This window comes from Allobosea eneae (assembly GCF_042657265.1).
GTDB lineage: Bacteria > Pseudomonadota > Alphaproteobacteria > Rhizobiales > Beijerinckiaceae > Allobosea > Allobosea eneae.
Genome location: NZ_JBHSLW010000022.1, coordinates 55,827 through 99,373, shown reverse-complemented (window position 1 = coordinate 99,373; position 43,547 = coordinate 55,827). Strand labels below are relative to the sequence as shown.

Genomic DNA, 43,547 nt, shown 5'->3' with positions numbered 1-43,547 from the left:
AGTGGCTGGGGTCCACATCGCTCGCTCCAAGATGGCCTGAACAACCCCTTGGAATCACGAGTGCCCCAGTCGCTCAACCCTTTCGGGACGGGCTCTCAGGAATGTCCCCCAACTATCGTCCGATTGTTGAGAGATACGCACCATCTTAAGTGATTATAGCTGTGAGTATGCGAGCGTGAGGCCAAGAAAGGTCACCCATTCGCGCCCCAGCCAGTGACGTCGGAGACAAATCCCTAACACTTAGAATATTCTTCCCAATTTCAGAAACAATAGCCTGGGAATTGATCGAAGTCTTAATCTCAAAAGTTGCAATCGCGCCTTCTTGAAAAATCAAATCGTGACCACTAGCAAAACGCAATCGAGGCATAGATTTCAGCATGAGAACGATATCTTGCTGTTTCGAGCGTCCTCCTTTTGCATCAACGATCACTCCGCTAACGACGCTCGTCATTTCGGGTAGATGATTTGTAAGAAAATCTTGAATTAAGCTCTCTCTAGCAGCACCTGCGGTGGCTGCATGCCCCAAGACTTTAGTCATGTCATACTGGGCTCTGAGTGCAGCTACTGCACCTTCACAATATTCTAGAAGCGGTGATTTCCTATCCTCCGCAACTGACACGCGAATGTCCATCTAAGCCTCTCGATTAACTGTCGATCACCGTTACGCCCGCTTTCTCATCAACCTCACCCTCTACCTCCCTTCACCCCGGCAGCCGATACTCCCTGAACATCTCCCGCAGCGCCGTCTTCTGGATCTTGCCCGTCGCGGTGTGCGGGATCGCCTCGACCAGCACGACATCGTCGGGCAGCCACCATTTCGCAACCTTGCCGGTCATGAAGGCGAGCATCTCCTCGCGGCCGGGCGTCCTGCCGGGCTTGGGCACGATCACCAAAAGCGGCCGCTCGTCCCATTTCGGATGGGCGACGCCGATCACCGCCGCCTCCGCCACGTCGGGATGGCCGATGGCGAGGTTTTCGAGCTCGATCGATGAGATCCATTCGCCGCCCGACTTGATCACGTCCTTGGAGCGGTCGGTGACCTGCATGTAGCCATGCGGATCGATGGTCGCGACGTCGCCGGTGTCGAAGAAGCCGTGCTCGTCGATGATCGGCTGGTCGTGCCGGTAATAGGCGCCGGCGACCGCCGGCCCGCGCACCTTCAGCCGCCCGAAGGTCTTGCCGTCCCAGGGCAGGTCGGCGCCGTCATCGTCGGTCAGGCGGAACTCGACACCGAACTGCGGGTGGCCCTGCTTGACCTTGAGATCGTAGAGCGCATCGCCCTCGAGCCCGTCATAGACCGGCTTGATCGAGCAGAACGAGCCGATCGGGCTCATCTCGGTCATGCCCCAGGCATGGTCGACGGTAACGCCATACTTTTTCTCGAACGCCTCGGTCATCGCCCGCGGGCAGGCCGAGCCGCCGATCACCACGCGCTTCAGCGTGTCGAGCCGCCCGCCGGTCGCCTCCAGATGCTGGAGCAGGCCGAGCCAGACGGTCGGCACCGCCGCGGTCAGCGTCACCTTTTCATCGTTGAGCAGTTCCAGCAGCGAGGCGCCGTCGAGCTTCATGCCGGGCATGACCAGCTTCGCCCCGGTCATCGGCGCCGAGAAGGCGAGCGACCAGCTGTTGGCGTGGAAGAGCGGCACCACCGGCATCACCACCGTGCGCGCCGACAGGCCCATATAGTCCGGCTGGGCGCAGCCCATGGCGTGCAGCACATTGGAGCGGTGCGAATAGAGCACGCCCTTGGGTCCGCCGGTCGTGCCCGAGGTGTAGCAAAGCCCGGCCGCGGTGTTCTCGTCGAACTCCCCCCAGGCGAAATCGGCATCGGCCTCGGCGAGCCAGTCCTCGTAGGCGATCGCATCCCTCAGCGAAGTTTCCGGCATATGCGCCGCATCGGTCAGGACGATGTAGCGCTCGACCGATGGCAACTTGTCCTGCAGGCCCTCCACCAAAGGCACGAAGGTCAGGTCGAGGAAGAGCAGCCGGTCCTCGGCGTGGTTGATCAGCTGGGCGATCTGCTCCGGGAAGAGCCGCGGATTGACGGTATGGGTGATCGCGCCCATGCCGCTGATGCCGTACCAGAGCGCCAGATGCCGGTCGGTGTTCCAGGCGAGCGTCGCGACGCGGTCGCCGAGGCGGATGCCTTCCCGCGTCAGCCTTTTGGCGATCCGGAGCGCGCTCTGGCGGATAGCGGCATAGGTGGTGCGCCGGATCGGCCCTTCGACGCTGCGCGAGACGACTTCGCGCGTGCCGTGCTGGATCGCCGCGTGATCGATGATCCGGTGGATCAGCAGCGGCCAATTCTGCATCAGCCCAAGCATGCGTTTCTCCCTGTCGTCTCGCTTCGCTTTTTGGCAGCATAGTCAGCGGACGGCCCGCGGCGAAAGCCCTCGCCTCCGGCTTGGAGATGAGTTAGTTTACAAGTAAACGATCTAGGGATGAACGCCTTGTCAGTGCCGCGCCCAATCCCCGCCCCGGACCCCATCGAGCCCGATCGCGTCTGGTTCCGCTTCATGCGCCTGCACCAGCGCATGCTCGGCCAGATGACCGCGCGTATCCGCGAGCTCGGCCTTTCCATCCCGCAATTCGACCTGCTGTCGACCCTGACCGAGCGCGAGGGCATCAGCCAGAGCGAGCTCGCCGAACGGCTCTATGTCACCAAGGGCAATGTCTCTGGCCTGGTCGACCGGCTGGTCCAGGCGGGCCTGGTCGAGCGCCGCGCCATCGTCGGCGACCGGCGCTCCTATGCCATGCACCTGACACCGGAGGGCCGCCGACTCGCCGAGGCCGGCATGGCGACGCAGCGCGACTATGTCGCCCAGACGCTCGGCAAGCTGCCGACGGAGGACCTCGCCGAGCTCGACCGGCTGGTCCTGGCCTGGCGCGAGCGCGCCCGCGCCCTCGACACGGACCAGGGCTGATGTTCGCAGGCCTGGCCTATGCCGGCGGCGGCAATCGCTGCTACTGGCAAGGCGGCTTCTACGAGACCGTCGCGCCTGAGATCGGCCTGAAGCCACGCCGCATCGTCGGCGCCAGCGCCGGGGCCGGGGCGATGCTCTACAATGCGCTTGGGCTGGGCCCAGCCGTGCGCGAAATGCTGCGCGAGGCCTGCACCGGCCGCACCTCCGAGGTCGACTGGGCCGCGTTTCGCCGCGGCGGCAGGCTCTTTCCGGTCGCCGAGATGTATCGCAGCATGCTCACGAGCCTGTTCACGCCCGAGCGGCTGGCAGCGCTGAAAGTGCAGGCCGATTTCCTGATCGCGATCTCGCGGCCGCCGCGCTTCTGGCCGCTGCCCGTCATCACCACCATCGGCATCGGCGCCTACCAGCTCGAGAAGCGCCTGCGCCGCCCGGTGCATCCGACCGTGGGCCGGAAACTCGGCTTCCGGCCCGATCTGATCCGGATCGCCGACTGCTCCGATCCCGAGGCGCTGGTCGATGCGCTGATGGCGAGCGCCGCCGTGCCGCCGTTCATGCCGGCCGGCAATATCGGCGCCCGCGCCGCGCTCGATGGCGGTCTGGTCGACAGCGCCCCGGCCTGGGCGCTGGCCGAGATGGAGGCTGCGGGCGAGCAGACGCTGGTGCTGCTGACCCGCCCCTTCGCCGAGGTGCCGCAGGTTCCAAACCGTACCTATGTTCGCCCCTCGCAGGTGATCCCGGTCAGCCAGTTCACCATCCGCAACTGGGAGGGCATCCGCTTCGCCTATGAGCTCGGGGTGAAGGACGGGGAGGATTTCCTGAGGATGATGCAGAGGCGGAAGGCGGGCTGAGCACAGCCAGTGCCACCCACCTCGTCATGCTCGCCCTTGTGGCGAGCATCCACGTCTTGAACATCGCATTGCGTCCGGAAAGACGTGGATGGTCGAGACAAGCCCGACCATGACGGGTGCGGTTCCGCCGCCTGCCGCAATACTCTACGACTTGTGCTCCTCCCGCCGGATCACCCGATGGCTTCGATCAATCTCACTGCCTCCGCCACGAGCCTGCGCGCCGGTTTGCTGGCCCGCCGCTTCAGCGCCCACGACCTGCTCGAGGCGACCTTCGCCCGCATCGATGCGCTCAACCCCACCCTCAACGCCATCGTCGCGCAGGATCGCGACGCCGCGCGCGCGATGGCGGCGGAGGCGGACCGACGCATCGCTTCCGGCGAAGCCCGCGCGCTCGAAGGCCTGCCGATCACGATCAAGGATGCTTTCGACGTCGCCGGCCTGCCCTCCTCCGGCGGCCTGCCCGCTTACAAGGAGCGCATCCCGCAAGAGGATGCCGCCGCCGTCGCCCGCCTGCGCGCCGCCGGCGCGGTCATCCTCGGCAAGACCATGGTTCCGGTCTTCTCCGGCGATTTCCAGAGCTACAATCCGGCTCATGGCATCGCCAACAACCCGTGGAATCCCGAGTATTCGCCCGGCGGCTCTTCGGGCGGGGCGGCGGTCGCGGTCGCCACGGGGATGAGCGCCTTCGAGCTCGGCTCCGATCTCGGCTCCTCGATCCGCTGGCCGGCACAGGCCTGCGGCGTCTTCGGCCTCAAGACCAGCTGGGGCCTGGTCTCGACCTGGGGCCTGATCCCGCCGCCGCCGGAACGGCGCACCTTGCGCAATGCCGACCTCGTCGTCGCCGGCCCGATCGCCCGGGCGACCGAGGACCTCGACCTGATCCTGCCGGTGCTGGCCGGACCGCGCGACCCGAATGTAGCGGGAGCGTCCCTGCCCGCCCCGCGCAAGCTGGACGCAAAGGGCCTGCGCGTCGCGCTCTGGGCGCAGGAGCCGTTCGCGCCGGTCACGAAGGAGGTCTCGGACACGGTGCGCGAAGCCGGACGACGCCTCGCTGAGGCCGGAGCCCTCGTCGACGAGGCCGCCCGCCCCGGCTTCCGCTTCAGCGAGGCCTATGAGGTCTATGCGCTCCTGAACCACGCCGTCGTCGCCTATGGCCTGCCGCCGAAGGTCCGCGCCCGCATCCAGGCGCAGGCTGCGAAGTTCGCGCCGGGCGACCTCTCGCATCAGGCTCTGCAGGCCCGCGGCGCGAGGATGACGCCCGGCCTCTACCAGCAGCTCCACCAGCGCCGCCTCGCGTTGAAGCGGCAATGGGCCCGATTTTTCCAAAACTACGACGTGCTGCTCTGCCCGCCCGCCCCGGTCGCAAGCCAGAAGCACGACCATCTGCCCGATTTCCACGCCCGCCGGCTCGACATCGACGGCGTCGAGCGACCCTATCTCGACTTCCTGTGCTGGGCGAGCCTCGCCACCGGCTCCGACCTGCCTTCGCTGAGCGCCCCGGTCGGGTTCTCGCCGGCGGGACTGCCGACCGGCGTCCAGATCATCGCCCCCCTCGGCGAGGACCGGACGGCGATCGCGGTTGGGGCGATGCTGGAGACGCTGGGCGGCGGCTATCGCGTGCCGCCAATCGCTGCGTCCTAGCCGTTCAGCCAGTCTGCCAGCGACGGCCGGAGGTTGCCGTCGCGCCCGATCATCTCCGGCGCGGCCAGCATCGCGTTCAGCACCGCCTCCTGCGTCGCTTCGGCGGCGGCACGGAAGGGCAGATCGATCCGGTTCTCGTTGAGGGCAGTGAGCGGGACGAGGTCGGCCTCCTCAAAATGCGCGATCCGGCTCGCGGTCGAGAAGGCGATGGCGATGTCGCCGCTGCCATTGCCCCAGAAGGCGCCAAGGCGCGCCAGGCCGGCGCCGCAGCGCCGGGCGATGCGGGTGAGCTGCCGGCTCTCCAATGGCAGGTCGGTCGCCAGGATGATGATCACCGAGCCGCGCTCCGGCGGCTGGACCGGGTTCGCAGCCGGCGGCAGCGGGCTGCGCCCATCGGGCAGGACGAGATCGCCGGCATTGCCGAAATTAGCCTGCACCAGCACGCCGACCGTGAAGCTGCGATCGTCGAGTTCGATCAGGCGCGAGGCGCTGCCGATGCCGCCCTTGAAGCCGAAGGCGCTCATGCCGGTGCCGGCGCCGACCGCGCCTTCCTCGACCGGCCCGCCGCTGGCAGCATCGAGCGCCGCTTCCGCATCGGCGATGGTCAAGCGCCGCGCCCTGATATCGGAGAGGAAGCCGTCATTGCATTCGAGCACGAGCGTATTGACCGTGCCGGTGCTGCGGCCGATCTCGGGATTGCCGGCGAGCGCCCGACCAACCAGCGCCTCGATTCCCGCCGCGACCGCAAAGGTGTTGCCGAGCAGCAGTGGCGTCTCGATCTGGCCGAGTTCGGCGAGCTGCATCAGCCCGGCGCTCTTGCCGAAGCCGTTGATGACCTCGACGCCGGCCCTGACCTTCTCGCGGAAGAGGTCGCCGCCATGCGGTAGCACCGCGGTGAAGCCGGTGCGGATATCGCCCTCGCGGATCGTGCGGTGGCCGACAGTGACGCCCGATACGTCGGTGATCGCATTGAGCGGCCCCGGCGGCAGCGAGCCGCAGATCAGGCCGTAATCGCGTGCCCGCTTGCTCAAGGCAGTCTCCTGTTGCGATCACCCGGCCGTGTTGAACACGGCCTCGATCGCGTGGCCGTCGGGATCGATGACGAAAGCGGCGTAATAATGCGGGCCGTAATGCGCCCGCAGGCCCGGCCTGCCGTTGTCGCGCCCGCCATGCTGAAGCGCGGCGCGATGAAACTCGTCGACGGCCTGCCGGCCGGGAGCCGCGAAGGCGACGTGGAAGCCCGGTCCCGGCGGCCGCTGTCCATCAGGGCGATGCTTCAGGGCCAGCGCGTCACCGCCGCCCGCAACGCCGTAGCCAACCGCCTGGTTGCTCTCGCCGGGCCGGAGGTCGCTCCAGACCCGGACGTAACCGAGCGGCGCCAGCACCGCATCGTAGAATGCGGTCGCGCGCTCGATATCGGCCACCCCAATGGAGAGGTGATGCAGCATCGGCCAGGTCGGCACGCTCACGCCGCGGCCTTGACCTTCGCCACCGTCAGGCGTGGCCGCCCGCCAGCCAGTTCCTCGCGCAGCACCAGCCGCTCATCGGCAGCGATCAGGCCGAGCGGCACGTCATGCGTCGGCATGACGGCCGTTGCCGACTTGTTAAGGAAAACGATGACCGGGCGGTTGCCGGCGGCAGCCCAGCGGCGCAGCTGGGTCAGATAGGGTTCCTTGCGCCAGGCCTGCGGCGCGCCGGGATCGAGCTGAACGAAGAGCCATTTGGTCGCCGGGTCCATGGTGAGGACGAAGCGGGCTTTGTCGGGCTTCCACTCCGGCCCGAGGAAGGTCTGCGTCATCCAGAGGCAGAAGAAGGCGCGGCAATGGTCCGGCCGCGTTGCATGGATGCCGCAGCCCCGTCCGGGCAGGCAATGCTTGCACCAGCTGCCGGCGACGCTCTCGACGGCGGGCACGTCGTAGACCTTGCAGCACAGCGTGCAGCTGCCGCAGTCGCGGCCGGGAGCCGGCTGGTTCACCATGCGGGCGGGATCGATCATGCAGGCCCTTCTCGAAAGCGCGCGGAACCATGCGCATCGCCGCTGCGGCTGGCAAGCCGATTTAGAAGCGCTCGAAGGAAAGCAGAGCTTCTCTTGATGCTGCTTCAACCACCGGATCATCCCGGCGGAGCGAAGCGGAGACCCGGGACCCATTCCTGAACCGTTCCGGAATGGATCCCGGATCGGCGCGGCTCCGCCGCTTGTCCGGGATGACAAGTAAATGCTGCATGGGCTATTCAAGATTCCGACGAGCGCGGCCCGCCCCGCGCCAGACTCTGCCCCGTCCTGCAGGAAAATCGCTCAGCGCTTGCGCAGGGCGCGGTCTATGCTCGCATAAACGACGCATAAGCATCGGGAGCCGGAAATGCTGACCAACCTCGCCGTCCGCGACATCGAGACCCTCGTCCACCCCTATACCAATCTGGCGGTGCATCGCGAGGTCGGCCCGCTGGTGCTGGAACGCGGCAAGGGCGTCTATGTCTACGACGTCTCCGGCAAGGACTATATCGAGGGCATGGCCGGGCTCTGGTGCACCTCGCTCGGCTATTCCAACGAGGAGCTCTGCGACGTCGCCTATGAGCAGCTGAAGAAGCTGCCCTTCACCCACATCTTCTCCGGCCGCAGCCACGACCCGGCGATCGAGCTGGCCGAGAAGCTTAAGGAGATCGCGCCGGTGCCGATCTCCAAGGTGTTCTACGGCGCCTCCGGCTCGGATGCGAACGACACGCAGGTCAAGCTGGTCTGGTACATGAACAATGCGCTCGGCCGGCCGAAGAAGAAGAAGATCATCTCACGGCTGAAGGGCTATCACGGCGTCACCGTCGCCTCGGCCTCGCTGACCGGCCTGCCGGCCAACCACACCGATTTCGATCTGCCGCTCCCCGGCATCCTGCACACCTCCAGCCCGCACCATTATCGCTTCGCGCAACCCGGCGAGAGCGAGCTCGATTTCTCGGCGCGCCTTGCCGCAGAGCTCGACGAGATGATCCAGCGCGAGGGGCCGGACACGGTCGCCGCCTTTATCGCCGAGCCGGTGATGGGCGCTGGCGGCGCGGTCACGCCGCCGGAGGGCTATTTCGAGGCGATCAACGCCGTTCTAGCGAAATACGACATCCTCTTCATCGCCGACGAGGTGATCACCGGTTTCGGCCGCACCGGCGAGATGTTCGGCACCACCACCTACAAGATGAAGGCCGATACGCTCTCCTGCGCCAAGGCGCTGACTTCGGCCTATTTCCCGCTCAGCGCCGTGCTGATCAACGAGCCGGTCTATGAGGTGCTCGTCGATCAGAGCCGGAAGATCGGCACCTTCGGCCATGGCAACACCTATGCCGGCCACCCTGTGGGCTGCGCCGTCGCGGTCAAGACACTGGAGATCTACCAGCGCGACAGGATCATCGAGCATGTCCGCAAGGTCGCGCCGACCTTCCTGCAGCGCCTGACCAGGCTCGCCGAGCACCCGCTGGTCGGCGAAGCGCGCGGTGTCGGCCTGATCGGCGGCGTCGAGCTCGTCAAGGACAAGGCGAGCAAGGCGCAGTTCGAGGCCAAGAAGGCCGTCGCCGCCAAGTCGGTCTCCTTCGCCCAGGACGAAGGCCTGATCCTGCGCGCCATGGGCGGCGACCGCGTCGCCTTCTGCCCGCCGCTGGTGATCACCGAGGCCGAGATCGGCGAGATGTTCGACCGCTACGAGCGGGCGCTCGCCAGGACGCTCGACTGGGTCAAGGCGGAAGGGCTGCTGGCGGGCTGAAGGAAGGCGCAGAAACCTCTTCGTCTTTCCGGGGCGCCGCGCAGCGGCGAGCCTGGAACCCATGAACACAGGTGAGGCCGGTCTTGGCGCCGCGATCATCACTCTTCCGACATATGCCGGTGTTCATGGGTTCCGGGCTCAGCGCTTCGCGCTGCCCCGGAAAGACGGCGGTGTTTCCCACTCCGCCCCGCGAAACTGTGCCAAAGCTGACCAAAGCCTCGGTGTGACACGAAAAACGTCACGAGAATTTCATGATGCCGCCGCCGGCCCGACCCGATCGGCAGCGACATTGACGGTGCTGACGGCCCAGGAACCGTCGGCGCCCACAACCGGAAACCGAGGATCATGTCTACGCATAAGCCGCGCCACCCCGCGCCCCGTTCCGCCAGCTTCCATGACGCCAGCGCCCGGGAGGCCTATGCATCGCGCTTCCGTCCGATCGCGATTCCTGCCATTGTCGCGGGAACCCGCTGGACCCCGGCCGCGTTGACCTCGCAGCACAGGGACGTTCCGGCGCTCCTGCGCAACGGTTTCGAAGATTGATACGACGACCTCCGACTGAGACCCAAAATGCTTGACCGGCGCAGAGTCCTGCAGACTCTCGCCGGTCTTTTTTTGTCCAGCTTCGGCCTCGGCGGCTACGCCTATGCCTGGGAGCCCGCGCACCAGGGCGTGACCCGCTACCGGCTGAAGCCTGCCCGCTGGCCGGATGGGCGCCGGCTGCGCGTCGCCGTGATCTCCGACCTGCATGTCGGCGGCCCGCACATGCCGGTCGCGCGCGTCCGCGAAATCGTCGACCAGACCAATGCGCTGAAACCCGATCTCGCCTTGCTGCTCGGCGACTTCGTCGCAAGTCGCGCCCGATATCCGGATGATCCGGCGCCAGCGGAATGGGCGGCCGAGCTGGCCCGCCTCGTGGCGTCCGCCGGCCGCTTCGCCGTGCTCGGCAACCATGACTGGTGGCAGGACGAGCGCGCCCAGCGGGAGCTCCAGGGGCCCACCCAGTCGACACTCGCGCTGGAGGCCGCAGGCATTCCGGTCCTGGAGAACCGGGCGATCAGGCTCGATACCAAAGCGGGACCGCTCTGGATCGCCGGGCTCGGCGACCAGGAGGCCTTTGTCCTGCGCCGCCGCCCGCGCGGATTCCGTTATGGCGTCGACGATCTCCCCGCCACGCTCGCCATGGTCGACGACGGCGCGCCGCTGATCCTGATGGCGCACGAGCCCGACATCTTCGCCGAGGTCCCAGGCCGGGTCGACCTGACCCTGTCAGGCCATACCCATGGCGGGCAGGTCAGGCTGTTCGGCTGGTCGCCGATCGTGCCCTCGCGCTACGGCAACCGCTACGCCTATGGCCATGTCCGGGAAAACGGCCGCGACCTCGTCGTCTCGGCCGGGCTCGGCACCAGCAAGCTGCCGATTCGGCTGGGCGCGCCGCCTGAGATCGTACTGATCGAATTGGGCTGAACATTCCCGTATTGCGAGGAGCAAAGCGACGAAGCAATCCAGAAGGGCTCGCTCTGCCGCCCTGGATTGCTCGCGGAGCCTGTCCTCGGTCCTGCCAAAGGCAGGACCCGGGGGGCTCGCAATGACGGTGAAGCGGCGGCGTCCTTAGCGAACGATGACCTTCGCGCCGACCGCAGCGCGGTTGTAGAGATCGATCGCGTCGATGTTGCGCATCCGGATGCAGCCGGACGAGGCCGAGCGGCCGATCGTCTCCGGCTCATTGGTGCCGTGGATGCGGTAGAGCGTGTCCTTGCCGTTCTGGTAAAGATAGAGGGCGCGGGCGCCGAGCGGATTGTCCGGCCCGCCTTCCATGCCGCCGGCGCGCGGCGCCAGATGCGGCCAGCGCGCGATCATCTCGGCCGGCGGGGTCCAGCGCGGCCACTCGGCCTTGCGCTGCATCACCGCGGTGCCGGTCCAGCCGAAGGCCTCGTCGCCGGTCGCGACGCCGTAACGGATCGCCTTCTTGCCCGGCAGGACGAAGTAAAGGAATTTCTCGGTCGTATCGACCACGATCGTGCCGGGCTCTTCGCCGGTCGGATCGTTGATCTCGTAAGGCAGATGCGTGATCTGCGTCTCGAAATTCGGGACGAGCGCCATGTACTCGGCATCGCGGGCCGAAAGCGAGGGCGCATGGACCGTCTTGTACTGGCAGGCGCCGAGAAGAACCGACAGGCCGAGCACCGCTGCGAAAGTCTGCTTCATGAGGTCCACCGCCGGCACCGAAACGATGCTCGTTATGATGAATGCTTCGTTAAAAAACGGTGACCCGACAAGGCACGGCCCGGGTCGAACATGAGCCGGTCTTACGGCGCAAACCTATTTCAGGCAATGAAGTTCCAGCGCTGCTCTGGCGTCTTGCTGCGGTGCAGTGACAATATGGTCACGCTTGCGGCCTACTCGGTTCGGCCTGTTCCTTGACTTCGGAGACCTTCCAGTGACGACGCTCCTGATCAGTCACCCGTCCAGCCTGCGCCATGTCACGCCGCCGGGCCATCCCGAACGCGCCGACCGCATCCGCGCGGTCGAGCAGGCCCTGGAGGATGAGCGTTTCGCGCTCCTGCAGCGCGTCGAGGCTCCCGAAGGCACGCTTGCCCAGGTCGAGCTCTGCCACCCGGCCGCCTATGCCCAGGCGATCTCGGAAGCGGCGCCGCAGCAAGGCCTCGTCCAGATCGACGCAGACACCATCATGTCGCCAGGCACGCTCGCCGCGGTCCTGCACGGTGTTGGCGGCGCCGTCCATGCCGTCGACGAAGTGATGTCCGGGCGCGTCGGCAACGCCTTCAGCGCCATGCGCCCGCCCGGCCACCATGCCGAAAGCGACAGGGCGATGGGCTTCTGCTTCTTCAACAATGCCGCGATCGCCGCCCGCCATGCCCAGCGTGCGCATGGCGCCGGGCGGGTCGCGATCATCGACTGGGACGTCCATCACGGCAATGGCACGCAGGAGATCTTTTGGGGCGATGCCAGCGTGCTCTATGCCTCGACCCATGAGATGCCGCTCTATCCCGGCACCGGCGCCGCATCCGAGCGCGGCGAGCACGGCACCATCGTCAATGCCCCCCTGCGGGCCGGCGACGGCAGCGATGTCTTCCGCGACGCCTTCGAGAGCGCGATCCTGCCCCGGCTCGCGGATTTCCGGCCCGATCTCGTGATCATCTCGGCCGGCTTCGACGCTCACTGGCGCGACCCGCTCGCCAACATCAACCTGACGGAAGCCGATTTCGCCTGGGCGACGCAGAAGCTGATGGAGATCGCCGACCGCCATGCCGGCGGGCGCCTCGTCTCGATCCTGGAAGGCGGCTACGATCTCGAGGGCCTGTCGAAATCGGTCGCGGCTCACGTCACCGCGCTGATGCGCGGGTGAACCCCGCAGCCCTCATCCTGAGGAGCAGGCGAGAGCCTGCGTCTCGAAGGATGCCCCAGTTCGCGAAGATGGCGCCCGCTGGATCATCCTTCGAGACGCGCCTGCGGCGCTCCTCAGGATGAGGGCTGAGCTATACCCGCTCATTCCAGCGGCTCGGTCCCCGCGATCTCGATGCCGAAGCCGGAGAGGCCGACGAAGGCGCGGGTCGAGGACGCCAGGTTGACGATCGAGGCGACGCCGAGATCGCGCAGGATCTGGGCGCCGAGGCCGACCTCGCGCCATTGCTGTGAGCGCAGCGCGTCCGAGCCCTCCTCGTCCTCGACGCTCTTGATCGGCACGCCGGCGGAGCCGTCGCGCAGATAGACCAGCACGCCCCTGCCCTCTTGCTGGAAACGGCGCAGCGCGCACTGGACCGAGGAGGCGCCGCCGAGCACGTCGGCGACGACATTGGCGCGGTGCAGACGGGCCGGCACCTTCTCGCCATCGCCGAGCTTGCCCATGACGAAGGCGAAGTGCTGGGTGTCGTCGAAGGGCGTCACATAGACATGGCCGGTCATCTCGCCGAACTCGGTCTTGACCGGGAAGGAATGCACGCGCTCGACCAGTTTCTCGCGCGCCTGGCGATAGGCGATCAGGTCGGCGACGGTGATCTGCTTGAGGCCGTGCTTCTGGGCAAAGGCGGTGATCTGCGCGCCCTTCATCACCGTGCCGTCGTCGTTGGCGAGCTCGCAGATCACGCCAACCGGCGGCAGCTCGGCGAGCTTGCAGAGATCGACCGCGGCCTCGGTATGGCCCGAGCGCATCAGCACGCCGCCCTCCTTGGCGATCAGCGGGAAGACATGGCCGGGCCGGACGAAATCGGCGGCGCCCATATTGCCGTTGGCGAGCGCCCTGACCGTGTTGGTGCGCTGCTCGGCCGAGATGCCGGTGGTCAGCCCGTGCTTAACGTCGACCGTGATGGTGAAGGCGGTGCCGAGCGGGGCATCGTTGGAGGAGACCATCGGGTCGAGCCGCAGCCGGCGCGCCTCGGCCGCGGTCAGCGGCGCGCAGACGATGCCGCAGGTGTTGCGGATGATGAAGGCCATCTTCTCCGGCGTGCAGAGCGAAGCGGCGACGATCAGATCGCCCTCGTTCTCGCGGTCGTCGTCATCGGTGACGATGACGATCTCGCCGCGCGCGAAGGCTTCGATTGTCTCGGCGACATTGCTTGCGGTCATGGCAGCCTCGCGCGGGCCCTGCAGGCCCAGAAAGTCGTTGGGGGTGACGGCGCCGCCGGTCGCGGCCGTGATGCGCTCGGCGCTCTCGCGCGAGATCCAGGCGGTGGGATCGTTACAGAGTGCCGTGACGCTGGCAGGCGACAGGCCGACCTGCCGCGCAAAGGCGCTGCGCGCGGTCTTGGTTTGCTGTAGCCAGGCGTCGAGCTTCATGGCGCCAAGCTAATACGCCCGCGCTTCATTCGCAATGAAGGGAAGAAAATTTTTCAGTATTACTGGAATCTCAAGTCGGAGCCGTCATAATCGGGCTTGCCCCGACCATCTCAGGCCGAAGGAGGCTCCCATAGGCGCCTTCTTGTCACGAGATTCTCGGGTCTGCGCTTCGCTTCGCCCGAGAATGACGCCTCTGGTCAGCTTTCGAACGGCCAGCGCGGCGCGACCACGCCGACCTGCGCCCGATGGCGCAGATACTGGTCGGCGAGCACGCAGGCGACCATAGCCTCGCCGACCGGCACGGCGCGGATGCCGACGCAGGGGTCGTGCCGGCCCTTGGTGAACATCTCGGTCTCGCCGCCGGTGCGGTTCACCGTGGCGCGCGGCGAGAGGATCGAGGAGGTCGGCTTCACCGCGAAGCGCGCCACGATCGGCTGGCCGGTCGAGATGCCGCCGAGGACACCGCCGGCATGGTTCGACAGGAACAGCGTCTTGCCGTCATTGCCGGCGCGCATCTCATCGGCGTTGTCCTCGCCGGAGAGCTCGGCGGCGGCGAAGCCCTCGCCGATCTCGACGCCCTTGACCGCGTTGATGCTCATCAGCGCCGCGGCGATCTCGGCGTCGAGCTTGCCGTAGATCGGCGCACCGAGGCCCGCAGGCACGCCCTCGGCGACGATCTCCAGCACCGCCCCGATCGAGGAGCCGCTCTTGCGGATGCCGTCGAGATAATCGGCGAAGCGCTCGGCCGCCTTGGCATCCGGGCAGAAGAACGGGTTGTTGCCGACCTCGTCCCAATCCCAGTTGTCGCGATCGACCTTGTGCGGCCCCATCTGGACGAGCGCGCCGCGCACCACCATGCCCGGCACGACCTTGCGGGCGATCGCCCCGGCCGCGACCCGCATCGCCGTCTCGCGCGCCGAGGAGCGGCCACCGCCGCGATAGTCACGGATGCCGTATTTCACGTCGTAGGTGAAATCGGCATGGCCGGGCCGATACTTGTCCTTGATCTCGGAATAATCCTTCGAGCGCTGGTCGACATTGTCGATCAGCAGCCCGATCGAGGTCCCGGTCGTGACCTGCTCGCCATCGGCCTCGCGCGCGAAGACGCCGGAGACGATGCGGACCTGGTCCGGCTCCTGGCGCTGCGTGGTGTAGCGCGACTGGCCGGGCCGGCGCTTGTCGAGGTCGCGCTGGATCTCGGCCTCGCTCAGCGGGATCAGCGGCGGGCAGCCATCGACGACGCAGCCGATCGCAGGCCCATGGCTCTCGCCGAAGGTGGTGACGCGGAAGAGATGGCCGAAAGTGTTGTGCGACATGGAAGCCTGATGTGTGACGTAGCAGGCTTTTAGGCGGGAAAGCCAAAACGTGGAAGTCCATAGGCGCGGGCAGCGTTCCACTTGGCAAGCGGACGCATCTCACCTAAGTTATGACCAATTATTTGGTCAGGAGTGCGATCATGAAATCTGTCGCCCTTGCTGAGGCCAAGGCTCATCTGAGTGCGCTGATCGACGCTGTGGAAGCCGGCGAGAGCATCTCGATTACCCGCCACGGCAAGCCCGTTGCACAACTGATAGCGGCGGAGAAGCCCCCAAAGCCGCTCGATATTGCCAAGCTGCGCGCGCATCTAGCCACGATGCCGATGCAGGAAGAGGACGGCGGTGAATTCATGCGCCGCATCCGTGACGAAGCACGCTATTGAAACTCTACCTGGACACCTCGCTCGTCGTTACCGCGCTGATCATGGAACCAAGCTCCGCAGCCATCGTCGAATGGCTCGAGCGGCAAAACTCTCATCGTTTCGTGATCAGCGACTGGGTCGTTGCCGAGTTCTCCGCGGCGCTGTCCGTCAAACTGCGGTCGAACCGGATTTATGCCGAGGCGCAAGAGCGCGCACTCGCAAAGCTAGCTGATCTGATGACCAGCGAGTTCGAATGCCTTCCCGTGACGAGGGAGCATTTTCGTCAAGCCGCCGCCTTCTGCAATCGCAGCTTCGTTGGGTTACGAGCGGGTGACGCGCTTCATCTGGCGATCGCCGCCAGCTCTACTCTCAAGCTTTGCACCCGAGACAGGCTCCAAGCCGAAGCCGGCGCCGGGCTCGGCGTACTGACCGAGTTCGTGCCCTCATTGCCGTAAGAGCCGGCCGCCTCAATGCCCCGCCGCCGGCACCGCCGGCGCGCCTTCCCAGCGCGTGTTCGCCGGCAGGCTCTCGCCCTTCATGATCACGGTGAGCAGGCCGATCTGGGCGTAGTCGCCGACATGGGTGTCGTAGAGCACGGTCGCCCCGGCGCCGACGCAGACGCCCTTGCCGAGCGTGACGCGACCGACCTTCATCACCCGATCCTCGTAGAGATGGGTCTGCAGCGCGGAATGGGCGTTGACGGTGCAGAAGTCGCCGACCTTGATGCAATCGAACTCGGTGATGTCCGTCGAGTCGAGCCAGACGCCCTGCCCGTACTGCGCGCCGAACAGGCGCAGGAACCAGGGCAGGAACGGCGTGCCGCGCAGATAGTCGAACAGCACCTTGCCGCCCAGGCCCCAGTACAACACGGCGATCGCCTCGGTGCGCATCGCCCAGAACGACCACATCGGCTTCATCACCGGCTTGTAGACGCCCATCAGCAGCCATTTCATCAGCGCGCAGATCAGCGCCTGGGTGATGGCGATGACGACGGCGCAGCCCATGAAGGCGAGAATGAGACCGACCCAGTCGCGATCGAAGATCTTCTGCTGCAGCACGAGATCGACGGCGATGGTGCCGAAGGTGATGAACAGCATCGCCGGGAAGGAGGTGTGCAGCGCCTCGAAGCCGGCGCGCGCCAGTTTCTTGCCCGTCGAGGGCTTGTAGGTCCAGTCGGCGCCGAGATCGACCTTCTGCCGCGTCGGCAGCTTGATCGGCGGCGAGCCGAACCAGGTGTCACCGGCGCTCATCAGCTCGTTGGCCGGCGGCTTCGACTTGATGCCGATCAGCACCTTGTCGGGAATGACGGCGCCGGGCGGTACGACCGCGTCATTGCCGACGAAGACCTGCTCGCCGGTGCGGGTCATGTCGAGGCGCATATAGCCGCGCCGCATGTCCTCGTCCCCGAAGATCACCTCGTCGGCGATGAAGTTGCCGGCGCCGATGCCGGTGATGTCATAACGGCCGGAAAGATTGGTCGAGATCTCGGCGCCCTGCCCGATCCGTGCGCCCATCATGCGGTACCAGAAGCGCATATAGATCGTCGCGAACAGCGAGGACAGCGTCTCCAGCGTCACCTCGGTCGCCAGCGCCACCGTCCATTTGCGGGCATAGAAGCCGGAATGGATCGAATAGGTGCCGGAGGAGACACGCGGCAGGATCGCCCAGCGCAGCACGCAGATCAGGAAGACCGTTATACTGATGAGGCCGATCGCCGTCGGCCAGGTCAGGAGGGGCAGGTACCAGAGATAGCTGACGTCCGACCAGGTCGCGACCCAGTTGTCTATTCTGTCGAACAGCCAGAAGGCCGGGAAGATCGGCAGCAGGCTGATCGGCGGCAGGACGATCAGCATGACCACGTAGAACAAGGTCATCGCCGCGCGCCGCCGTCCGGTCGCTTTTGCTTGCGGCGGCAGGGCCTCAAGATCGACCATGCCTTTCTTGCGGGCCGGCGAGCCGTCCCAGATCTCGGCCGTGCCGACGGTCGCGCCGGGCGCGATCGCGGTGAGATCGCCGATCTCGGCATGGTCGCCGATATGGCAGCCATGGCCGAACACCACCGCGGAGCCGGCATAGACGTCCTTGCCGATGCTGATCTTGCCAATGATGAAATCGGCCCCGATCGCCTCGGCATTGGCGAATGTCGTCTTGGAGCCGAGCGTCGTGCCGTCACCAAGCTCGATCAGGTCGATGGCGCCGGCCTCGTAATCGGAGATGATGACGTCGCGCCCGACCTTGGCGCCGAGCAGGCGCCAGTAGAAACGCATCACCGGCGTGCCCTGCAGCCATTTGATGTGCACGAGCCCGGCGACGCGCGAGGCGAACCACCAGCGGAAATAATAAACGCCCCAGAGCGGATAGGTGCCGGGCTTGGTCCGGCCGAGCACCAGCCATTTCAGGCCGATCGCGATGAAACCGGTGACGATGGTGATCGCGACATAGATGCCGAGCAGCGCAAAGACCTGCGCCATCGCCGACAATTCTTCGCCCGAGAGCAGCATATAGCTGACGAAGATGCCGAGCCATTGCGCCGTCGACAGGCTGATGATGATCGGCAGCGCGATCGCCTGGGCCAACCCGCAGAGGAAGCGGCGGCGCAGCGGCGGCGGCGTGAAGGAGAGGTCCTCCTCGGCCCGCACGCCACGCGCATCGAGCAGTTCCGCTATCGCCCGCAAGGTGCGCGCGCCATAGACGTCCTGCAAGGTGATGCCGGCATAGGCCGGCGTCTCGCGCACGATCGAGATGAAGCGCGCCGCCAGCAGCGAATGGCCGCCGAGATCGACGAAGAAGTCGGCCTCCAGCGGCAGCGCCTGTGCCCCGAGCACGCGCTTGGCAGCGTCCAGCAAGGCAGCCTCGGTCTCGTTGCGCGGCGGCTCCTGCTCGCCGCTCGCGGCCGGCGCCGTCAACGGCGCGGCCTTCAGCATCTTGCGGTCGACCTTGCCCGAGACCATGCGCGGCAGCGAGCCGACCGGCTCGAAATGCGCCGGGATCATGTAGGGCGGCAGCTTTTCGCGCAGCGAGGCGCGCAGCACCTTGCCCTCGATCTGCACACCGGGCTCGCCGACCAGGAAGGCGACGAGCCGCTCGATGCCGTCATCACTGCGCAGCACCACGGCGGCCTGGCTGATGCCGGCCTCGTCGGACAAGGCCGTCTCGATCTCGCCGAGCTCGACGCGGAAGCCGCGGATCTTGACCTGGTCGTCGATACGACCGTGGAAGACGATGTTGCCGTTCTCGTCGAGGCTGACGGCATCGCCGGAGCGATAGAGCATCGGGTCGCTGCCACTTCCGCCGAACGGATTGGCGATGAACTTCTCGGCCGTGAGCTCGGGGCGCAGATGATAGCCCTTGGCGACGCCGGGACCACCGATCAGCAACTCGCCCTGCTGGCCGACGCCGGTCAGCTTCATCTCGTCGTCGACGATATAGGCGGTGTAGTTCGGGATCGGCTTGCCGATGGTGACGGTCTCGCCCGGCTCGACCGGGGCAGCCGTCGCCACCACCGTCGCCTCGGTCGGCCCGTAGGTGTTGAAGATGCGCCGGCCGGGTTTCGACCACTTCTGCACGATCGAGGGCGGCAGCGCCTCGCCGCCAAGCAGGATCAGTTTCAGCGATGGCACGTCGGCCGGCAGGATGCCGAGCAAAGTCGGCACCGTGTCGATCACGGTGACGCCGGCCTCGGTCAGGATCGAAGGTAGCTTCTCGGCGTCGCCCATCATCTGCGGCGTCGCGACGAACAGGGTCGCGCCGACGAGATAAGGCGTCCAGATTTCCTCCATCGACAGGTCGAAGGCAACGGAGGCGCCCTGGAAGACGACATCGTCCGGCCCCATGCCGTAGAGCGCGTTCCCCGAGCGCAAGAAATGGCAGATGTTGCGCTGGCTGATGACGATCGCCTTGGGCGTACCGGTCGAGCCCGAGGTGTAGATCAGATAGGCGGGATGGTCGGGGGTCAGCCCCGCTGCCCGCGCTGGCATCGCCTGACCGTCGCTCGCCTGTGCGAGTTGCTGCGGGCACCAGACCGTGCGTTCGGTGGCTGCGGCGCGCGCCTTCCAGTCGGTCTGCGTCACCAGCCCCTTGGCGCTGGCATCGTTGAGGCAGATGGCGATGCGCTCGACCGGCGCCTCGGCGTCGAAGGGCAGCCAGGCGGCGCCCGACAGCGTGATCGCGATCTGCGCCACCAAGAGCTCGATGCCGCGCGGCATCCACAGGCCGACCATGTCGCCCGGCCCGACTCCGGACAGCGCGAGCCCGCGCGCCTGCGCCTGCGCCTCTGCCCAGACCTGCGCATAGCTCAGCCGCCGCTCGCCGGAGATCAGCGCCGTGTGGTCGGGACGTGCCGAGACGCTCGCTGCAAAGATCTCGGCGAGCACCTCGTCGCGCAGCAGCTCTGGCCGCCTTTCGCCCGCCAGCATGGCGAGCGCGGTCGCGCCCGAATCGGCAGTGCCGGCCGAAACTGTGGTGATGTCGTTCATCCTGCCCCGCTGCAGGCTTCGGAACCGCGCGCCCCGAGCCCGCACCTCACGCCGGACGCCCGCCTCCCCGCGGCGATGCGTCGACCCAATCTCCGACCAGACATCCGCAGCCGCGCGGAAGCTCGCCTGCCGGCTGTTCCTGCGCAGATGTGACTGAACCGGGGCTGAACGGCAAGCGCGAAGGTGAGGCTCGGTTAAGCGCCCAGCCGCTTCGGGCGCCAGGCGGTCACATCCAAGTCGCCTTGTCGCCCTCGACCACCAGGATCTTGCCCTGCCAGATCTCGACGCGCGCCGCGTCCGCCGTGCCGACGGCGCCGATCAGCGCCAGCACCGCCCGCGCCACGCCGCCATGGCTGACCATCACCGTGTCCGGCGCCAATGCTTCCAGCACCGGCCGGATGCGCTCGGCCAGCATGCGATAGCTCTCGCCGGCTGGCGGCACGAACCCCCATTTGTCGCTTTCGCGGGCGCGGGCAAGCTCGCGCTCACGGCTGCGGATCTCGCGCCAGGTGAAGCCTTCCCAGTCGCCGAAGGTCAGCTCGCGCAGACGCTCGTCGATGCGGAAATCGTCCGGCGGCAGATCGAGCTCGCGGCGCAGGATCGTCATGGTCTCCCGCGCCCGCTCCATCGGCGAGCAGAGATAGTCCACGCTCGCGTAATCCGGCGTCAGCGCCTTGAGCCGGCGGGCCGCCTCCTCAGCCTGCATGCGACCGAGCGCGTTGAGCGGAATATCCTTCCCGCCCTGCAGACGCCCCTCGCGATTCCAGTCGGTCTCGCCATGGCGGACGAGGAAGAGGCGACCGGGAATCGTCAGCGGAATCATGCTTCGCCTCATGCACGCTGCCGACAGCAAGGTCAAAGCGGCGAAAGCGCCGCAGGACCCTGCTCACTGCCTCGTGAGCTTTGTGGTGGCCGCGTCCCGCAGCCCTGTGTAAGAGGCAGGCAATCGCATCGACATGATCGCCGCATGACCGCCACGCTGACATTGCCGGATGGCCGCAAGCTCGACCTCGGCGGAAGGCCCCTGCTGATGGGCGTGGTCAACGTCACCCCGGATTCCTTTTCCGATGGCGGTCTTTTCGCCGATCCCGCCGTGGCGGTCGCGCATGGGCTGACGCTGGCGCGGCAGGGCGCCGACATCGTCGATGTCGGCGGCGAGTCGACACGGCCGGACCATACCCGCCTCGATGCGGCAAGCGAGCTCGCCCGGGTCATGCCGGTGATCGCCGGCATCGCCGCGCAGAGCGACGTTCCGATCTCGATCGACACCTACAAGGCCGGAGTCGCCGACGCCGCGCTCAAGGCCGGCGCCTCGATCGTCAACGATGTCTGGGGCGCGCAGCGCGAACCCGCCATCGCCGGCGTCGCGGCGCGCCATGGTGCCCCCATCGTCCTGATGCACAACCGCGAAGAGGTCGATTCCGGGCTCGATATCCTGGCCGAGGTCCTGCGCTTCCTCGAACGCTCGATCGCGATCGCCATCGAAGCTGGCGTGCCGCGCAGCCAGATCGTCGTCGATCCCGGCATCGGCCGCTTCGGCAAGACCGCCGAGCAGTCTCTCTTGTTGATGAAGGAGCTTCGCCGCCTCGGCGAGCTCGGCTGCCCGGTCCTACTCGGCGCCTCGCGCAAATCGGTGCTCGGCCACGTCATCGGCAAGACGGTCCCGGCTCGGCGCGTCGCCGCCAGCATCGCCGCGCACCTTTACGGCGTCACACAGGGCGCCGCCATCATCCGCGCCCATGACGTCGACGAGCATGTCGACGCCTTGAAAATCTGGGCAGCGATCGGAGCAGCACGATGAGCGCGACCGGGCAGATCTTCATCGAGGCGCTCGACCTCTACGCCTATCACGGCCATTTCGCCGAGGAGGGACGGCTCGGCCAGCGCTTCTCGATGGACCTCGTCCTCGACTGCGACCTGCGCGCCTCCTCGCTCAGCGACGACATCGCCGACACCGTCGATTATGGCGAGGTCGTCGGCCTGGCCACGCGCACCTTCTCGGGCAAGCGCTTCAAGCTGCTGGAAGCGGCGGCGCGGGCGCTGGCCGAGGCGATCCTGGCGGAATATCCCGCCGTGACCAAGGTCGCGGTCACGCTGCGCAAGCCCGCCCCGCCCATTCCGGGCCGCATGGATTCGGTCGGGGTCAAGCTGGACTTCACGCGGTGAAGGTCGAGGCGACCCTCGGCTTCGGCGGCAATCTCGGCGATCCCGTGGCGGCCTTCGCTGCGGCCCTGTCGCGGCTGCGCGCGCACGCCGCCGTCGAGGTCAAGGCCGTGTCCTCGGTCTGGCGCACAGCGCCCTGGGGCAAGCTCGACCAGCCGGAATTCCGCAACATGGCGGCGCTGATCGAGACCACGCTTCCGGCCGAGGACCTGCTCGCGCTCTGCCTCGCCATCGAGCGCGAGAGCGGCCGCGAGCGACGCGAACGCTGGGGACCACGCACGCTCGACATCGACATCCTGACCTATGGCGACGTGACGATCGATCGGCCCGGCCTGCAGGTCCCGCATCCGCGCATCGCCGAGCGCGGCTTCGTGCTGGCGCCGCTGGCGGAGATTGCGCCGGCGATCATGATAGGGGAACGCAGCGTCGCTGAACTCTTCGCGGCGATCGCCAGCGATGACATCAGCCGCGATGCCGAAGGCACGACGCGGCTGGAAGGCATGCTGGCAGTTCAGCCGGGCTGAACCCTCACTCGCCCTTGTCGAGCGAGATGTCCGGCGCGGTCGGCACCTTCATGCCGACGACATGGTAGCCGGCGTCGACATGCATGATCTCGCCGGTGATGCCGCGCGACATGTCGGAAACCAGGAACACCGCGGTCTCGCCGACCTCCTCGATGGTGACTGTGCGGCGCAGCGGCGAATTGTACTCGTTCCACTTCAGGATGTAGCGAAAATCGCCGATGCCCGAGGCCGCCAGCGTCTTGATCGGCCCGGCCGAGATCGCGTTGACGCGGATTTTCTGCGGGCCGAGATCGGCGGCGAGATACTGCACGCTCGATTCCAGCGCGGCCTTGGCGACGCCCATGACGTTGTAGTGCGGCATCCACTTTTCGGCGCCGTAATAGGTCAGCGTCAGCAGCGAGCCGCCATCCGGCATCAGCTTCTCGGCGCGCTGGGTGATCGCCGTGAAGGAATAGCAGGAGATCAGCAGCGACTTCGAGAAATTGGCCTCGGTCGTGTCGACATAGCGGCCGGTGAGCTCGTCTTTGTCGGAGAAGGCGATGCAGTGGACGACGAAGTCGAGCTTGCCCCAGAGCTTCTCGATCTCAGCGAAGACCGCATCGATCGTCGCCCCGTCGGTGACGTCGCAATGGCCGACGACATGGCCGCCAAGCTGCTGCGCCAGCGGCTCGACCCGCTTCTTCAGCGCATCGCCCTGATAGGTGAAGGCAAGCTCGGCGCCGGCATCCGCCGCCGCCTTGGCAATGCCCCAGGCTATCGAGCGGTTGTTTGCGACGCCCATGACGAGACCGCGCTTGCCCCGGAGCAGGTTGGCGGTCGGGGCGGCGCTGTTGGATTCGGGCATCTGGGACCTTCGAACTGGACGAGCCGGCGAGTAGAACGGAGCGTCTCATAGCCGAGGCGGTCGCAGGGTGGAAGCGTCCTTTGCCGAATTCCTGTTCAGCCGGTTCAGCCCGCCCGCGCCTTCATCAGCGCCGTCAGCTCGGCGTCCTCGGTCGGCATCTCGATATCGATCGAGACGAAGAGGTCGCCGTGCTCGCCCTTCTTGGCGCCGGGCAGCCCCTTGCCGCGCAGGCGGAACTGGCGGGCCGTGCCGGTCATCGCCGGCACGTTCATCTCGACTGTGCCCGACAGCGTCGGCACATGGATCGGCCCGCCCAGCACCGCCGTCGACAGCGGCACCGCGACGCGCGCGCGCAGGTTGACGCCGTCGACGGTGAAGCGGGAATCGGGCTTCACCTTGATGGTCATCAGCACGTCGCCGGTCTCGCCGGTGAGCGGATGGGTCTGGCCAAGGCCGCGCAGGCGCATGACCTTGCCGTCGGCGACGCCCTCGGGGATCGTCACCTCGACCTCGCGTCCGCCAGGCAGCTTCACCCGGCGCGTGCCGCCATTGACCGCCTCGGCCAGGCCGACTTCCAAGGTGAAGCTCTGCTCCGGCGGCTTCTGCGGCTGGTTCTGCCGGCCGCGGCCACCGCCGCGCCGGGCGGCGTCGCCGAAGAGCGAGCCGAAGATGTCGGCCGGATCGAAGCCGGGATCGCCGCCGCGCCCGAACGGCGCCCCGCCGCCGTCGAAATGGAACTCGAAGCCGCCGTGCTGGGCGCCGCGGCGCCCGGCGCCCATGCCCTCGAAACCGGAAAAGCGCGGCTTGCCCTCGGCGTCGATCTCGCCGCGGTCGAACTGCTTGCGCTTGTCGGGATCCCCGATGACCTCGTAGGCGCTGTTCAGCTCGGAGAATTTCTCTTGCGCCTTCGGATCGCCCTGGTTGCGGTCGGGGTGCAAGTCCTTGGCGCGGCGGCGATAAGCCTTCTTGATCTCGGCCTCGTCGGCCGATTTCGCCACGCCCAGAACCTGATACGGATCACGCATTCAAACACACCCTCGGAAGCTTCGTATTCCGCCGTAGCGGAACCGCCTCCTACATGGGAAGACTGTGGCGCAGTTGCAACAGCCTCAGGCCGCGCCTTTCCAGGGTTTTACGTCCTTGACCGCCCATTCGCCACCCGACGGCCGGCAGGCCGTGCCCTGCAGCTTGACCGGGCCGGTCTGCAGGTTCATCGAGGCCAGGAAGGCGCGGCAGATCTCGTCCGATTTCAGGAACGGCCCGCCAACCGGGGTGAACGTCCCCTTCATGCCGCTCTGGGCGTTGTCCCAGGAGACGGGCGCGCCATTGCCCTGCGGATCGAGCGCCAGCGCCATCGCGCCTTCCGCCCGGCGCCAGTCCTCGGTGCCGAGATCGGGCGCGAGCGCGACGAGCGGACTCTTGCCTTCGACGGCGCGCGCCGGCAGCACCGAGGCAGTCGTCATCGCGACCTCGTCCTCGCCCTTGCCCGACAGGCCCATGATCGGGAAGGAGATCGAACAGCCGGCCGACCCCAGCGCCAGCAGGACGAGGCCTACGAGCGATGTCCCGCGTGCAAGGGGACTGCGCTCATGCGGCCTCTGGCTCCGCTCGCCGCGGGGCTTATATATGACTGCCAACTCAAATCGCATTACGGATCGCGCTCGCCCGACGCTTCCTGAACCTACCGAGGATTAAGCACGTGAATGCGTTAATGAGCGGTGACTTCACCGAAGCGAGCGAGCCCTTCGCCCTGTTCGAAAGCTGGCTGGAGGAGGCCAAGGCCTCCGAGCCCAACGACCCCAACGGCATGGCGCTCTCGACGGTGGACGCCGACGGCATGCCCAATTCGCGCATGGTCCTGCTGAACGGCCGTGGGCCCGACGGCTTCGTCTTCTACACCAACACGCAGAGCCAGAAGGGCGAGGAGCTCGCCGGCCAGCCCAAGGCGGCGGCGCTGTTCCACTGGAAGAGCCTGCGCCGGCAGGTCCGCATCCGCGGGCCAGTCAGCCGCGTCAGCGACGCCGAGGCCGACGCTTATTTCCAGTCGCGCCCGCGCGACAGCCGCATCGGCGCCTGGGCCTCGCAGCAGTCGCGGCCGCTCGAGAGCCGGTTCGCCCTTGAGAAGGCGGTCGCGAGCTATGCGCTGAAATTCGGCGTCGGCGAGGTGCCGCGCCCGCCGCACTGGACCGGCTTCCGCATCGCCCCGGTTTATATGGAATTCTGGCGCGACGGCGCCTTCCGCCTGCATGACCGCATCGTCTTCCGCCGCGCCGCGCCCGGCGACGCCTGGACGAAGACCCGGCTCTATCCCTGAGGATCGCCCCTTCCATGGCCATGCCCAAATTCGACTTTCCGAAGACCGAGCCGGGCAAGCGCCCGGTCATGCTGCTCACCGGTGCCAGCCGCGGCATCGGCCATGCCACGGTGATGCAGTTCGCCATGGCCGGCTGGCGTATCCTGTCCTGCTCGCGCCAGGCCTTCTCCGAAAAATGCCCCTGGCCGTCGGGCGCCGACGACCATGTCCAGATCGATCTCGGCGACCCCGAGGACACGATGCGCGGCATCGCCGAGATCAAGAAGCGCCTCGCCGCCGAGGGCGGCAAGCTCAACGCGCTGGTCAACAATGCCGGCATCTCGCCGAAAGGGCCGAAAGGCGGACGCCTCGGCGCCGCGACGACCTCGTTCAACGACTGGCACCAGGTCTTCCAGGTCAATTTCTTCGCGCCGATCATGCTGGCGCGCGGCCTGCTGGACGAGTTGACCGCAGCGCAGGGTGCGATCGTCAACGTCACCTCGATCGCCGGCTCGCGCGTCCACCCCTTCGCAGGCGCCGCCTATGCGACCTCGAAGGCGGCGCTCGCCAGCCTGACCCGCGAGATGGCCGCCGATTTCGGGCCGCTCGGCATCCGCGTCAATGCGATCTCGCCGGGCGAGATCGACACCGCCATCCTCTCCCCCGGCACCGAGAAGATCGTCGAGAAGCTACCGATGCAGCGCCTGGGCAAGACCGAGGAGGTCGCCAAAGCGATCTATTTCCTCTGCACCGACGCCTCGAGCTACGTCACCGGCGCCGAGCTCCACATCAATGGCGGGCAGCACGTTTGAGCGAACAGGACAACGGCCAGATCATCCGTTTCCCGAACCCCGCCCGCGCCCTGGCGCGCCCGGTGCTGGCCGCCTCGGTCGCCGTCTTCCGTGACGGTAAGGTGCTCTTGGCGACGCGGACGAAGCCGCCGGCCGACCAACTCTGGTCGCTGCCCGGTGGCAAGGTCGAGGCCGGCGAGAGCCTGGAAGCGGCTGCGTTGCGCGAGCTCAATGAAGAGGTCGGCGTCAGCGCGCGGATCATCGGCTTCAATCGCCATGTCGAGATCGTCGGCCGCGATCCCAAGGGGGCGGTGACCCATCATTTCGTCATCGCCTCCTTCGTCGGTGAGTGGCTGTCCGGCGAGCCGCGGCCCGGCCCTGAGGCCGGCGCGGTGATGTGGGCCGATCCGCTCAAGCTTGGTGGCCTGCCGACGACGCGCGAACTTGGCGACGTGCTGCGTCGCGCGGCGGCCATCTTCGCGGATGATGCTCGCTGATGAGGGGACGCGCGCTCGCAGCCCTCATTCTTGCGGCACTGATTGCGAGCCCCGAGGCGCCACAAGCGCAGACGCGACGACCAGCCCAGCCGCAACAACAGCAGCAACGTCCGGCGGAACCTCCGCCGCCGGAACCCGAATCATCCGCCCCGCCCTATGAGCCGCAATTGCTGCAGCTTGCCGAGATCATCGGCTCGCTCGCCTATCTGCGCACCCTCTGCGAGACTCGCGAAGCCCAGGATTGGCGCGAGCGCATGGCGGCGCTGCTCGACTCGGAGGGCCGCTCGCCGCAGCGACGCGAGCGACTGGCGAGCGCCTATAATCGTGGCTTCCGTGCCTATTCGGCGACGCACCGCACCTGCAGCGACGGTACGCAGGAGGCTTCGGCCCGGCTGGCCCAGGAGGGCGAGAAGCTGGCGAAGGCGCTCGCAAGTCGCTTCGGCGGCTAGGAGATCGCAGTGCAAGGCGATGTCAGTTTTCGGGACAATCCGATGCATGAGCGGCGGGAAGCACTGCCGTTCTGCGCGGAATGGCGGGTGCCGCGCTCCAATTTCGGCACGGACCTGCGCCATCATTAGGCAGAATTGTCCCCTACGAATTAACCTTTCTTAAAGACCATGATGGCGCCCGCCGGCTGCGGGCCGTATCCTTAGGCTGCAAATCACTGGAATGGTCGTGGGTTCTCGCCCGCCCCGTTCCGTCCGACAGGTTCCTTTACACGCCGGATACCGCTGCCTTCATGTCCGCTCTCTCCGACGACCTGCCGCTCGACCCGACCCTCGCCGAGGACGTCAAGGACGCCCGGCACGTCGCCTACAGCTATGTCGAGGACGCCTTTGCCGAGGCGCGCCAGGACGGGCTCGATTCCGACGCGCTCGCCCACGCCGCCCTGTTCGCGGCGATGCGCACGCTGGTCGAGACCTATGGCGAGGAGGCGACGGCCGTCTTCGCCGAGGCCCTCCCCGAGAAGATCCGCTGCGGCAGCTTCACCACCGGCACCCGGCACTGATCATTCGGCCGCAACGGGGAGTCCGCCGCGCCCGGAATGGGCGAGCCCCCATAGCGCCAGAGTATGCGCCGCCTCGTTGAGCGCGGTCCCGGCCGGCGTCAGCGAATACTCGACCCGCAGCACCGCCTCGTCGAAGGCCTCGCGCCTGACGACGCCGTCGCGTTCCATCTCGCGCAATTGCTCAAAGAGCACCTTCTCGCTGATGCGCGGCAGACGCCGGCGCAATTCGCCGAAGCGCAGCGCCCGCTCATGCAGTTCCCACAGGATCGCCGACTTCCAGCTCCCGCCGATCACCGACAGCGCCTGGCCGAGACCGCATTCGTCCGGCAGATTGACCCTGATAGCCATTCAATGTCCTTTGGCCGCTTACATTCACGTAAGTAATTGAATTTCTATAACAAAGCTTCGAAGTACCTGGCCCGCACGGCATCGGCGCGACCGGAGCCGTAACCTTTCGAATCGCGCACGTGAGCGACGGCTGAGGCACGCCCTTCTAGCCGGCCCGGTCGCGCGCCCTGTCAGGAGACCAGCTTGCCCCTCACCACGACAACAGAGACTGAAGCCCCCGCCCAACGCACTGCTAATTGCGGCTGCCGGCGGCTCTCCCTCACCGTCTCCGGCGAGCCGCGCCGCGTCTATCTCTGCGCCTGCAGCCAATGCCAGCGCGCCACCGGCTCGGCCTTCGCCTGGCGCGCCATCTTCCCGGACAGCGCGATCGTCGCGATCGAGGGCGAGAGCTCCGTCTGGCGCCGCAGCAGCGATGCCGGCCGCTGGAACGAGCAGGTCTTCTGCCCCGGCTGCGGCGGCCTCGTCTTCATGCGGGCGGAGGCGCTGACGGGCGCGATCTCGGTCTCGGTCGGCAGCTTCGCCAATCCCGCCTTCCCGCCGCCCGTCGCGATCCATAACCGCTCGCACCGACCCGATTGGTATTGCCTCGCCGAAGAGGTCGCGGGCGCGTGAGCTGCCGCGGGTTCAGGCGACTGCCTGGGCCCTTCGCGCCGTCTCCGCGCGGCCCAACAGCAGCTCGCGCTCGCGCCGGTTCCTCGTCATGCCGGCGGCGCGGATGAATTCCGCTTCCGCCTCGCCATGCCGGCCGAGCTTGAGCAGGAAGTCGGCGCGTACGCTTGGCAGCAGGTGGTAGTTCTTCAGCGCCGGTGCTGAGGCGAGCGCATCGACCAGCACCAGCCCTGCCGCCGGCCCATCCGCCATCGAGACAGCAACGGCGCGATTGAGCTCGATCACCGGCGAAGGCGTCAGCGCACCGAGCGCGCCATAAAGCGAGGCGATCCTGCGCCAATCGGTCTCGTCGGCGACATTGGCGCGGGCATGGCAGGCGGCGAGTTCGGCCTGCAGGACATAGGGGCTCGGCGCGACGGAAAGCCTGCGCGCCGTCTCCAGCGCCTTGAGGCCATGATTGATCAGCAGCCGGTCCCAGCGCGCCCGGTTCTGGTCGAGCAGCAATACCGGCGCTCCATCGGCACCGATCCGGGCCCGCAGGCGCGAGGCCTGCAGCTCCATCAAGGCGACGAGGCCGTGCACCTCCGGCTCCTGCGGCGCGAGCCCGGCAAGGATGCGCCCGAGTCGCATCGCCTCCTGGCACAGGGCCGGCCGGACCCAGTCCTCGCCGGCGGTCGCGGTATAGCCCTCGTTGAAGATCAGGTAGACCACCTCGAGCACCGAGGCGAGGCGGTTCGCCAGCTCGGGGCCATGCGGCACGTCGTAAGGCACCTTCGCCTCGGCCAGCGCCTTCTTCGCCCGCACCAGGCGCTGCGCCATGGTCGGCTCCGGCACCAGGAAGGCGCGGGCGATCTCCTCGGTGGTGAGGCCGCCGATCAGCCGCAAGGTCAGTGCGAGGCGCGCCTCGACCGAGAGGACGGGATGGCAGGCGGTGAAGATCAGGCGCAGCAGGTCGTCGCCGAGTTCGTCGTCGAGCGCCTCCTCGATCTCGGCGATCGGATCGGTCTCCTCGTCGAGGTCGCGGCCGATCTCCTCATGCTTGCGCTTCAGCATCTTGGCGCGCCGGAGGCCGTCGAGCGCGCGATGCTTGGCGGCCTGCATCAGCCAGGCGCCGGGATTGCGCGGCACGCCCTCGTCCGGCCATTGCTGGAGCGCGGCGACCAGCGCGTCCTGCGCCAGTTCCTCGGCCCGGCCGACGTCGCGGGTGACGCGGGCGAGGCCCGCGATCAATCTCGGGGCCTCGATCCTAAAGACCGCCTCGATGGCGCGGTGTGCATCGCTTGCCGTCATGGCCTGCGATACACACCATCAGCATGGCGGCTGGCAAGCGGCTCAGGCGTTGTCGCCGACTTCCTTCTTCAGACGCTTCCAGGCCGCATCGGCCTCGGGCGAGACCGCATCGCCGAAATCGGCGAGGTCGACGACCGGGCGAATCTCGATCTCGGACGGGCCGGGCATCGGATTGGGGCAGCGCTTGACCCAGGCGATCGCCTCGTCGAGCGATTTGCACTCCCAGAGCCAGTAGCCGGCGACCAGTTCCTTGGTCTCGGCGAACGGCCCGTCGACGACCGAGCGCTTCTCGCCGTCGAACTGCACGCGCGCGCCCTTCGCGCTCGGCTGCAGGCCGTCGCCGCCCTTCATGATGCCGGCTTTCACCAGCTCTTCATTGTAGGCCATCATCGCGTCGACCAGCTCCTTGGTCGGCGGGGCGCCGGCTTCGCTGTCCTTGGTCGCCTTGACCATCACCATGAAACGCATCGGTCTTCTCCGTTGTCTGGAGCGGTGCAGGTCCTCGCCTGCCACCCTCCGGGATGAATGGGATCTGAAGCTTTGTTCGATCAGCCGGCGCGCTTGGCCGACTCGGCGCGCAGGCGCTCTTCCTGCTCGCGCAGCTCCGGCGTCATCGCCTCGCCGAAATCCTCCATCTCGAAGATCGGCCGCAGCTCGATCTCGGTGCCGCCGTCGAAGGGCGCGCGCTTCAGCCATTCGACCGCTTCGTCGAAGGAACGGACCTGCCAGATCCAGAAGCCGGCCAGCAGCTCCTTGGTCTCGGCGAAAGGTCCGTCGGTGATCGCCCGCCCCGACCCCGAGAAGCGCATGCGCAGCCCCTTGGAGCTTGGATGCAGTCCCTCGCCCGCCAGCATCACGCCGGCCTTCACCAGTTCCTCGTTATAAGCGCCCATCCTGGTGAGGATGTCCTCGCTCGGCATCACGCCGGCTTCGCTGTCCTTGTCGGCCTTGACCAGAACCATCACACGCATCGGTTTTCTCCTGTCTGTCTTGGTTGATTTCGCTTCGGCATGGACGGGAGAATTCCCGCCCTCTGTCTTCACGTCGAACGAGGCAGGCCCCGATCGACAGGCGTCCGAAATTTTTTCAGCCCCTGGCCGCATATTTTTCGCGGCGGGCGATTTCGGCGGCGCTAGGCTCGGCGAACTCGAAGGAGCCGGTGGTGACTTCGCCCTCGCGGCGATAGGTCGCCATGAGCACGCCGGTGCTGGAGGCGCTGCTCTCGGTGAGCTTGAACGCCGCCGGCATTGCGCCAGGGCCGAACAGGCGCTTGCCCTTGCCGAGCACGACCGGGAAGGTCAGCAGCGTGATCTCGTCGATCAGGTCCTTGGCCAGCAGCGCCTGGATCAGTTCGCTCGAGCCCTGCAACAGGAGCGTGGGGCCATCCTGCCGCTTCAGCGCCGCGACTTCCGCGGCAGGATCGCCGCGCAGCGCGACGCTGTTCTGCCAGCTCAGCGTCTGCGGCTCCGAGGTCGCGACATATTTGGTGATGGCGTTGAACTTGACCGCGATCGGATCGTCGCCGGCATAGGGCCAGTGCGCCGCGAAGATGTCGTAGGTCCGGCGGCCGAGCAGCAGGTCGAACTCCTCGGTGAAGGCCTTGTCCATCACCTTGCCCATCGCCTCGTCCCAGTAGTGGAAGGTCCAGCCGCCATGGCTGAAGCCGCCCTGCGGGTCCTCGTGCGGGCCGCCCGGCGCCTGCATGACGCCATCGAGCGACACGAAGGTGGCAGCAACGACTTGTCTCATCTGACTTCTCCCGACCTCGCGGGAGCATCGTCCCGCATCGCGTCTTTCGAAGCTCAGGCGGGCGCCGCAATGATCTACGGCCGTCCGCTGCTTCTTACCGACACGTCGAACGGAGAAACGCCGGATCGACAGGTCCTCGAAAAAATTTTCAGCGGACGGCCGCGCGGCGTACGGCACCCGTTTCCTGTCTCCCGGGCTGCACCGGTTGAGCCTTTGGCCGAAGCACCCTAACTATCGGGGCGAACGGCGCCCGCGCCGAAGCAGCGATCGCTCAGAGAGCCCCGCCATGCCGGCAACCAGACTGGTCGACCGCGGCGTCATCCGCGTCAGCGGCGACGACGCCCGCGACTTCCTCGACAACATCGTTACCAACGCGATGGAGACCGTCACGCCCGAACGCGCCGGATATGGCGGGCTGCTGACACCGCAAGGCAAGATCATCGGCGATTTTCTGGTCGTCGCCGTGCCGGACGCGGAAGGCGGCGGCTTCCTGCTCGACACGCCCTTGCTCCAGATCCCCGACCTGATGAAGAAGCTGAAGCTCTACAAGCTGCGCGCCAAGGTCACGCTCGACGATCTCAGCGAGCGAGCGACGGTAATCGCCGCGACCGATGGCGGCAGGCTGCCGGCCGATGCCGGGCTGGTCCATGCCGATCCGCGCCTCCCCGAGCTCGGCGAGCGCGCCATCGTCGACCGCGAGGGCGCCGACGAGCTCGTCGATGCGTCGATGGACGACTACCACGCTCGCCGCATCGGCCTCGGCATTCCCGATGGCGGGCGCGATTTCCTCTATGGCGACACCTTCCCGCACGAGGCGCTGTTCGACCAGCTCGGCGGCGTCTCCTTCAGGAAGGGCTGCTATATCGGCCAGGAGGTGGTCTCGCGCATGCAGCATCGCGGCACCGCGCGCTCGCGCATCGTGCCGATCGTCTTCCGCGACGGGGTCATTCCGGAGGACGGCGTCGAGGCCGGCGCCGGCGGCAAGACGCTCGGCCGTGTCGGCTCCTGCGCCAACGGCCGCGGCCTTGCGCTGCTCCGACTCGACCGGGTGGCGGATGCGCTCGCCGCCGGTCACACGCTCGATGCCGGCGGCCTTGCCTTCACGCTTGGCCAAAAACCATCCTTCATCCGCTTCCCTTATCCGGGTGAGCCTGAATTCGGAGCTGCGGCATGACCGGCGTCACCGGCGGACGGGCGGCGGTCGAGGGACCCGACGGCAGATATCGCTGCATCTGGCCGGGGAGCGACCCGCTCTATCTGACCTATCACGACACCGAGTGGGGCGTGCCGGAATATGATTCCCGCGCGCTCTGGGAAAAGCTGATGCTCGACGGCTTCCAGGCCGGCCTGTCCTGGATCACCATCCTGCGCAAGCGCGACGCCTTCCGCGCCGGCTTTGCCGGCTTCGAGCCGGAGGCCGTCGCCCGCTTCGGCGAGGCCGATGTCCAAAGGCTGCTGGCCGATGCCGGCATCGTGCGCCACCGCGGCAAGATCGAGGGCACAATCCGCAATGCGCAGGCCTATCTCAGGCTGAGCGAAAAGGGCCCCTTCGCCGACTTCCTCTGGAAGCATCTCGACGGACGCGTAATCCAGAACGCCTTCCGCACCCATGAGCAGGTTCCGGCCGAGACCGCCGTCTCCAAGGCGATTTCCAAGGAACTCAAGGCCGCCGGCTTCACCTTCTGCGGCCCGACCATCGTCTACGCGGTGATGCAGGCTTGCGGCATGGTCAACGACCACCTCACCGGCTGCTTCCGCTGGCAGGAATGCGCGGCGCTCGCCCGCGACACGCGCCCCGCCGCCTGATGGTGAAGCCGCCTGTCCCGCCGCGCGCCTGGCAGCGCATGCTGTCGGGCCGGCGGCTCGACCTGCTCGATCCCTCGCCGCTCGATGTCGAGATCGAGGACATCGCCCATGGCCTCGCCCGCGTCGCCCGCTGGAACGGCCAGACCCGCGGCGCGCATTCCTTCTCGGTCGCGCAGCACAGCCTCCTGGTCGAGGCGATCGCCGGGCATCTCAACCCGGAGTGGCCGCGCGACTGGCGGCTGATGGCGCTCCTGCACGATGCACCGGAATACGTCATCGGCGACATGATCTCGCCGTTCAAGGCGGTGATGGGCGATGCCTATAAGGGCGTCGAGCTGCGCCTGCTGGCGGCGATCCATTTGCGCTTCGGGCTCCCGGCCGCGACGCCGGCGATCGTCAAGCGCAAGACCAAGGAGGCCGACAAGATCTCGGCCTTCCTCGAGGCAACCGAGCTCGCCGGCTTCGAGCGCGAGGAAGCCCTGCGCTTCTTCGGGCGGCCTCAGGCTTTGCCGCGCGAGGTGCTGGCGCTGATCGAGCCGCAGGCGACGGAGCAGGCGCAGGGGGCGTTTCTGAAGCGGTTTGCGGAGCTGGCCGAGCGGTAGTGCCATACGTCATTCTCGGCCGGAGCGCAGCGAAGAGCCGAGAATCTCAGGACGAGAAAGCACTGGTTTTCGAGATGCTCGGGTCAAGCCCGAGCATGACGCCCTTGCTCAATAACAGGACACGAATTCCCGGTAGACCCACCCCACCACATGGTTGCGGCCACGCGGGCTGATCAGGGCCCAGGCCCGGCCGCGCTCGTCGGACGAGGTGTTGATCACCCTGATGCCGACGCCGTTGCTGACGCGGCCGATGATCTCGCCATTGGGCGTCTCGCGGATGTTGAGCGGAGTGCCCGTCGGATCGGTGACGGCGCAGCGGTTCTGGGCGAAGGCCGGCGCGGCCGTGAGGCAAGTGGCGAGTGCGGCGGCGAGCAGGCCGAGGCGGGTGGCGGTCATGAACAATTCCCCCTGATCGTCAACCGGCACGCCCCGCGCCGTGACACATGCTTGCAATGGCGCGCTCAGAACCGCTTTCGCTGTCAATATCGATTGTTTCTGTTTTTGATCAGATCATCTGACATTCTTCGCCATTAACGACAAAATCGTATGAGGCCATACTGCGATCACCTGATGTAGGTGAGAGATAAGAACCATGACCGCTCCGACCAGCCTGAACCTACCCGCCGGCGTCGTCGTCAAGGGCGCGCTCGCCGAGCGCTATGACGAGGTCCTGAGCCATGACGCGCTCGCCTTCGTCGCCGACCTGCAGCGCCGCTTCAACGAGACCCGCAAGCGTCTGCTCGTCCTGCGCAAGGAGCGCCAGAAGCGCTTTGACGCCGGCGAAACCCCGGACTTCCTGCCCGAGACCAAGCACATCCGCGAGGGCGACTGGAAGGTCGCAGCCATCCCGGCCGATCTGCTCGACCGCCGTGTCGAGATCACCGGCCCGGTCGACCGCAAGATGATCGTCAACGCGCTGAACTCCGGCGCCAAGGTCTTCATGGCCGATTTCGAGGACGCCTCCTCGCCGGTCTGGGCCAATATGGTGGAAGGCCAGATCAACCTGAAAGACCGCTGGGCCGGCAGGATCGACTTCACCGACGCGACCTCGGGCAAGGCCTACAAGCTCAAGGACAAGCCCGCCGTCCTGATCATACGCCCGCGCGGCTGGCACCTGCCGGAACGGCACATCGAGATCGACGGCGAGGTCGCCTCGGGCTCGCTGGTCGATTTCGGCCTCTATCTCTTCCACAACGCCAAGGCGGCGCTGGCGCAGGGTTCGGGCCCGTATTTCTATTTGCCCAAGCTCGAGAGCCACCTGGAAGCGCGCCTCTGGAACGACGTCTTCGTCGCCGCCCAGAGCGCGCTCGGCCTCAAGACCGGCACGATCAAGGCGACCGTGCTGATCGAGACCCTGCCGGCCGCCTTCGAGATGGACGAAATCCTCTACGAATTGCGCAACCACATGGCCGGCCTCAACTGCGGCCGCTGGGACTACATCTTCTCGTTCATCAAGAAGCTCGCCCGCAACAAGGCCTTCGTCCTGCCCGACCGCTCGCAGGTGGTGATGACCAAGGCCTTCCTGCGCGCCTATTCGCTGCTGCTGATCAAGACCTGCCATCGCCGCGGCGCCTTCGCGATGGGCGGCATGGCCGCCCAGATCCCGGTCAAGAACAACCCCGATGCCAACGCCGCCGCCTTCGCCAAGGTCAAGGCCGACAAGGAACGCGAGGCCGGCGACGGCCATGACGGCACCTGGGTCGCCCATCCCGACCTCGTTCCCGTCGCAATGGAGGTGTTCGACCGGCTGATGCCGCAGGCGAACCAGCTCGACAAGCTACGCGAGGACGTCTCGGTCGGCCGCGAGGATCTGCTGGAGGTGCATCAGGGCACCCGCACCGAGGAGGGCTTCCGCGAGAACATCCGCGTCGGCGTGCAGTATCTCGAAGCCTGGCTGCGCGGCCGCGGCGCGGTGCCAATCTACAACATGATGGAGGACGCCGCGACCGCCGAGATCAGCCGCGCCCAGATCTGGCAGTTCGTCCAGTATGGCGTCGCACTCGAAGGCGGCGCCAAGGTCGATGCCGAGCTGTTCAAGCGCTGCCTGCCCGAGGAGATGGCGCGGGTGAAAAGCGAGCTCGGGGCCGAGGCCTATGACAAGGGCCGCTTCCCCGAGGCGATCGACCTGTTCTCGAAGCTCTCGCTGGCGCCGGAGTTCGAGGAATTTCTGACGGTGCCGGCGTATGGGAAGCTGGGCTGAACGATAGAAGCGGGCGCCGGCATGGAAGCTGGCGTCCGCTCGGCGTTTCGTCTTCGGACAGCGCCGACGTCTCGTGGCAGCCCCGTCATTCCGAGGCTTCGTGCGGCGAAGAGCCCGGAACCCATGACCACGGTAGGGCCAGATGGTCGCTGCGGCAGCCGGAGCGCTCTAAGACCGATCCTCGTGTTCATGGTTTCTAGGCTCAGGCCGGCGGCCTGCCCTGGAATGACGAAGTGGCTCCTGCCCTCCTGCATCAATCGTCCACACGCTCTAATCGATCCCGATCACGACCTTCTCCGGCCAGCGCGGATGGCTGAACCAGATGCGGATGGTCGTCAGCGTCGACGACACCGCTTGCGTAAACACGACCGCTTCATCAACCTGATCAATGAAGAGCGTCTTTTGCGGCGTTTCCAGTTCGCCGACAAAGGAAGGGGCCGAACCTGGATCGACATCGGCGGAGCGTCCCAGCGTCATATGGGTCGATCCGTCGATCTCGGGATACACACAGACGATCAGGCAATTCGAGCTCGCGGCGACCAGGCTGCCGTTCCGCTCCAACTTGTCGACCGGGATGTCATAGTCGCCACCGCCATGGACGAAAACGATCGAGTTCACGGGTTGGATAGTGGCAGTTTGAGTCATGCTGTCGTCGCTCAGAGTATTCAGCGTCCCACCGGCAGCACCCGCGCGAAAGCCGGTATCCGCCTGCTCTCAGTCAATACCAATAAAGACACGCTCCGGCCAGCGATGATCGCTGAGCCATATTTTGATGGCCGTCATCTCTGACGGCCCCCCTGGCGTGGCCTATGCCGACCGCACCTTCTACGTCGCCGGCTCACATGGCTGCTCGCGCCATGGCGGTGAATACCGCCCCTCCTCCTTCCTGCTGGCGCGCATCCCGCCGGGCAACGGCGAGGCCGGAGCCCCCCGAATTGAGCTGGCGCGTCGCCGATCTGCTCGCCGCCGCCGATGAGGTCGCGCCCTATCTCGGCAAGCCGCTCGATGCGGGCAGCAACGGGCTCAACATCGAAGGGCTCGCGGTCGTCGGCGATCGGCTCTGGCTCGGCCTGCGCGCGCCCTCGCTCGACGGCCGTGCCTTCCTCGTCGGCGGCAGCACCGCCGAACTGTTCAAGCCGGGCAGCGAGCCGGCAACGAGCAAGCCGCAGCTCCTCGCCTTTGCCGCCGGAGCTCAGCGCGGCGTGCGCGATCTTGCCCCGCTCGCCGATGGGCGCCTGCTCATCCTCGTCGGCCCGGCGCAGGAGCAGGACGTACCCTATGCGATCCTGCTGCTCGATCCGGCCGATCCGGCCGCCGCGCGCCAGCTCGGCGAGCTGCGCGAGCGCAAGAACGCCAAGGCGGAAGCGCTCACCGTGCTGGCCGAGGGCCGCGGCGAACTGCGCGTCCTCGTCGGCTATGACAGCGTGAAGAACGGCGGCTTCGAGGAATACCGGCTGAAGCTGCGTTGATCGGATCGCTTCGCCTTCCCAGCCATCGACTGGCATGCCATGTGCTCGGCCATGAGCTTCCTCGACCGCCTCGATTCCACCGTCTCCCGCTATCTCGCCGAGGTCGCCGGCCCGCACGAGCGGCTGGCGCTGCTGCGCTGGCAAATCGGCGAGCGCCATGCCCTCGACCGGCGCGAGACGATGCCGGGCCACGTCACCACCAGCGCCTTCGTGCTCTCGCCCGACCATACGCAGATCCTGCTGATCGACCATGTCGTGATCGGCCGCTGGCTCCAGCCCGGCGGCCATTACGAGCCGGCGGCGAGCTTCCATGAATCGGCGCTGCGCGAGGCGGTGGAGGAGACCGGCGTCGCCGCCGCGGTGCTACACGCCTGGCATCGCGGCGGCGACCTGCCCTTTGCCATCGACAGCCATGAGGTGCCGGGCAACCCGCGCCGGAACGAGCCGCCGCACACCCATCATGACCTGCAATATCTGTTCGTCGCCGATCCGGCCTTGCCGCTGACTGCCCAGGAGGAGGAGGTCCATGCCGCGGCCTGGAAGCCGATCGCAGCGCTAGCGGAGATCGCGCCGCTGGCCTTCGCGCGCCTGCGTGCGCTGAAGCCGGCCAGTTGAGCCGATGGCAGGGGCTGTTGCCGCGCCGCAACAATACCCGGGTATAACGCATTTGCCGAAGAGTCCATATTGCAACTCATTCGCATTTGCTTAGGCTGGATTCGCCAACAGGATCACCAGCCATGCGCAAGCCCACCGCCGTCGCCCTCGCCGTCTCGGGGCTGCTCTCGCCCGCCTTCGCGGCCGACCTCCCCTCGCGCAAGGGCGCCCCGGCCGCGCCGCCAGTGCTCTCCGCCTGCAGCGAGAGCGAGGGCATCCCGACCGACGCCTTCGGCTTCACCACAGGCTCGGACGTCGCCGATGTCGGCTCCTTCGGCGCGAGCCTGACTTATAATGGCGGCTTCGGCGCTCGCGACGGCCGCCAGGCGGCGCACGGCCTGCAGCTCCAGGGCTCCTACGGGCTGTTCTCCTGCTTCGAGATCGGCCCCTATCTGCTCGGCGGCTACACCGACGCCACCATCGCCGGCGCCAAGGCCGACAACCGCAGCGCCGGCGCCGGCGTCGAGATGAAGTACCGCCTGCTCGGCCGCGACCTGCACGGCATCGGCCTGACCATCATCGTCGATCCCAGCTTCAACCGCACCGATCCGACAGGCGCCGGCAACTTCACCACCTACAACACCGGCCTGCGCATCTTCGCCGACAGGACGCTGGTCCCCGGCAAGCTCTACGCCGCGCTTAACCTCTCGCACGACCTGACCTGGACGGGGCCGAACCCCTATCTGCGCTCCTCGACCTTCACGGTCGGCGGCTCGCTCGCCTGGCAGGTGCTCGACGGGCTCTATCTCAGCGGCGAAGTGCGCCATCAGCGCCGCCACAACGAGCTCGGCTTCGGCAAGGAAGCGGGCTACGCCACCTTCGCCGGACCGGGCATCTTCTGGCAGGCCACCAAGCAGTTCGCGATCTCGGCGGCCTACAACATCCAGGTCGCCGGCAAGGCCAAGGGCGTGGCCGGCGATCTCGACGTCAGCAATTTCAGCCAGCACGTGCTGAAGGTGAAGGCGGCCTACAGCTTCTGAGGCACGCGGCAGCGATCACTCCGGGACCTGCTGCCCGACGGTCGCGCTTGCCTCGGTTTCCGGTTCACCGGGCTGCTGTCGCGCGCTGTCGGCGCAGGCCCGGCCGAGCGTCACGACGACATCCGCCGCGAGTTTTTCCAGCAGCTCGCGTTCGCGCTGGTCGAGCTTGCGGGCTTTCGCATCGAGGATGCAGAGCGCTCCCAGCACATGGCCGTCGGACGAACGCAGCGGCGCGCCGGCATAGAAGCGCAAGCCCCACGTCTTGGCCACGGGATTGTCGGTGAAGCGGGCATCGCGCTCGGTATCGGTGACGACCAGCGTCTCGCCGCTGGCCACGACATGGTCGCAGATCGCCGCCCGGCGTGGCAGGATCGGCCGTCCGGCCTCGTCCCGGCCGAAGCCCGACAGGTCCTTGCTGCCGCCGATCACGATCTCCTGCTCGGCATCGATCGCCGAGATCATCGCCACGTCGACGTCGAAGGCATCGGCCGCACGCTTGGCGATCGCGTCGAGATCGTCGCGCAGCGCCTCGTCGAGGAACGCCGTGCCATGGAGCGCCGCCACGCGTTCGGCATCGTCGGCCGGCATCGCTGCCACAGCCGGTTCGCTCGCTATCTCTGGCAACAGGCGCTGGACCCGGCCGATCGTCTCCTGGATCGAGGTCGCGATCTCGTCGGCGCCAATGTCCTTGCCCGCCTCGCTCGCGAGCCTCTCGGGTGAAACCGTCCAGAGGACGACGACGATCTTCAGCTCCGGCCAGCGCTGCCGCAAGCGCCGGCAGAACTGCCGGACGGCGCCGTCCGGCTCGCCGCTGAAATAATTGATGCAGACGACCGGCACGCCATCAAGATCGAGCCTGGCGACCGCGCTCTTCGTGACATGGGCGACTCTGCGCGCCTGTGTCGGAATGCCTTCCAGGCCGAAGGCATGGGCGAGCATTGCGGCTGCGATCGCATCGATCTCCCATTTGCCGCCGATGCAGACCACTGTCGGAGCGGAAGCCGCCGCCTCAGGAGCGTGCTCCTCGCGTAGCTCCTCCAGCAATGCCTCCATTCCCTCCGCGATGCGCAGGCGATGGGCCGCAGTCGCCTGGCGCCCGTAATCGTCACGGGCGAGGCGCAGCACCGCGATCCCAACCGAGTCGTAGAAGGGTACCACACCAAGCGCCTCAATCTCGCCTTCGGCGATCTCAGTCGCCTCGTCGACGTCTCCGGCGAGGAGACGCTGATAGATGCGCTCCGCCGAACTGAGCACCGGCACCGAGCCGAGCAAGGTGTCGAGGAACTGCAGTTGCGGCAGGGTCTTGCCGAGAACGAGCAGGCAGACCGTCAGCGGCGTCGACAGGATGAGGCCGACAGGGCCCCAAAGCGCGGTCCAGAACGTCGCGGCGGCGATCAGCGAGATCGCCGAAAGGCCCGTGCTGGTGCCGTAGAGCATCGGCTCGACGATGTTGTTGCTGACGATTTCGAGCCCGGCGATCAGAGCGAGCGTCCACAGCAGCATGTCCCAACCTGGATCGACCGCGAAGGCGAGCACCAGGGGGAAGATGGCGGAGATGAGAGCACCGACATACGGCACGAAGCGCAGCACTGCCGCGACGACGCCCCAGAGCGGTGCGCCGGGCACGCCGATCAGCCAGAGTCCCAGCGTCAGCGGTATGGCAAAGGAGACGTTCACCACGAGCTGCATCAAGAGGTATCGACTGATCCGCCGGCCGGCATCCTCGATCGCATCGGTCGAGCGGTGCAGATTGCCGCCGAGGATGCGCAGTAGTCGGTCGCGCAGATCGGCGCGATCGAGCAGGGCCAGAACAACGAACACGAGGACGATGCCGGCCGTCGCCAGCGGCTCCAGCGCAGCCCCCAGCCAGCCCAGCGCGGCCTGCAGCTGGGTGCCGGGCGCCGGCACGATCTCGACGCGCTGCGCCGCCGCACCCTGGGCCGCCTCCACCTCCTTCTGGAGCGAGGCGATCGCATTCAGCGCGCCGTCGAAGAGGCCGGGCGCTCTGAACTGGGCCTTGAGGTCGTTGAACTTGCCGTTGATGGTCGACTGATAGGTCGGCAGTTGCTCGCCGAGCGAGCGCAGCTGCGTGCCCAGCACGAGAAAAAGGCCGGCGAGCAGGACCAGAACGACGGTCATCACCACCGCGATGGCGATGACTTTGGGAAGGCCGCGCCGGCGCAGCCACATCACCGGCGGGTTGAGCGCAAAGCCGATCAGGAAGGCGAAGGCGAGCGGGATCAGGATATCCTGACCATAGTAAAGCGCCGCGATGATCACTGCGGCTGAGACGAGCGTCGCCGCCACGGTGACGATGTCGCTGCCGCCTGGATCGCCCGCGTCGATGCCGCCCGTCTCTCGCGGAATCATCTTTTGTCGGTCCGGCGGTGCCGTCGTCATGATCGAAGCCCCCGGCCTGCTATGGCTGGTCTTGAGAACGTGGGACGGACCACCCGGTTCCGCCTGGGCCCGCGCCGCATTGCGCACTGCAAGCCGCAGGCGTTAAGACGAGACGATCTTCAACCAATGGTGTCGGCGATGACGCGCGAAGAGGCCGGGAACGGCGCATCGGACAAGGCCGGGACGATCAGCCGGGCGCTGCGCCGCGCGATCATCGAGCGCGCGCTCGAGCCCGGCGCGGCCTTGCCCGAGGATGCGCTCGGCGAACGCTTCGGCGTCAGCCGTACGCTGGCGCGCCATGCGCTCGCCCAGCTCGCGGCCGAAGGGCTGGTCGAACTGCGCCGCAATCGCTCCGCCGTTGTGGCGACGCCGAGCTGGCAGGAGGCGCGCGACACCTTCGACATCCGAATCGAGCTCGAGCGCCTCGTGGTTCGCCAGCTCGCCGGCCGGCTGAGCAAGGCGCAGCTTGCGACCCTGCGTGCCCATGTCGATGCCGAGGATGCGGCCCGCGGCGGCCCCGATGCGATCTCGATCCGGCTCGCGACCGAATTTCACATCCTGCTCGCGCAGATGACGGAGAGCCCGATCCTCATCCGCTATGTCAGCGAGCTGTCCTATCGCTGCTGCCTGATCCTGTCGCTGTACAGCCGGCCGCATTCCTCCGAATGCGGCGTCAACGAGCATCGCCTGCTGATCGAGGCGCTCGAAAGCGGCGATGCCGACAAGGTCATGAGCCTGATGCACCACCATCTCGATTCGGTGGCGGAACGGGCACTGGTCGCGGAGGCCAAGCCACGCGGCCGGGACATCATGGCGATCCTGGCACCCTATGCGGAAGCGCCGCCGCCGACTGCGAAGGCTGCGCGGAAGCGCCCGCTCAAGGCGGCTGAATAACCGACCTCGTCGCGAAGGCGGCAAGCGAATTGACGTTGCGGCTCGTCCGCCCTACTCGTGAACGCGACGGTTCCCTCACGGGATCAAAAGGGAACGCAGTGCGGGTGGTCCGTCCACCTCATGCTGCGGCTGCCCCCGCAACTGTAAGCGGCGAGCCTTTCGCCATACGCCACTGGGACCTCGGCCCTGGGAAGGCGGCGAAGGGCAGCGACCCGCGAGCCAGGAGACCTGCCGTCAGCCGTGGTCACACGCGAACACATCGGCCGGGGTGCGCTGATGGGTGGTAGAACTGCGCGCGCCCGGTTTCGGGCGCGGGTGG

General features: G+C 67.0%; 46 protein-coding genes and 1 riboswitch. Of the genes, 25 read left to right on the top strand and 21 right to left on the bottom strand.

The window, feature by feature from the left end:
• Positions 1-145 precede the first annotated feature (145 nt).
• Both ACFPOB_RS15170 and ACFPOB_RS15165 read right to left on the bottom strand, forming a co-directional pair.
• Positions 146-631 (bottom strand): DUF6602 domain-containing protein, encoded by a 486-nt coding sequence (locus ACFPOB_RS15170; RefSeq protein ID WP_377799254.1) that lies wholly within the window; start codon positions 629-631, stop codon positions 146-148.
• 70 nt (positions 632-701) lie between these two features.
• Positions 702-2,324, bottom strand: coding sequence for a long-chain-fatty-acid--CoA ligase (locus tag ACFPOB_RS15165; RefSeq protein ID WP_377799253.1), 1,623 nt, complete (start codon positions 2,322-2,324; stop codon positions 702-704).
• A 117-nt stretch (positions 2,325-2,441) separates the two neighbouring features.
• Here ACFPOB_RS15165 and ACFPOB_RS15160 point away from each other — a divergent pair, with 117 nt between their 5' ends.
• The 3 genes from ACFPOB_RS15160 to ACFPOB_RS15150 all read left to right on the top strand — a co-directional run bounded on the left by ACFPOB_RS15160 (position 2,442) and on the right by ACFPOB_RS15150 (position 5,413).
• Positions 2,442-2,924, top strand: coding sequence for a MarR family winged helix-turn-helix transcriptional regulator (locus ACFPOB_RS15160; protein ID WP_377799252.1), 483 nt, complete (start codon positions 2,442-2,444; stop codon positions 2,922-2,924).
• Positions 2,924-3,772, top strand: a complete 849-nt coding sequence (locus ACFPOB_RS15155; protein WP_377799251.1) for a patatin-like phospholipase family protein — start codon at positions 2,924-2,926, stop codon at positions 3,770-3,772. Before ACFPOB_RS15160 ends, ACFPOB_RS15155 begins: the two co-directional genes overlap by 1 nt.
• 177 nt (positions 3,773-3,949) lie before the next feature.
• Positions 3,950-5,413, top strand: a complete 1,464-nt coding sequence (locus ACFPOB_RS15150) for an amidase family protein (RefSeq protein ID WP_377799250.1) — start codon at positions 3,950-3,952, stop codon at positions 5,411-5,413.
• Here ACFPOB_RS15150 and ACFPOB_RS15145 read toward each other — a convergent pair.
• The 3 genes from ACFPOB_RS15145 to ACFPOB_RS15135 are packed head-to-tail and all read right to left on the bottom strand — an operon-like array spanning position 5,410 to position 7,409.
• The gene (locus tag ACFPOB_RS15145; protein WP_377799249.1) at positions 5,410-6,444 is read right to left on the bottom strand and encodes a DmpA family aminopeptidase; all 1,035 of its coding nucleotides are present in this window, start codon (positions 6,442-6,444) and stop codon (positions 5,410-5,412) included. The two genes, ACFPOB_RS15150 and ACFPOB_RS15145, sit on opposite strands and share 4 nt — an antisense overlap.
• A gap of 18 nt (positions 6,445-6,462) precedes the next feature.
• Entirely contained in the window at positions 6,463-6,861 is a 399-nt protein-coding gene (locus ACFPOB_RS15140; protein ID WP_377799259.1) for a VOC family protein, read from the bottom strand.
• A 17-nt stretch (positions 6,862-6,878) separates the two neighbouring features.
• Positions 6,879-7,409, bottom strand: coding sequence for a hypothetical protein (locus ACFPOB_RS15135; RefSeq protein WP_377799248.1), 531 nt, complete (start codon positions 7,407-7,409; stop codon positions 6,879-6,881).
• 364 nt (positions 7,410-7,773) lie between these two features.
• Here ACFPOB_RS15135 and ACFPOB_RS15130 point away from each other — a divergent pair, with 364 nt between their 5' ends.
• Together ACFPOB_RS15130 and ACFPOB_RS15125 are read left to right on the top strand one after the other, a co-directional pair.
• Positions 7,774-9,156, top strand: a complete 1,383-nt coding sequence (locus ACFPOB_RS15130) for an aminotransferase (protein ID WP_377799247.1) — start codon at positions 7,774-7,776, stop codon at positions 9,154-9,156.
• A gap of 570 nt (positions 9,157-9,726) precedes the next feature.
• Entirely contained in the window at positions 9,727-10,623 is an 897-nt protein-coding gene (locus ACFPOB_RS15125) for a metallophosphoesterase (protein WP_377799246.1), read from the top strand.
• 144 nt (positions 10,624-10,767) lie between these two features.
• Here ACFPOB_RS15125 and ACFPOB_RS15120 read toward each other — a convergent pair whose 3' ends face one another.
• Positions 10,768-11,364 carry a L,D-transpeptidase gene (locus ACFPOB_RS15120; RefSeq protein WP_377799245.1) on the bottom strand — a complete coding sequence of 199 codons (597 nt, stop codon included), beginning with the start codon at positions 11,362-11,364 and terminating at the stop codon, positions 10,768-10,770.
• Between the two features lie 232 nt (positions 11,365-11,596).
• Here ACFPOB_RS15120 and ACFPOB_RS15115 point away from each other — a divergent pair, with 232 nt between their 5' ends.
• Positions 11,597-12,526: a histone deacetylase family protein gene (locus ACFPOB_RS15115; protein ID WP_377799244.1), complete on the top strand. Its 930-nt coding sequence runs from the start codon at positions 11,597-11,599 to the stop codon at positions 12,524-12,526.
• A gap of 140 nt (positions 12,527-12,666) precedes the next feature.
• Here ACFPOB_RS15115 and ribB read toward each other — a convergent pair whose 3' ends face one another.
• Positions 12,667-13,953: a 3,4-dihydroxy-2-butanone-4-phosphate synthase gene (ribB, locus tag ACFPOB_RS15110; protein WP_377799243.1), complete on the bottom strand. Its 1,287-nt coding sequence runs from the start codon at positions 13,951-13,953 to the stop codon at positions 12,667-12,669.
• 197 nt (positions 13,954-14,150) lie between these two features.
• Complete coding sequence (aroC, locus tag ACFPOB_RS15105; RefSeq protein WP_377799242.1) at positions 14,151-15,269, bottom strand: chorismate synthase; 1,119 nt, start codon at positions 15,267-15,269, stop codon at positions 14,151-14,153.
• 140 nt (positions 15,270-15,409) lie between these two features.
• Here aroC and ACFPOB_RS15100 point away from each other — a divergent pair, with 140 nt between their 5' ends.
• On the top strand, positions 15,410-15,652 hold the full coding sequence (locus ACFPOB_RS15100; RefSeq protein WP_377799241.1) for a type II toxin-antitoxin system Phd/YefM family antitoxin: 243 nt from the start codon (positions 15,410-15,412) through the stop codon (positions 15,650-15,652).
• Positions 15,649-16,086, top strand: a complete 438-nt coding sequence (locus tag ACFPOB_RS15095) for a type II toxin-antitoxin system VapC family toxin (RefSeq protein WP_377799240.1) — start codon at positions 15,649-15,651, stop codon at positions 16,084-16,086. The genes ACFPOB_RS15100 and ACFPOB_RS15095 overlap by 4 nt, the downstream gene beginning before the upstream one ends.
• A gap of 12 nt (positions 16,087-16,098) precedes the next feature.
• On the opposite strand, the gene ACFPOB_RS15090 is transcribed toward ACFPOB_RS15095, so the two are convergent.
• Both ACFPOB_RS15090 and ACFPOB_RS15085 read right to left on the bottom strand, forming a co-directional pair.
• Complete coding sequence (locus ACFPOB_RS15090; RefSeq protein ID WP_377799239.1) at positions 16,099-20,106, bottom strand: Pls/PosA family non-ribosomal peptide synthetase; 4,008 nt, start codon at positions 20,104-20,106, stop codon at positions 16,099-16,101.
• Positions 20,107-20,332: 226 nt separating this feature from the next.
• Positions 20,333-20,929, bottom strand: a complete 597-nt coding sequence (locus tag ACFPOB_RS15085) for a histidine phosphatase family protein (RefSeq protein WP_377799238.1) — start codon at positions 20,927-20,929, stop codon at positions 20,333-20,335.
• A 144-nt stretch (positions 20,930-21,073) separates the two neighbouring features.
• Between ACFPOB_RS15085 and folP the strand changes: the two genes are divergently transcribed.
• From folP to folK, 3 genes are read left to right on the top strand one after another with little or no spacing between them, the layout of a single operon-like run.
• A complete protein-coding gene (folP, locus tag ACFPOB_RS15080; protein ID WP_377799237.1) occupies positions 21,074-21,907 on the top strand; it encodes a dihydropteroate synthase in 834 nt (277 codons plus the stop codon).
• On the top strand, positions 21,904-22,272 hold the full coding sequence (gene folB, locus ACFPOB_RS15075) for a dihydroneopterin aldolase (protein WP_377799236.1): 369 nt from the start codon (positions 21,904-21,906) through the stop codon (positions 22,270-22,272). The genes folP and folB overlap by 4 nt, the downstream gene beginning before the upstream one ends.
• On the top strand, positions 22,269-22,793 hold the full coding sequence (folK, locus tag ACFPOB_RS15070) for a 2-amino-4-hydroxy-6-hydroxymethyldihydropteridine diphosphokinase (RefSeq protein WP_377799235.1): 525 nt from the start codon (positions 22,269-22,271) through the stop codon (positions 22,791-22,793). Before folB ends, folK begins: the two co-directional genes overlap by 4 nt.
• Positions 22,794-22,797: 4 nt before the next feature.
• Here folK and fabI read toward each other — a convergent pair whose 3' ends face one another.
• The 3 genes from fabI to ACFPOB_RS15055 form a co-directional block, all read right to left on the bottom strand.
• Positions 22,798-23,637: an enoyl-ACP reductase FabI gene (gene fabI / locus ACFPOB_RS15065; RefSeq protein ID WP_377799234.1), complete on the bottom strand. Its 840-nt coding sequence runs from the start codon at positions 23,635-23,637 to the stop codon at positions 22,798-22,800.
• A 104-nt stretch (positions 23,638-23,741) separates the two neighbouring features.
• Positions 23,742-24,662, bottom strand: a complete 921-nt coding sequence (locus ACFPOB_RS15060; protein WP_377799233.1) for a DnaJ C-terminal domain-containing protein — start codon at positions 24,660-24,662, stop codon at positions 23,742-23,744.
• Positions 24,663-24,746: 84 nt separating this feature from the next.
• Entirely contained in the window at positions 24,747-25,274 is a 528-nt protein-coding gene (locus ACFPOB_RS15055; protein ID WP_377799232.1) for an RT0821/Lpp0805 family surface protein, read from the bottom strand.
• Positions 25,275-25,348: 74 nt separating this feature from the next.
• Here ACFPOB_RS15055 and pdxH point away from each other — a divergent pair, with 74 nt between their 5' ends.
• The 5 genes from pdxH (at position 25,349) to ACFPOB_RS15030 (ending at position 28,227) form a co-directional block, all read left to right on the top strand.
• Positions 25,349-25,951 carry a pyridoxamine 5'-phosphate oxidase gene (gene pdxH / locus ACFPOB_RS15050; protein WP_377799231.1) on the top strand — a complete coding sequence of 201 codons (603 nt, stop codon included), beginning with the start codon at positions 25,349-25,351 and terminating at the stop codon, positions 25,949-25,951.
• A gap of 68 nt (positions 25,952-26,019) precedes the next feature.
• The gene (locus tag ACFPOB_RS15045) at positions 26,020-26,742 is read left to right on the top strand and encodes an SDR family NAD(P)-dependent oxidoreductase (RefSeq protein ID WP_092155856.1); all 723 of its coding nucleotides are present in this window, start codon (positions 26,020-26,022) and stop codon (positions 26,740-26,742) included.
• A complete protein-coding gene (locus ACFPOB_RS15040) occupies positions 26,739-27,218 on the top strand; it encodes an NUDIX hydrolase (RefSeq protein ID WP_377799230.1) in 480 nt (159 codons plus the stop codon). Before ACFPOB_RS15045 ends, ACFPOB_RS15040 begins: the two co-directional genes overlap by 4 nt.
• Positions 27,218-27,667: a TIGR02301 family protein gene (locus ACFPOB_RS15035; protein ID WP_377799229.1), complete on the top strand. Its 450-nt coding sequence runs from the start codon at positions 27,218-27,220 to the stop codon at positions 27,665-27,667. The genes ACFPOB_RS15040 and ACFPOB_RS15035 overlap by 1 nt, the downstream gene beginning before the upstream one ends.
• Before the next feature lie 290 nt (positions 27,668-27,957).
• Entirely contained in the window at positions 27,958-28,227 is a 270-nt protein-coding gene (locus ACFPOB_RS15030; RefSeq protein WP_175506688.1) for a hypothetical protein, read from the top strand.
• Here ACFPOB_RS15030 and ACFPOB_RS15025 read toward each other — a convergent pair whose 3' ends face one another.
• Entirely contained in the window at positions 28,228-28,575 is a 348-nt protein-coding gene (locus tag ACFPOB_RS15025; protein WP_377799228.1) for a winged helix-turn-helix transcriptional regulator, read from the bottom strand.
• 183 nt (positions 28,576-28,758) lie between these two features.
• Here ACFPOB_RS15025 and ACFPOB_RS15020 point away from each other — a divergent pair, with 183 nt between their 5' ends.
• Positions 28,759-29,187, top strand: a complete 429-nt coding sequence (locus ACFPOB_RS15020; protein ID WP_377799227.1) for a GFA family protein — start codon at positions 28,759-28,761, stop codon at positions 29,185-29,187.
• Positions 29,188-29,199: 12 nt separating this feature from the next.
• Here ACFPOB_RS15020 and ACFPOB_RS15015 read toward each other — a convergent pair whose 3' ends face one another.
• The 4 genes from ACFPOB_RS15015 to ACFPOB_RS15000 form a co-directional block, all read right to left on the bottom strand.
• Complete coding sequence (locus ACFPOB_RS15015; protein WP_377799226.1) at positions 29,200-30,474, bottom strand: RNA polymerase sigma factor; 1,275 nt, start codon at positions 30,472-30,474, stop codon at positions 29,200-29,202.
• A 42-nt stretch (positions 30,475-30,516) separates the two neighbouring features.
• Complete coding sequence (locus tag ACFPOB_RS15010; protein WP_377799225.1) at positions 30,517-30,942, bottom strand: YciI family protein; 426 nt, start codon at positions 30,940-30,942, stop codon at positions 30,517-30,519.
• An 80-nt stretch (positions 30,943-31,022) separates the two neighbouring features.
• Positions 31,023-31,445 (bottom strand): YciI family protein, encoded by a 423-nt coding sequence (locus ACFPOB_RS15005; RefSeq protein WP_377799224.1) that lies wholly within the window; start codon positions 31,443-31,445, stop codon positions 31,023-31,025.
• A gap of 115 nt (positions 31,446-31,560) precedes the next feature.
• Entirely contained in the window at positions 31,561-32,223 is a 663-nt protein-coding gene (locus ACFPOB_RS15000) for a dihydrofolate reductase family protein (RefSeq protein WP_377799223.1), read from the bottom strand.
• A 286-nt stretch (positions 32,224-32,509) separates the two neighbouring features.
• Between ACFPOB_RS15000 and ygfZ the strand changes: the two genes are divergently transcribed.
• Genes ygfZ through ACFPOB_RS14985 form a run of 3 tightly spaced genes read left to right on the top strand, consistent with a single transcriptional unit; the run spans position 32,510 to position 34,631 of the window.
• The gene (gene ygfZ, locus ACFPOB_RS14995) at positions 32,510-33,397 is read left to right on the top strand and encodes a CAF17-like 4Fe-4S cluster assembly/insertion protein YgfZ (RefSeq protein WP_377799222.1); all 888 of its coding nucleotides are present in this window, start codon (positions 32,510-32,512) and stop codon (positions 33,395-33,397) included.
• On the top strand, positions 33,394-34,029 hold the full coding sequence (locus ACFPOB_RS14990) for a DNA-3-methyladenine glycosylase I (RefSeq protein WP_377799221.1): 636 nt from the start codon (positions 33,394-33,396) through the stop codon (positions 34,027-34,029). Before ygfZ ends, ACFPOB_RS14990 begins: the two co-directional genes overlap by 4 nt.
• The gene (locus tag ACFPOB_RS14985) at positions 34,029-34,631 is read left to right on the top strand and encodes a YfbR-like 5'-deoxynucleotidase (protein ID WP_377799220.1); all 603 of its coding nucleotides are present in this window, start codon (positions 34,029-34,031) and stop codon (positions 34,629-34,631) included. The genes ACFPOB_RS14990 and ACFPOB_RS14985 overlap by 1 nt, the downstream gene beginning before the upstream one ends.
• A gap of 108 nt (positions 34,632-34,739) precedes the next feature.
• On the opposite strand, the gene ACFPOB_RS14980 is transcribed toward ACFPOB_RS14985, so the two are convergent.
• A complete protein-coding gene (locus tag ACFPOB_RS14980) occupies positions 34,740-35,027 on the bottom strand; it encodes an SH3 domain-containing protein (RefSeq protein ID WP_377799219.1) in 288 nt (95 codons plus the stop codon).
• A gap of 196 nt (positions 35,028-35,223) precedes the next feature.
• Between ACFPOB_RS14980 and aceB the strand changes: the two genes are divergently transcribed.
• Complete coding sequence (aceB, locus tag ACFPOB_RS14975) at positions 35,224-36,831, top strand: malate synthase A (RefSeq protein WP_377799218.1); 1,608 nt, start codon at positions 35,224-35,226, stop codon at positions 36,829-36,831.
• Positions 36,832-37,101: 270 nt separating this feature from the next.
• On the opposite strand, the gene ACFPOB_RS14970 is transcribed toward aceB, so the two are convergent.
• Complete coding sequence (locus tag ACFPOB_RS14970) at positions 37,102-37,476, bottom strand: hypothetical protein (protein WP_377799217.1); 375 nt, start codon at positions 37,474-37,476, stop codon at positions 37,102-37,104.
• Between the two features lie 290 nt (positions 37,477-37,766).
• Between ACFPOB_RS14970 and ACFPOB_RS14965 the strand changes: the two genes are divergently transcribed.
• The 3 genes from ACFPOB_RS14965 (at position 37,767) to ACFPOB_RS14955 (ending at position 39,934) form a co-directional block, all read left to right on the top strand.
• Complete coding sequence (locus ACFPOB_RS14965; RefSeq protein ID WP_377799216.1) at positions 37,767-38,300, top strand: DUF3616 domain-containing protein; 534 nt, start codon at positions 37,767-37,769, stop codon at positions 38,298-38,300.
• Between the two features lie 51 nt (positions 38,301-38,351).
• Positions 38,352-38,915: an NUDIX hydrolase gene (locus ACFPOB_RS14960; RefSeq protein ID WP_377799215.1), complete on the top strand. Its 564-nt coding sequence runs from the start codon at positions 38,352-38,354 to the stop codon at positions 38,913-38,915.
• A gap of 122 nt (positions 38,916-39,037) precedes the next feature.
• Positions 39,038-39,934, top strand: coding sequence for a hypothetical protein (locus tag ACFPOB_RS14955; RefSeq protein WP_377799214.1), 897 nt, complete (start codon positions 39,038-39,040; stop codon positions 39,932-39,934).
• Between the two features lie 15 nt (positions 39,935-39,949).
• Here ACFPOB_RS14955 and ACFPOB_RS14950 read toward each other — a convergent pair whose 3' ends face one another.
• Entirely contained in the window at positions 39,950-42,304 is a 2,355-nt protein-coding gene (locus tag ACFPOB_RS14950; RefSeq protein WP_377799213.1) for an AI-2E family transporter, read from the bottom strand.
• Between the two features lie 168 nt (positions 42,305-42,472).
• On the opposite strand from ACFPOB_RS14950, the gene ACFPOB_RS14945 reads away from it, so the two are divergent.
• On the top strand, positions 42,473-43,228 hold the full coding sequence (locus tag ACFPOB_RS14945) for a GntR family transcriptional regulator (RefSeq protein WP_377799212.1): 756 nt from the start codon (positions 42,473-42,475) through the stop codon (positions 43,226-43,228).
• Between the two features lie 52 nt (positions 43,229-43,280).
• Positions 43,281-43,478: riboswitch (cobalamin riboswitch) on the top strand.
• The last annotated feature ends 69 nt before the right edge of the window (positions 43,479-43,547 follow it).

Bases quoted from the DNA above. Each gene is read 5' to 3' on its own strand.
- ACFPOB_RS15120 (WP_377799245.1), bottom strand. From the start codon at position 11,364: ATGAAGCAGACTTTCGCAGCGGTGCTCGGCCTGTCGGTTCTTCTCGGC.
- ACFPOB_RS15060 (WP_377799233.1), bottom strand. From the start codon at position 24,662: ATGCGTGATCCGTATCAGGTTCTGGGCGTGGCGAAATCGGCCGACGAG.
- ACFPOB_RS14945 (WP_377799212.1), top strand. From the start codon at position 42,473: ATGACGCGCGAAGAGGCCGGGAACGGCGCATCGGACAAGGCCGGGACG.
- ygfZ (WP_377799222.1), top strand. From the start codon at position 32,510: ATGCCGGCAACCAGACTGGTCGACCGCGGCGTCATCCGCGTCAGCGGC.
- ACFPOB_RS15015 (WP_377799226.1), bottom strand. From the start codon at position 30,474: ATGACGGCAAGCGATGCACACCGCGCCATCGAGGCGGTCTTTAGGATC.
- ACFPOB_RS15025 (WP_377799228.1), bottom strand. From the start codon at position 28,575: ATGGCTATCAGGGTCAATCTGCCGGACGAATGCGGTCTCGGCCAGGCG.
- ACFPOB_RS15045 (WP_092155856.1), top strand. From the start codon at position 26,020: ATGCTGCTCACCGGTGCCAGCCGCGGCATCGGCCATGCCACGGTGATG.
- ACFPOB_RS14955 (WP_377799214.1), top strand. From the start codon at position 39,038: ATGCGCAAGCCCACCGCCGTCGCCCTCGCCGTCTCGGGGCTGCTCTCG.
- fabI (WP_377799234.1), bottom strand. From the start codon at position 23,637: ATGCCCGAATCCAACAGCGCCGCCCCGACCGCCAACCTGCTCCGGGGC.
- ACFPOB_RS15035 (WP_377799229.1), top strand. From the start codon at position 27,218: ATGAGGGGACGCGCGCTCGCAGCCCTCATTCTTGCGGCACTGATTGCG.
- ACFPOB_RS15165 (WP_377799253.1), bottom strand. From the start codon at position 2,324: ATGCTTGGGCTGATGCAGAATTGGCCGCTGCTGATCCACCGGATCATC.
- ACFPOB_RS15135 (WP_377799248.1), bottom strand. From the start codon at position 7,409: ATGATCGATCCCGCCCGCATGGTGAACCAGCCGGCTCCCGGCCGCGAC.
- ACFPOB_RS15160 (WP_377799252.1), top strand. From the start codon at position 2,442: ATGAACGCCTTGTCAGTGCCGCGCCCAATCCCCGCCCCGGACCCCATC.
- ACFPOB_RS14980 (WP_377799219.1), bottom strand. From the start codon at position 35,027: ATGACCGCCACCCGCCTCGGCCTGCTCGCCGCCGCACTCGCCACTTGC.
- ACFPOB_RS15010 (WP_377799225.1), bottom strand. From the start codon at position 30,942: ATGCGTTTCATGGTGATGGTCAAGGCGACCAAGGACAGCGAAGCCGGC.
- ACFPOB_RS15155 (WP_377799251.1), top strand. From the start codon at position 2,924: ATGTTCGCAGGCCTGGCCTATGCCGGCGGCGGCAATCGCTGCTACTGG.
- ACFPOB_RS14970 (WP_377799217.1), bottom strand. From the start codon at position 37,476: ATGACTCAAACTGCCACTATCCAACCCGTGAACTCGATCGTTTTCGTC.
- ACFPOB_RS15150 (WP_377799250.1), top strand. From the start codon at position 3,950: ATGGCTTCGATCAATCTCACTGCCTCCGCCACGAGCCTGCGCGCCGGT.
- ACFPOB_RS15125 (WP_377799246.1), top strand. From the start codon at position 9,727: ATGCTTGACCGGCGCAGAGTCCTGCAGACTCTCGCCGGTCTTTTTTTG.
- ACFPOB_RS15170 (WP_377799254.1), bottom strand. From the start codon at position 631: ATGGACATTCGCGTGTCAGTTGCGGAGGATAGGAAATCACCGCTTCTA.
- ACFPOB_RS14985 (WP_377799220.1), top strand. From the start codon at position 34,029: ATGGTGAAGCCGCCTGTCCCGCCGCGCGCCTGGCAGCGCATGCTGTCG.
- ACFPOB_RS14990 (WP_377799221.1), top strand. From the start codon at position 33,394: ATGACCGGCGTCACCGGCGGACGGGCGGCGGTCGAGGGACCCGACGGC.
- ACFPOB_RS14950 (WP_377799213.1), bottom strand. From the start codon at position 42,304: ATGATTCCGCGAGAGACGGGCGGCATCGACGCGGGCGATCCAGGCGGC.
- aceB (WP_377799218.1), top strand. From the start codon at position 35,224: ATGACCGCTCCGACCAGCCTGAACCTACCCGCCGGCGTCGTCGTCAAG.
- ACFPOB_RS15005 (WP_377799224.1), bottom strand. From the start codon at position 31,445: ATGCGTGTGATGGTTCTGGTCAAGGCCGACAAGGACAGCGAAGCCGGC.
- folP (WP_377799237.1), top strand. From the start codon at position 21,074: ATGACCGCCACGCTGACATTGCCGGATGGCCGCAAGCTCGACCTCGGC.
- ACFPOB_RS15140 (WP_377799259.1), bottom strand. From the start codon at position 6,861: ATGCTGCATCACCTCTCCATTGGGGTGGCCGATATCGAGCGCGCGACC.
- ribB (WP_377799243.1), bottom strand. From the start codon at position 13,953: ATGAAGCTCGACGCCTGGCTACAGCAAACCAAGACCGCGCGCAGCGCC.
- ACFPOB_RS15085 (WP_377799238.1), bottom strand. From the start codon at position 20,929: ATGATTCCGCTGACGATTCCCGGTCGCCTCTTCCTCGTCCGCCATGGC.
- ACFPOB_RS14960 (WP_377799215.1), top strand. From the start codon at position 38,352: ATGAGCTTCCTCGACCGCCTCGATTCCACCGTCTCCCGCTATCTCGCC.
- ACFPOB_RS15000 (WP_377799223.1), bottom strand. From the start codon at position 32,223: ATGAGACAAGTCGTTGCTGCCACCTTCGTGTCGCTCGATGGCGTCATG.
- ACFPOB_RS15090 (WP_377799239.1), bottom strand. From the start codon at position 20,106: ATGAACGACATCACCACAGTTTCGGCCGGCACTGCCGATTCGGGCGCG.
- aroC (WP_377799242.1), bottom strand. From the start codon at position 15,269: ATGTCGCACAACACTTTCGGCCATCTCTTCCGCGTCACCACCTTCGGC.
- ACFPOB_RS15100 (WP_377799241.1), top strand. From the start codon at position 15,410: ATGAAATCTGTCGCCCTTGCTGAGGCCAAGGCTCATCTGAGTGCGCTG.
- folB (WP_377799236.1), top strand. From the start codon at position 21,904: ATGAGCGCGACCGGGCAGATCTTCATCGAGGCGCTCGACCTCTACGCC.
- ACFPOB_RS15130 (WP_377799247.1), top strand. From the start codon at position 7,774: ATGCTGACCAACCTCGCCGTCCGCGACATCGAGACCCTCGTCCACCCC.
- ACFPOB_RS15030 (WP_175506688.1), top strand. From the start codon at position 27,958: ATGTCCGCTCTCTCCGACGACCTGCCGCTCGACCCGACCCTCGCCGAG.
- pdxH (WP_377799231.1), top strand. From the start codon at position 25,349: ATGAGCGGTGACTTCACCGAAGCGAGCGAGCCCTTCGCCCTGTTCGAA.